Here is a 57,671-nt window from a genome sequence, read left to right as displayed (position 1 = left end):
TTAACCTTAGGTTTAGTAATGCTTACCATTGGTAATTTTTTAGGCGGAATGTGGGCAAATGAAAGTTGGGGACGTTATTGGGGCTGGGACCCTAAAGAAACTTGGGCATTGGTAAGCATTATGGTCTATGCCTTTGTGATTCATATGCGTTTGGTACCAGGTTTGCGTGGACGTTGGGCTTTTAGTTTTGCTAGTGTGGTTTCTTTTTTCAGTATTTTGATGACTTATTTTGGTGTGAATTTTTACCTTTCAGGATTGCATAGTTATGCCAGTGGTGAGAAGATAATAACACCTTCATTTGTTTATTATTCGGTTGCTTTTGTACTGATTTTAGGGGCAGTTTCTTTTTGGCGCTATCAAGTGAATTACAAAAAGTAAACGTAAAGTTAGTTTACCAAAGGTGTGAGGTTCGTTTTTCAGCATTAGACTTCACAAGTAGAATTTGAATTACTTTTGTAATGATTTGTTTGAAAATATAATTTTTGTAAAACACGATGAAAATTAAAAGTTTACTATTGTTATTTTTGGTTACATTCTTTGCTTTAGCTCAAACGCCTCAAGAAATCACAGATTTAGGTTTAAAGACTAAGCAAGAGACACTTCCTACTGAAAAATATATGGAATTGCCTAATCCTGTGACAGCTAATTTGCAAAATTGGAGTTCAATAAAAGGAATCCATATAGGCTGGGGTTCAACAGACATTCGTTATAAAAAAGAGGAACCTATTCTTCATCTGGAAACAACCAAACACCTAAAAGCTTGGAAAGGAGAACGTATTTCTGCTCAAATAGGTATTTCAAATGCAGATAAAGATATTGAAATATCCGTAGAGGTTTCAGATTTAAAAAGCGGTAAATACAAAATTGGAAAAGAGCATTTTCAAACGGCTTTTGTGCGTTATGTAATGACCGACGAACTCAACAAAGATGGTAAAGGAGGTTGCGGATATCGTAAACCCACTGATTTTGATTCTACCCTCGTCGCTGATGTTCTTGATCATCACACAAAAAAAATAGAAATTGCAAAATACTCATCTCGTGGTATTTGGCTAAAAATGCAAATACCTCAAAATACAAAGGCAGGTAATTATAAAGGTTTTGTCACTCTGAAAAACAGAACAAAAATTCTTAAAAAATTACCTTTTGAAGTTCAGGTTTTACAACGTACTTTACCACAACCGAAAGATTGGAAATTTCATTTGGATTTATGGCAAAATCCGTATGCTGTGGCTCGTTATTTTGGTGTAACACCTTGGTCAGAAGCTCATTTCAAACATCTAAAAAGAGAAATGAAACTATATGCCGATGCAGGTGGAAAATCCATAACGGCTTCCATAATGTACGAACCTTGGGGCGGACAAACACAAGATTCTTTCAATTCTATGGTGATGTGGATGAAGAAGTTAGATGGCTCGTGGCACTTTGATTTTGCAGTATTTGACAAATGGATTGAATTTATGCACGAAATGGGAATAACCAAGCAAATCAATTGTTATTCGATGGTTCCTTGGAAATTGTCATTTCAATACTTCGACCAAGCGACAAATCAGTTACAAGTCATTAAAACACAACCAGGAGAGCCTGAATATGAAACAATGTGGACAGCAATGCTCACTGCCTTTGCGAAACATCTGAAAACAAAAGGTTGGTTTGAAAAAACGTACATTTCAATGGACGAACGCCCCAAAGAAGTAATGCATAAAGTATTGAAAATCATCAAGAACGCTGACCCTAATTTCAAAATATCTCTGGCAGGTGATTGGCATCAGGAGTTAGAGCCTTACCTCGATGATTATTGCGTTCCATTAAGCACCAAATACGAACAAAAAGTCCTCGAAAAAAGGCAACAACAGGGCAAAGTAACCACCTATTATACTTGTTGTACAGAACCTTACCCAAATACTTTTACTTTTAGCAAACCCGCTGAAAGTGAATGGTTAGCGTGGTATGCCGCTAAAGATAATCTGGACGGATATTTGCGTTGGGCATTAAATAGCTGGACGTCAGAACCTTTATTAGATAGCCGTTTTAGGGCTTGGGCGGCAGGAGATACTTATCTGGTTTATCCAATGGGAAGAAGTTCTATACGTTTCGAACGAATGATAGAAGGTATCCAATTTTATGAAAAGGTAAATATTTTACGTGAGGAATTTCATCAAAAACAGAACACTGAAGCACTCAAAAAAATAGAGAATGTTTTGCAACTTTTCGATGAAAACACTTTACCTCAAAATCCTGCATCGGAAGTTACAAAAAAAGCAAGAGAAGTTATTAACTCATTATAAATCAATAAAATAAATATGAATAAATTAGTTGCAATATTGGCTTTGTGCATATTCGGATTTTCAAATGCACAACAAAAAACACAAAACACTATATATCAATTTGTTGTAAAAGATATATACGGAGATGATTTTGCTCTTTCTCAATTGAAAGGTAAAAAGGTAATGATTGTAAACACCGCCTCGAAGTGTGGACTAACTCCTCAGTACGAAGGATTGGAGGCTTTATATCAAAAATATAAAGATAACGACTTTATTATCATTGGATTTCCTGCTAATAATTTTAAATCGCAAGAGCCTGGTAGCAACAATGAAATTGCAGAATTTTGTAAAATTAACTATGGTGTTAGTTTTCCAATGATGGAAAAAATTTCTGTAAAGGGAGAAGATACACATCCTTTATATAAATTCTTGACTTCTAAAAAATTAAACGGATTTGAAGATTCTGAGATACAATGGAATTTTCAAAAATATCTTATCGGAGCAGACGGAAAATTGGAAAAAATAATCGCTCCAAAAACTTCACCTCAAGATAAAGAAATTATTGATTGGATTGAAAAGTAAAGAATTGATTCAAAATTATATACAAAAAAATAAGTAATTTTTGTCAGGCTGAGCGAAGTCGAAGCCTTAGTTTATGAAGCTTCATTAACATACTCGTTTTCGCAACTTTGCCGAGCCTGACACTAAAAATTATCATCATACTTTTCATAACACAACAAAAATGATATGAGTTTAAAATTAGATATTTTAGCCTTTGGAGCTCACCCTGATGATGTAGAATTAGGTTGTTCGGGAACGATTGCCAAAGAGGTGGCTTTGGGCAAAAAAGTAGGAATTATTGACCTGACACAAGGCGAATTAGGTACGCGGGGTACTGCAGAAACCCGAAAAGAAGAAGCTCGAGAAGGAGCCAAAATCTTGGGTGTTGAAGTTCGTGAAAACCTAAAATTTGCTGACGGATTTTTTGTAAATGATAAGGCTCATCAGTTGGAAATTATTAAAGTAATCAGAAAGTATCGTCCTGATATTGTGCTTTGTAACACTATTGACGACCGCCATATCGACCACGCAAAAGGAAGTAAATTGGTCAGTGATGCGTGTTTTCTAAGCGGACTTCGAAAAATTGAAACTGAATTAAACGGAGAGAAGCAACAAGCGTGGCGACCCAAAGTTGTTTATCACTATATCCAATGGAAAAATATTCAACCTGATTTTGTGGTGGATATTTCCGAATTTATGGATAAAAAACTCGCTTCGGTTTTGGCGTATAAAACCCAGTTTTACGATGCAAATAGTAACGAGCCGAACACTCCAATTTCTGACAAAAACTTTCTGGATAGTGTAACTTATCGAGCGAGAGACTTGGGTCGATTAATTGGCGTGGATTTTGCAGAGGGATTTACGGTAGAGCGTGTCGTGGCTGTAAATTCACTTTATGATTTGAAGTAATTTTCTAAAAATCAGTAGAAAATTCTTTTTTAAAATAACTTGAAAACGAGTTTGATAGCTCGTATTTTTCTTCTTTTTATCAAGGAGAGAAGACAGAATATGAAATGAATTACAAAACAAATATAATCATTTGATTTTCAAAATTTTAATTAAAAATGAAATTAGCACTATTAACCATCGGAATTTTGGCTTTGTGTTTTATAGGAATTGCCATTAAAATTTGGGCTAAAAAAGACGGAAAGTTTGCAGGAACTTGCGCTAGTCAAAGTCCACACTTGAATAAAACGGGCGAACCTTGCGGTTTCTGCGGGAAAATGCCTGATGAGCAAGATTGTAAGAAATAAAGTCAGAAAATTTTGAACAATCAGGAAATATTATCCAAAAAAATTAAGGAAGCAAAAGAAGGCAATCAGAAGGCTTTCAGCTACTTACTTGATGAATTTTGGACAGATGTTTACAACTTTCAGCAAAAGCGTATCGGAGACGAAAATGATGTAGAAGATGTTGTTATTCAAACATTTGCGAAGGCTTTTGATAAAATCAATACATACAACGAAGAGTTCGCTTTCAAAACGTGGCTCATAGCGATTTCCAAAAACGTTCACGTTGATATGATTCGAGACCGAAAGAGAAGTTTACTACACACTTTTCGTCCTGAGGAGAATGAGGTGATAACCATTGCTGATGAAACACCAACCGTTGAAGATAGACTCATTATAGAGCAAAATCTTCACCGGTTACTTATTTGTATCAAACAACTTAAAGAGCCTTATCGTACTATAATACAACTCAGGTATTTACAAGAAAAATCGTATAAAGAAATAGCTGAAATTACGGCAAATACGCTTAGTAATGTAAAAGTGGTTTTACTCAGAGCTAAAAAGATGCTTGCGGAAATTATTCGCAATTCGTGATATTTTCTTCGAATTACTTTGCATTTTAAACCAATTAAAGGGGTAAAAGTGAATATTTGCCTTTAGAAATTGCATTCGCAAAGGGCTTCAACTTTTTATTTCACTAACATTTTTTTGTTTATTTATTTCATATTTTTGTCTCTAAACTTAGTAGATATGTACATTTATAACCTAACTTCGGTGGTGAGTATCGAAGTGCAAAAACAATGGCTCGATTGGCTCAAAAATGAATATGCTTTAAGTATAAAAAATAAAGGACAAATCGATGAAATACGTGTTTTTAAAATTTTAAATTTAGAACAAGAGCATACTTATGCTATTCATCATCAGACAAGTAGTCCGCAGAATTTGATGAGTTTCATACAAGAAGATATCCCTAAGCTACAAGCAGAATGTTTTAGAAAATTTTCAGACAAAGTACTAATGTTCGGGACGGAACTTAAAGAAATCGAATTATAAATAAGGAAGCACTAAACAAAAAAAACAAATCACGATGGAAGTAGTAAAAGCTAAAAAACATTTGGGACAACATTTCCTAAAAGACCTCAATATCGCTCAAAAAATTGCCGATACACTCTCTCTTTCGGGATATAGTAAGGTGTTGGAGATAGGTCCCGGAATGGGTGTGCTCACACAATTCCTTTTAAAGAAAGATACCGAAGTACACGTTATCGAAATCGACAAAGAATCGGTGAGTTATTTACAAAAAAACTTCCCTACTCTACAAAATAATATCATTAGTGATGATTTTTTGAAGTTCGATATCCTTTCATACTTCCGAAGTGAGCCTTTTGCCGTGATAGGTAACTTTCCTTACAACATTTCTTCGCAAATTATATTCAGAACACTCGAATTACGCGACTATATTCCTGAATTTAGTGGAATGTTTCAAAAAGAAGTGGCAGAACGTATCTGCGAAAAGCCAGGAAGTAAAACATACGGCATTCTGTCTGTACTAACTCAAGCCTTCTATGAAGCAGAATACCTATTCACTGTGTCAGAAAATGTGTTCAATCCGCCACCTAAGGTCAAAAGTGGAGTACTTCGACTACAGCGGAAGGCAAATTATCATCTCGACTGCGACGAAAAAAAGTTCTTTCACGTGGTAAAAACAGCGTTCAACCAAAGACGAAAAACGCTTCGTAACAGCTTAAAACAATTTCTTTCTAACGAAGAAGTCAAACAGAATAAAATCTTTAATAAACGTCCCGAACAACTCTCGTGGCAGGAATTTCAATATATTACAAATCTGATTTATTAAAGGGAGCAAGGATAAATTGTAAAGATTAAAGGATAAAGTTACAAGAACCAAGTAAAAAGGAACAAGGAGTGAGAAAAAAGTATAAAGAGTAAAGGATAAAGTTGCAAGAACCAAGTAAAAAGAGACAAGAAGTAAGGATAAAGTATAAAGGTTAAAGGATAAAGTTGTAAAAACTAAGTAAAAAAGAACAAGAAATAATAGAAAAGAATAGAGAAAAATAAAAATCAATATCCGAAAATTGAAAATAAATACAGAAAACCATAAAACAATATACGGAATACAGAAATCAATATCTGGAAATTAAAAACAAATATAAGAAAACACAAATCAATATCCGAAAACTGAAAATAAATACAGAAAAATACAAAACAACATACAGAATATAAAAAACAATACAAGAAAACTCAAAAAAAGAACCACAGCGTACAATTATAGCAATTATCAAGAATAATTAAAATATTTTTATCAAAAAATTTGTTTTATTTATTTTAAAAACATATATTTACGGCAGATTTTTTCTTCTCTTAATAAAAAAATATTTTATAAACCTAAAAAGTAAAAGCTATGGCAAAACAAATGACTTTTAAGCAGGAACATTACACGGCAGTAGCAGACTTTATTTCTGTAAGTTTCGAGAGAGATTTATCCGATTTCTCAAATGTATTTAAAACAATGAATGATTCTTATTTGGAAAAATTCAAACAAGCTATCGAGTTGGCTAAAAATTCAGTTTCAGCAACCGAACTAAAAATGAAACAAAAAGAAGCTACTAAGAAGCTGTATGAAACATCAAAAGAACTCAGCGATATTGTTTTATTACTAAAGAAATATGCTAAGAGAGCAAACGTTGATGTATCAATGTTGCAAGAAACCGTAAATCAACTAAAGGCAAGAAACGTAGAAACTCCCATAAAAACACTGCGTGATGCTCTTCCTTATCTAACAAGTGTATCAAATAAGCTCGAAGATATGCCAGAGAACTTCTTGGATAAGATACTTCCGCTGGTGACTTCTTTAGAAAACTTAAATACCGAGCAAAACAAACTGATGAACGAAGGAAAAAAGATAAGCAACGAAAGAAAACCTATCTACAAAAACCTTTATAAGTACATCAGTGAAATTGCCGAAGCAGGTAAAATCATCTATAAAGACAGCTATAAGAAAAGTGAATATACCATTTCAAAAATTTTGGCACGTGTTCAGAGTAAACAAGTTAATGTAAAGGATAAAGTATAAAGAAGTAAGGAATAAAGTTACAAAATCCAAATTTTAAGGAATAAAATTCCCCCTTTTAAGGGGGGTGGGGGGGATGTTTAGTAGCATAAGTCAAGTTTCAGGAAGTGAAATTTAAGTTACAAGTAACAAAATCCAAGTTTCAAGGAACAAAATTCCCCATTTTAAGGGGGTTAGGGGGATGTTAGAAAAAGAATTAAAATAAAAAACACCCTTTCTGTCAGGCTGAGCGAAGTCGAAGCCCAAAAAAGCACAAGGCTTCGACTTCGCTCAGCCTGACAATCCAAAAAATAAAATATTAGTAGAAATATTTTACTAAAGGTTAGACACAAAATACAAAAACCATACAAATCCTCTCAATAATTCCCCCTTTTAAGGGAGTTAGGGGGATGTAAAAACTCAAAAATCATCATTATAATAAAGGTACTCTATGTCAACATTTAAACTAACGGACGAACTTATTGAGCAAATCGAACTGCTTATCACCGAGAAGCGTAACAAGGAATTGGAGACGCTTTTAAATGATATGCACTACGCGGATATTGCCGAGATTATCCACGAATTGGATATCAAGGACGCTATTTATATCATACGATTGCTCGATACGGAAAAGACATCGGACGTTATCACAGAGTTAGATGAAGATTTTAGGGACAAGATACTCGAAAATATGTCCGCAAAGGAGATTGCGGATGAGTTAATTGAGCTTGATACGGACGATGCGGCGGATATCATCTCGGAACTTCCCGAAAATCGGAAGACAGAGGTAATTTCATACATCGAAGATGTCGAACACGCGAAGGACATCGTCGAGTTGCTTCGGTACGACGAAGATACCGCAGGGGGATTGATGGCTAAAGAGTTGGTAAGAGTCAATGAAAATTGGAATGTGCTCAAATGCGTAAAAGAAATGCGCGAACAAGCCGAGTTTGTAAAGCGAGTACACTCCATTTACGTGGTTGACGATAACGATGTGCTAAAAGGAAGGCTTTCACTGAAGGATTTATTAACCACATCAACCCGTTCAAATATCAAAGACATCTATATACCAAAGGTAGATTACGTTTACGTTACCGACACGGCGGAAGATGTAGCCCGAATAATGGCAAAATACGACTTAGAGGCTATTCCGGTAGTCGATGAGATGAAACGATTGGTCGGACGTATCACTATCGACGACGTGGTGGACGTTATCAAAGAGGAAGCAGAGAAAGATTATCAGTTAGCGGCAGGTATCACCCACGACGTAGAGGCTGACGATAGCATTTGGAAGCTCACCAAAGCCCGACTGCCTTGGCTGCTTATCGGAATGTTCGGAGGATTAGGGGCAGCAAGTATTATCAATGGGTTTCAAGGAGCTATGGAACGCTTTCCGGTGCTTTTAATCTTCATACCGCTCATTCAAGCTACTGCGGGAAATGTTGGTGTACAGTCATCAGCAATTGTAGTACAGGGACTTGCTAACGATTCTATTGACGGCGAAATATGGGGTAGGTTATTTAAAGAATTTCTTTTGGGTTTGATAAATGGATTAGCTATTGCCACAGTGGTGATTCTGGTTAGCCATTTTGCCTTCCAGACTAGCTATCTTATCAGCCTGACTGTAGCTGTTGCCTTAGTAACTGTGATAATTAACGCAGCAGTTATCGGAACTTTTATTCCTATCTTCCTACACAAGCGAGGGATTGACCCTGCTGTTGCCACAGGTCCGTTTATTACCACAAGTAACGACGTATTGGGTATCCTGATTTACTTTTCTATCGCGAAGATTATTTTAGGTTTTTAACCTAAGAAAGGAAAAAACTTACGAAGTATTGCTTTTCGGCGATATGCTCGTATCCATTTGCCTTGCTCGGCTGTAACTAAATAGGGGAGTGCCTTTTTCGCTTTGAAATATCCTATGATATAATCAAAAAATAGCGAAAACTGATGCTTTTTATAAGCTAATTTGGCAGAAGCAAGCAAAGAAAGTAAAAAACCATAGCGTAATCGGTAGAAAACGCTTCCTTGCAGATACCGAGCTTCTCGGCTATATCCGGCACCAGTAGGTCGAAGATGTTTGACGTGCAATTTAGGATCAATTTTGACTTCCCAACCATAGAAACGAGCCAAAAGTTCGTCAGCGGTATCCCATCCCATAGCTTCTTTAAGCCCTCCAATAGCCTCAAAACAAGTTTTACGATAGGCTTTAATAGGTCCGCGTAGGTGATCAAGATTCGTCAAATCCTCAAGCACCCAATCATTAACGTGTTGTATATAACAAACTCCGCCACACATTCCTATATTAGGGAATTGGGTAAAATAATGAGCTACTTGCTCTAAATAATTTGAAGGGAATATTAAATCAGCATCAAACTTGCAAATTACATTAGCGTTAGGTGTTACAAATGGAAGTCCTACGTTAAAAGCTTTTACCACTTTAGCTCCTGGCAAATGGGTTGTTCCGTTTTCGTTACGAACAACCCGAATGCAGGAGTGATTTTTAGCTAAACGCTCTAGTATAAGCGAAGTGTTGTCAGTAGAATGGTCATCTACTACAATGATTTGAAAGCTTTTGTAACTTTGTTCTAAAAGCGAGTTGAGTGTTGCTTCGATGGTCTGTGCCTCATTATGAGCTGGTATAACGATACCGAAATATATCATCGGTTATTTTGTTTTTACTACCCACTCTCCTCGTTCTAGTAAAGGAAGTGCTTGTTTAAATTTGAGTTCCTTAATTTCTCCGCTAAGGATGTTTTGAATGGTCACACGTTCATTTCGCCCTATTTTAGGTTGTTCGCGAACAATGGTTTCTGTTACTTGCGGACGCTTAGGCATTTGCCCTGCTTGTCGGTGACGCTCTGCCATTTCTTCGGAATTAAGCACTTCCTCTTTGGAAGTTTGATAATTTTCCTTCACTTGGCGCGGAACGTGAGCCTCTTGCAAGGTTTCAGGATTCTGAGTAGGCAATTCCCCCTTAAACAAGAAGGAAACAATCTCCTTATTCACTCTTTCAATCATCGATTTGAACAATTGGAAAGCCTCAAACTTGTAAATCAGTAACGGGTCTTTTTGTTCGTGTACTGCTAATTGAACGGATTGTTTGAGTTCGTCCATTTTACGAAGGTGAGTCTTCCATTCTTCATCAATGATGGCTAAAGTAATATTCTTTTCAAAGTCATTGATTAATTTTTTGCCTTGAGATTCGTAGGCTTCTTTCAAATCAGTAACGATATTGAGTGTTTTTTGCCCGTCAGTAAACGGAACCACAATGCGCTCATAATGATTTGATGGGTTTTCGTACACCGATTTAATCACAGGAAAAGCCGTTGCTGCGCTTCGTTCGGTTTTGTTTTGGTAGTGCTTCAAAATTTCGTAGTACAAGATAGAAACTAGCTCGTTTACTGATTTTTTAGCAAATTCTCCTTCCGTAATTTGTGTTTTTAAAGAAAAATATTTGATAACCTCGAACTCAAAATTACGATAATCGTTGGCAGGTTTGTTACTTTGAAGAATTACTTCGCAAGTATCAAAAATCATATTGGCTAAATCTACTTTAAGGCGCTTACCTTCCAAGGCATTTCGGCGGCGCTTGTAAATCACCTCACGTTGTGCATTCATCACGTCGTCATACTCAAGCAAACGTTTACGTACGCCAAAACTGTTTTCTTCTACCTTCTTCTGAGCCCTTTCAATGTGTTTAGTCATCATAGAATGCTGAATTACATCACCTTCTTTGTGTCCTAAACGATCCATCATACGAGCAATTCTGTCGGAACCGAAAAGTCGCATTAAGTTGTCTTCAAGAGATACGTAGAAGAGGGAACTTCCAGGGTCACCTTGTCGTCCTGAACGTCCACGCAACTGTCTGTCTACACGACGAGAATCGTGGCGTTCGGTTCCGATAATTGCTAAACCACCTGCATTTTTAACTGCTTCGGTAAGCTTAATGTCGGTACCCCTACCTGCCATATTGGTTGCTATGGTAACCACTCCTGATTTTCCTGCTTCTGCCACAATGTCAGCTTCTTTTTTATGCAATTTTGCGTTAAGCACATTATGGGGTATTTTACGCATTGTAAGCATTCGGCTTAACAATTCGGAAACCTCTACGGAAGTAGTACCGATAAGTACTGGTCGTCCTTGCTCAGAAAGTCTGGTTACCTCATCAATTACTGCGTTATATTTTTCGCGTTTTGTCTTGTAGATTAAATCGTTTTGGTCTTTTCTGGCAATCGGACGATTGGTTGGAATTTCCATTACATCCAATTTGTAGATTTCCCAAAACTCACCTGCTTCGGTAATCGCCGTACCAGTCATTCCCGCCAATTTATTGTACATACGGAAATAATTCTGTAACGTGATAGTGGCATAGGTTTGGGTTGCTGCTTCGATTTTAACATTTTCCTTAGCTTCAATGGCTTGATGCAATCCGTCGGAATAGCGACGTCCGTCCATAATACGTCCAGTTTGTTCATCAACGATGAGTACTTTGTTGTCGATAACTACATACTCTACATCTTTCTCAAACAAAATATATGCCTTAAGTAGCTGATTCAAAGTATGAATACGTTCGCTTTTGACATTAAAATCTTGGAAAAGTTTATCTTTTAGATTTGCTTCTTCTTCAATAGGAAGCCCTTGTTTTTCAATATTAGCAATTTCAATACCGATATCGGGCAATACAAAGAAATTTTTATCTCCTCCAAAAGAAATATCTCTGAAACCTTTATCAGTAAGTTCTATTTGATTGTTTTTTTCGTCAATAACAAAGTAAAGTTCCTCATCTACTTTTGGCATCTCTCTGTTATTGTCTTGCATATAGAAGTTTTCCGTTTTTTGCAGAATTTGCTTCACTCCTTCTTCACTTAAGAATTTGATAAGTGCCTTATTTTTAGGTAATCCTCTATATACTCGGAGTAGTAAAAATCCTCCGTCTTTTACATTACCTTCTGCAATTAGTTTTTTAGCCTCGGCAAGAACTCCAGTTAAATACGTACGTTGTTTGGTGACCAAATCGGCAACAACAGGTTTGAGAGCATCAAACTCGTGGAGTTCGCCTTTTGGGGTAGGTCCTGAAATGATTAGTGGAGTTCGTGCATCGTCAATTAGAACGGAATCGACCTCATCGACAATGGCAAAATTATGGGAGCGCTGTACTAAATCGGCTGAAGTATGCGCCATATTGTCACGTAAATAATCGAAACCGAACTCATTATTCGTTCCGTAGGTAATGTCAGCTTCGTAAGCTTTGCGACGTTCTTCAGAATTAGGTCTGTGATTATCAATACAATCTACTCTCAAGCCGTGAAACTCAAACAGAGGTCCCATCCAGGCACTATCACGACGTGCTAAATAATCGTTTACAGTAACCAAATGCACTCCTTTTCCGGTAAGAGCATTAACATATACGGGTAAAGTAGCCACCAAAGTTTTTCCTTCCCCTGTTTGCATCTCAGCAATTTTACCCTGATGTAAGGCAATACCACCTATAAGTTGCACGTCATAATGCACCATATCCCAAGTGACAGCCTTACCTGCGGCATCCCAAGAGTTTTTCCAAATCGCTTTATCATCTTGTAAAGAAACATAAGTTTTTGTAGCAGAAAGCTCTCGGTCAAAAGGAGTTGCGGTAACCTCAATAGTCTCATTTTGAGAAAATCGGCGCGCTGTTTCTTTCATCACGGCAAAAGCCTCAGCAAGCAACTCATTAAGTGTTTTTTCTGAAACTTCATATGCTTCAACATTGAGTTTGTCAATTTCTGTATAGAAATCTTCCTTTTTGTCGATATCTTCAGTTTGATCAGCTTGTTGTTGTAAATCGGCTATTTTTTCGTCCCATTTGGCTCTTGCCTGTCCAATACGTTGCTTAAACTCAATGGTTTTTGCGCGTAGCTCATCATTAGAAACTTTCTCTAAATCAGCGGCATAAGTTTTGATTTTTGCCACGATAGGCTCTATAGCTTTAATATCTTTTTTTGCTTTATCTCCAACAAAAATTTTAATTAATGAATTAACAATACTCATAATTTTCTTTACTTCTGAATTTTATAATCTTTGATTTTCTATTTGCCTTGAAACGCAATAAACGTACCAATATTTTTTGAACTGCCAAATATACAGAAAATTAAAAAGCCCTTTACAAAAAGGGCTCTATTTTTTTATTATTTGGATTAATTTTGTCAGAGATTATAAAAAATCTCACGTTTTTGTTTCCAAAATGCTGTTGTGACTACACAGAATTAATATTCGTCTTCATTCCAAAGGTAATCTTCTTCAGAAGGATAATCAGGCCAAATCTCTTCTATTGATTCATACATATCACCTTCATCTTCAAGAGATTGTAGGTTTTCAACTACCTCTAAAGGGGCACCTGTACGGATAGCATAGTCAATCAACTCATCTTTTGTAGCCGGCCAAGGAGCATCGCTCAAATAAGATGCTAATTCTAATGTCCAATACATAATTTGATAGATTTTAAAAATTTGTGCAAAAATATATTTTAATTTGAAATATCCAAATTTTTAAACTTATAAATTCGTAAACCTACTACTATAATGGTGAGAATTTATGTATTTCAAGCATTTAATCTCGTAGAACAGCCCCTAACTTCTCCTGAAGTTGTTGCTGTATCTTTTGCATCGTTTTATCAATTTGCTTGTCTGTTAATGTTTTATTGTCATCTTGTAACGAAAAACTTACCGCATAACTTTTCTTCCCTTGCGGAAGTTTGTTCCCTTGATAAACGTCAAACAAACTCACATTTTTCAAAATAGATTTTTCGGTTGCAAATGCTAAATCATAAATTGCTTTGAATAGTACATCTTCATCAACAAGCAAAGCCAAATCACGTCGCACTCCTGGAAATTTTGAAATTTCCTTGTAAACTATTTTTTGTTCCTTAATTTGGTTCAACAATTCACTCCAATTCAAATCGGCAAAAAGCACTTCTTGCTTGATGCCGAAATCCTTAAGTATCTTGGATTTAACTACTCCAATCACACCTATGACTTGATCTTGAAACACTAACTGTAAACCTTCTTGACAAACAGAAATAGGTGCTATGGGAAGTTCAGTTACATTTTTCAAATTCAATCGCTCAAAAATAGCGTTTACTACTCCTTTTAGTTGGAAAAAATCAGATTTTTGTTGAGCTTCTCCCCAATGTTCGTCGGTTTTATTTCCAGAGAGATAAATCATCAAGTGTTTATTTTCCAAGTAATCTTTATCCGATTTTGCATAAGTTTTTCCAAACTCAAAGAATTTTAAATCGTTATGTCTTCTATTCAAATTATAAGCTACTGATTCTAAGCCAGAGAAAAGCAAATTACGACGCATAAAACTCAAGTCATTGCTAAGTGGATTTAGAATTTTAACGGCTGCTTGTGCATCAGTTTCGTATTGTGAAATGAATTTTTCAGGCACCAAACTGTTAGTCATAATCTCATAAAAACCTTGTCCGATAAGTTGTGCTCCTACTACATTCTGTACATTATGGTCATCGTATTTGGAAGAGTGCGACATTGATGCGTTAATCTTATTGGAAAATTCCACATTATTGTAACCATACACACGTAAAATCTCCTCTATTACATCAACCTCTCTTTGTACATCTACGCGATAAGAAGGTACTAAAAGCCCTAATCCGCGCTCTGTTACGGAATTGATTTTAATATCTAATGAATGTAAAATTCCTTTAATATCATCACTTGGAATGACTTGCCCTATCAGCTTATTTACTTTTTCAAAGGTCAAAAATACTTGAAACTCTTCTTGTTTTTTGGGATATAAGTCCACAATGTCGGACGAAATTTCACCACCAGCTACTTTCTGAATTAGTAAAGCAGTGTGCATTAGTGCATACTTAACATCAGCGATATTGATACCTCGCTCAAAACGGAAAGAAGCATCGGTACTTAATCCGTGTCTTTTCGCACTTTTGCGAACGCTAACAGGGTTAAAATAAGCACTCTCCAAGAATATATTTTTAGTACGCTCACTTACTGCAGAGTGCATTCCGCCTAAAACTCCAGCTATGCACAAAGGCTTATCGGCATCGTAAATCATTAAATCTTCAGCATCTAATGTTCGCTCGACACCATCTAAAGTGGTAAATTTAGCTCCTGCTTCTGCTTTTTTAACCACTACTTTTTTCCCACATATTTGGTCGGCATCAAAGGCGTGTAGCGGTTGCCCCAACTGATGTAGTACGTAATTGGTTGCATCTACCACATTGTTTTTAGGATTTACACCAATGGCTTTCAGTCTGTTTTGTAACCACATTGGAGATTCCGTGACTTTAACCCCACTAATTGTAACTCCAGCGTAACGTGGTGCTAATTCTTTATCAATAACTTCTACATCAAGTTTTACCAGACGATTATCCACGTGAAACTTAGTTACTGAAGGCGTTATCATCTGCAAAGAAATTCCTTTTTGGAGCATTCCTGCCCTTAAATCACGCGCCACTCCGTAATGGCTCATTGCATCGGCTCGATTAGGGGTTAGCCCTATTTCAAAAACCTCATCGGTTTCTACTTCAAAGACTTCACTACAAGGTGTTCCAGGCTCGTATTTATCATCTAAAACCAAAATACCTTCGTGACCTTTACCGAGCCCAAGCTCATCTTCGGCACAAATCATACCATAACTTTCCTCGCCTCGGATTTTACCTTTTTTAATTTCAAAAGGATTTCCGTTTTCATCATATAATATTGTACCGATGGTTGCTACAGGCACTTTTTGCCCTTGTGCCACATTAGGAGCGCCACAAACAATTTGTAGTACGTTGCCTTCCCCAATATCTACTTTCGTTACTTTCAATCGGTCGGCATTTGGGTGTTGCTCACATTGTAAAACGTGCCCTACGACTACGCCTTTAAGTCCGCCTTTGACACTTTCAAAGGTTTCAATGCCTTCTACTTCAAGTCCTAAATCGGTCAATAAAGCCGCTGTTTGTTCCGAACTCCAATCCGTTTTGATAAAACTCTTAACCCAATTGTATGAAATCTTCATAAATTATTTTTAAAATTTAAGTAATTGATTTAAAGTTGTTAGTGAGAGTAAAATAAAATCTTTTTTACTTTAAAATCAGGCAAAGATACGATTTTTACAAAAACCACAAACCGTTATGCTCTCTAAAAATCATCCCATCCCATTCTTCCGTTTTTTGATAAACGCTAAAACTGGGCACTGAAATATGAATCAAATCATCAAAGATAGCTATAATTTTACTTTTATAATGTATCAACTTATTATGCTTCATATAAAAAAGAGAAAAATAGCTATAAAGGGCTGTTGTTTAACCATTGTTTGTAAAAAAATAGTACTTTTATGCCCTAAACGGATTAAAAATAGAGTATGACTGATCATCAAAAACGAGTTTCGGAGGTAAGGCAGTTCTTTGAAAATAAAGATACTATCCTTGGATTTCGGCGTTTGCTTGACGTGGCTGCTGACACACAAGATATGGATATCTATCGTCGATGTATTGCTTTAACGGATTGGAAATCGCATCACGAATCCGAAGAAGCAGATTTTATAACAAAATCACTTGAATTGCTTGAAGATATTGGTAAATTCTCAGTAACAGTAGCTGATCGTAGCCTTCCAGTACTTGAAGCCAAAGGTATTGCTAAGAGTTATGGTATCGGGAAATTTTACCTATCTCCCATATCAATTAGCATAAAAAAAGGAGAAATTTACGGATTAGTAGGTGAAAACGGTAATGGAAAAACAACCTTGCTCCGTATTTTAGCCAAAGATCTTAGCCATAATGTGGGGAACCTAAAATATCATTTCAATTCTAAACCTAAGGATGCTTATGATTTACGTACTAAGCTGGTTTACATTCCGCAACGTACCGAAAAGTGGTACGGAAGTTTGCTGGACAACTTACGCTTTGTGCTTTCTAATTACGGGACTTCACCTGATGAGATAGAACCTCGTGTACTGATGATGGTAGCTCGTTTAGGGCTTTGGAAATATAGACACTTGAAGTGGAGCGAATTATCTTCTGGTTATAAAATGCGTTTTGAGTTGGCACGTACGTTACTTCGCAAGCCCGAAATTTTGTTGCTGGATGAACCTTTGGCAAATCTTGATGTATTGGCACAGCAAGTGATATTGGAAGATTTGAAATCGATATGCGCTTCTTTGAGTCATCCTATAGCTTTGATACTTAGCTCACAACAACTCTATGAGGTGGAAAAAAATTCAGATCAGGTCATCTTCTTAAAACAAGGTAAGTATCAGGATTTGAAATCCTCTCAAATGAAAACACCACAAGCCCGTATCATTGAGATAGACACCTCGGCTACACGTGAGCAACTGATGCAAGTTTTTGAAGAACTTCCGTTAGAACAGATTCAATTTAATGGGGGAATTTTTGTAGTGTATTTTGATACAAATCTTCCTTTGAGCGAGGTGCTTATTGCCTTAGGAAGACATAAAATTCCTATCACATATCTTCGAGATATTACTTTATCTACACGTCGTTTTTTTGTAAACTAAATGATTCAAACTATGAAATTTATTCATCAAATCAATCAATATTTGTTGGCTCGGTATCCTTCCCTTTGGAATACCAAAATCGTTTGGATGCTATGTGTAGCCTTTGTGATTCATATTTTTTTCTTTACGGTAGGATATTTTTTCTTTCAAAACCCCGAAACTTTACAAACGTATGATATCTATGATATTTACTATTCTTCCGCATTTTTTATTTTTCAGATTATTATATCGCTGATACTTTTGGTGGTTTGGCTGATGCAACTCTTTAAAAATAATGCTTTTAAGCATTTTTATCCGATGAGCTCCTTGCAACTTTTCGGTCAGTTTCTCCAATTTATGGTTATTGTATTTGCGTGTTTGAGTTTTCATCTTTCTTTCCGATTAGGAAATTATGTTTTTGCACACCAACGTTATGATGATGCTACTTACACGCATATCGTACAGACCGCCAATAAGGCATATCCTTTTTTATTTTTTGAAATTGAGGATTATATGCCTGATATGCGTAAAACACCTCATTGGATTAACGATTTGTACTGCCAAACAGATTATCATAGTATTGATACGACAAAGCCTTATTTGACATTTGCTGATAAAGTTTATCAGTTTTACAGAGTATATGCCTATAAAACGGTTTTAAGAAATGAATACGATAATCGGCGCTCTGATGTTGAATCAGCGCATAAAGATTTTTTGTACACCAGAAACGCAGAGGATAGCGTAACTATTTATCATAAGAAAGAGGTGGTCGATGTATCCGATATTTTCGTGAATGCACATCCTAATTTGCGTAATTTCTCAAAAATATTGTATGTGCCGTATGGTGCTGGGATTTCTTATACTGATTTGAAGCAAGTAAATGCGATAAGCAATGATGTAAAAGATTGGGACAATAAAACTTATGAAATTGTTATAAATGAAAATGTTAATCATTTGCTTGATAAGGAAGATGAGCAAGCTATAAAGAACATTATGAAGCAATTTTTGAGCATTTCCAGAATGTTACGCATTGATACCAATCTTGATTTGGAAGGTTGGTTTAATGTAGCTTACCGACCGCAATCTGGTTTTAATGTAGAAACTTTCTTTCAGACAGGTAATTATTCGGATTCGTACTATGACCCTAATGAATACGACCAAATTAACGAAGAAGATGCAAAAGTTTTAAAAGAAAAATTCAAAAATGATAACTCACTTATAAGTCTTACTCGTTATAAAAAGCTTCACTCATCAAATTATTACTATTCATTAAAAAAATTAAAAAATGCGTTGAGAAATATTGATGAATTGAGGGGGGATTTCTTTGATGTGTTTGCTTTTAACGTTTATGTTTGGATATCCGTGATATTGGCTTTATTGTTGTTTTGCTATCGGGTATTCGGTTTGAAATCATTGTTGTTAGGAGTGGTTTCGCTTAGCTTGATTTCGTTGGCTATTGGGCTGATATTACTGGTTATGAACTTTACGGATATGTTAGATCAAGATTATAATGCTGTAATGTTGGTTGTCATTGTTTATCTGTTGGTTTTAGTGATATCTCAATTTATGCCTTACGAAAGGAACAAAACATTTGCTTCAATACTAATGAATGTTTCGGTACTTGCTTTCCCGTTAGTTTTTTTCCTTGCATTTTTAGGGGTAGATATGTATCAAAAAAAACAAAGATATTCATATATCGATTATGCTTATGATAATCACTATCTAGTTGAAACTTATAATCAAGAAACGCTTTTGGATTGGTTAGGAGTTGAAGGATTGAGCCTAGTAGTTTTTTTAGGAACACTAATTTTTGTGCTTTTTTACATACGTGTTATTATGCGTTGGAAAGCAACATCCGAATAATATAAACTTGATTGAATATTTTACCGAAAGAAAGTAGTTTTCTTAATGTTTTGGTATTTCCTTAAAGGAAATCATATTCTTAATAATTTTTAAGATTTCATTATGGAAGAGATAAAACAAATAAAGTATGATAAAGCCTATATGCGTATGGCACAAGAGTGGGCTAAACTTTCGCATTGTGTACGAAAAAAAGTAGGAGCAATTATTGTAAAAGACCGAATGATTATTTCCGATGGTTACAACGGTACGCCAACAGGTTTTGACAATTGTTGCGAAGATACAGAGGGAGAAACTTTATGGTATGTGCTTCACGCTGAAGCAAATGCGATTTTAAAAGTGGCGTCTTCTACACAATCGGCACAAGGAGCAACACTTTACATTACGCTTTCGCCTTGTAAAGAATGTAGTAAACTCATTCATCAATCGGGTATAAAACGTGTAGTCTATAAAGATGCCTATAAGGACAATGAAGGATTGACTTTTTTAATCAAAGCAGGAGTAGAAGTTGTTCATTTACCCAATATAGATGATTAAAAAACTTTTATTTTTTTAAATTATGCACTACATTTGCCCAAATACATAAAAAACGATGCCTAAAATTAAATTTTTATTTCTATTTATTTTATGTCTGGCGGGGTCTTTTCGGCTTACAGCTCAGGAGCAACTTCCTACACAGGTTGATTTGCAACAAATATCAAATATAAATGTTGATAATCTTTCTGATGAACAAATTAAAGTGTATTGGGATAAAGCCCAGCAACAAGGATATTCATTAGAACAGCTCGAAGCTATGGCAAGAGCAAAAGGAATGCCACAGGTACAGATAGCCAAGCTAAAGCAACGCATCCAAATGTTACCTCTTTATAGTAAACCCACTCAAATGAAGCCAGATACGGAATTGGATAATGCCGACTTTGACTTAACATTTGGATATACAGGTTACGAAAGAAAAGATAAAATTTCTAAAAAAGACTCTATTTTTGGGCTTGATTTTTTCAAAAATCCAAACATTTCTTTTACGCCAAATACCAATATGGCTACTCCTGAAAATTATCAGGTCGGACCTGGTGATATTCTACTTATCGAAATTTGGGGAGCAACTGAAAATAAATCAACTCAAAAAGTTGATAATGAAGGAAACATCTTAATAGATGGTGTAGGAAAGGTAAAAGTAGGAGGGTTCTCTTTCGCCGATGTGAAAAACAAAATAAACTCTTCATTAAGACACATATATTCAGGTATTGGGGCTTCTGAAAATAGTTACAATAAAGTTTATACAGGTGTAAGCATTGCACAAGTACGTACTGTAAAGGTAAATATTATTGGCGAGGTAGCCGTTCCTGGAACATATTCCTTGAGTGCTTTATCTACTGTTTTAAATGCTTTATATGCTTGTGGGGGGCCTACTGAAAGTGGAACTTTCAGAGATATTCGTTTGGTTAGAAATGGGCAAAAAATCGCTACTTTTGATGTGTACGATTTTTTAGTTAAGGGCTCTGAGGTTGGCAATCTTCCTCTACAAGACCAAGATGTGATTATCGTTTCGCCATACTTAAACCGCATTCAAGTAGGAGGAGAGGTCAAACGAAAAGGTATTTACGAGGCAAAGGATGGAGAAACTTTAGCTAATTTGGTAACCTATTTTGGCGGTTTTACCTCTGATGCTTTTACCAACACTTTAGTTGTAGAACGAATTAGCAAAGCTAAGCGTGAGGTACGTGAAATATCTTTTGAAGCTATAGCTGATTTTCAGTTACAGAACGGAGACCGACTTACCGTACATAAAATTACTGATGAATACCAAAATAAGTTAAGTATAGGTGGGGCAGTATATCAGCCTGGTACTTATGAGTTTAAGGAAGGAATGACAGCTTCCGATTTGTTAAACAGAGCCAATGGAGTCCGTAAAGAAGCCTCATTGGAAAGAGGATTGATATTCCGAACCAAAAATCGGGTGGATATTCAAACAGTGAGTTTTTCGGTTAAAGACCTACTTGAAAAGACAAATGATGTAAGGTTACAAGAAAACGATAGTATTCATATTTTTCATAAGGATTCTCTTCGTTTTGAGCGTTTTGTGAAAGTAGAAGGAGCGGTAAATAAACCTAAAAAAATTCCGTTTATGGAGAATATGACTGTCAAAGATGCTATAGCTTTGGCTGGTGGTTTTTCCGAAGGTGCGGATATTACCGTTGTAGATGTATTTCGGCAAATAAATGATGGAAACTACATAAATAAAGGACAGTCTTTTCAGGTTTCTGGAGCGGAACAATCACAACAAGACACACTTACTTTAGTACCTAACGACGTAATATCAGTTCGTTATATCAAGGGATATTCTCCACTACAAACCGTTTCTATAGAGGGGGAGGTTGCTTTTCCTGGTGTTTATGGAATTCATAGCAAAAACGAAAGAATTTCTGATTTAGTACTGCGCGCAGGAGGGCTTTCTCCTTATGCTTATGTTAAAGGTGCTACCCTTATCCGAAAGAAAACCGATAAAAATGAAAAGCAACAAAAAGAACTTTTAGAAGAGATGGTAGCAGCTGATGACACAGAATCACTTAAAAAGATAGATACCAAAGCAACTGAGTTTAGAATAGGAATCAATCTTGAAAAAATATTGGCAAACAAGCGTAGTAAATACGATTTGATTCTAAATGAAGGAGATGTATTGTTGATTCCAAATCAAAGTCAAACAGTTGAAGTTAAAGGAGAGGTTTTGGCACCTTCGTTAGTACGTTTTGATCCAAGTATGGGACTTAGGGATTATATAGATGGAGCTGGAGGCTTTGCTGATAGAGCAAAACGTAGGGCTGTTTATGTAATGTACGCTAACGGTGAGATAAAATCGACCCATAATTCGCTTTTTTTCAGAAATTATCCTCAACTTGAGCCTGGAGCGATTATCATCGTACCTAAAAAGCGTGAACGTAAGCCTCTAACTACAGCAGAGTCACTTTCTATTTTGACAGGGCTTTCTACTATCGGATACATATTAGTTAACTTGATAAAGCAATAGTTTTATGGATAACCTTCAAGTTTTGAATAAAGAAGAAGATGAGATTGATTTGCTTGAATTGTTTAGAAAGCTTTGGCGGGCAAGAAAGACAGTTTTAATCGTGACGTTTGTTTTTTTTGTTTTGGGGCTTTTAATGGCTATTCTATCTCCTAAGGAATATACAGCAACTACCATAATTGTTCCTCAAACCTCAGGTAGTAGTAAATTGGGGGGGAGTTTAGGCGGATTAGCTGCATTAGCGGGAGTCAACTTAGGAAAATCTTCTACGGAAGATATTCCACCAACTTTATATCCTAAATTGGTGAAAAGCATTCCTTTTAAAAGAAAACTTTTACAAACTCCGTTGTATTTTGAAACGTTGGGTAAATCCGTTAGCTATCAAGAATACTATTGGGAATACGCAAAACCTAGTACTTTAGATGTAATTAAAAAGTACACCATAGGGCTTCCTGCATTGTTATTCTCGAAAAAAGAAGAAAATACTTCAGAGGTAGATCATAATAAACAAGATCAGATTATTTCTTTGAATAGGCGAGAAGAAGGGTTGCATCATCTGATAGATGCTCAATTAAAACTTAATGTTAATGAAAAAGAAGGCTTTGTTACACTGAATTATTCAATGCCTGAAGCTCTTGCTGCTGCCCAAATGTTACAAAGAGCACAAGAACTTTTACAGAATTCAATAATTGAATTTAAGGTTAAAAAGGAGAAAGAAGAGTTACAATTTATTGAGCAACTCTATCTTGAAGCGGAAAAAGACTTTAAAACCAAGCAATATGCTTTAGCTAATTTTCAAGATAGGAATAGAAATTTTTCCAGCTCTTTGCCTCAAACACGTTTACAACAATTACAGACGGAGTTTAATTTAGCCTACGGAGTTTATTCTGAGTTGGCTAAACAATTTGAAAACCAGAAAGTTAAAGTAAAAGAGGAAACACCAGCCTTTACTGTGATAGAACCTGTGAGTGTGCCCAATGAAAAATCGAAACCTAAACGAGGTATGATTATTGCTATTTGGACGTTTTTAGGGATTGTTCTGGGGGTAGGGAGTGTTTTCCTTAAAGACTTTATTCGACAGTTAAAAGCTGAAAAAGTTTAAAATTAAAACATTTGAATATACAAAGAGTTAAAAGTTGTTGAGTAATTCAGCAACTTTTTTTATGACCCCTTCATTGTTATTGTCATATTCGGTGATAAAGTTTGCGGCTTGTTTCACTTCGGGTTGGGCATTTTTCATAGCAAAACTATATTTTGCAGCTGCCATCATCTCCAAATCGTTTAGTTGATCACCGAAAACGGCAGTTTCTTCTGGAAGAATTCCCCACAGATGTTGTATGATTTTCACTGCTTTTCCTTTATTTACTGATTTTTGAGTAATATCCAACCAATGTTCACCAGATACTACCACTTTAAAATCCGATGAGAAATGTTTTAGCATTGGATAAATGTTTGTTTTTGAAGTTTTTTTGCTGCAGACGGTGATTTTGAAAAAAGTATCATTTATGTTTTGAAAATCAGTAATTTTTTCTACGGCAGGATAATGTAGTTCAATTTCTTCATAGATAGATTTATCTTCAGTAAGGGCATAAGCGCTGTCTTTTCCGCAAAGGACGACACCAGTATTTTCCATTTTTTTGCAAGTTTCCAAAATCGGAGTGATAGCTTTGAAAGATAGCGGTTCCAAATGCAATTCATTATTTTTATATTTGATAAAAGCACCATTTTCAGAAATAAAGCCAATTTCATTGGCGATAGGCTTGAAAAGTACTTCTAAACTTTGCACCTGCCTACCACTGGCGGCACAAAAACGTACTCCTTTTTCTTGCATCATTTTTACGACTTCCCAAAAACGTTTTGGAAGTTTTTTGTCATTAGTAACCAAGGTTCCATCAATATCCGATACAATTAGTTTGATCATAGTGTAATCTTATAAAAAGTAAATCTTAATTGCAAAAATACTTTTTTATAGCGGTTTATCGAAATTATATCTTGATAAGATTTCGATATCTTTTTGTATCTTTGTGTCTAACTATTTTTAATCTAAAGTATATCTGATTATGATACGAACCATCCAAAAAATGATTTTTTTATTTTCTTTTTTTACGTACGCAACAGTTTTCGCTCAACAGCAGCCTCTCCTTGGCTATGCTTATGGCGACCAACAAGCTCCCACAGGCAAGGAATGGGAATCAGTGGAAGAACTCTCACTTAACAAGGAGCAGCCCAAAGCCTATTTTTTCTCGTTTGCTGATAAACAGTCGGCACGAAAAGTATTGCCCGAAAATTCCAAATATTGGCAATCGCTGAACGGAAATTGGAAATTTCATTGGGTAAAAACACCTGATAAGCGTCCGAAAGATTTCTTCAAACCGAGTTATGACGTAACTGCGTGGGAGGAAATTCCTGTGCCTTCCAATTGGAATATTTACGGCATTCAAAAAGATGGAATCCTAAAATATGGCGTACCGATTTACGTTAATCAACCTGTGATTTTCTACCACGAACGTAAAGTGGACGATTGGCGAAAAGGCGTAATGCGAACTCCTCCAACGAATTGGACGACTTATGAATACCGCAACGAAGTAGGCTCGTACCGACGCGAATTTACTATTCCGCAGGATTGGAAAAATCGTGAAGTTTTTATCAATTTCGATGGCGTGGATTCCTTTTTCTATCTGTGGATAAACGGAAAATACGTTGGTTTTTCCAAAAATTCACGCAATTTGGCTTCGTTCAACATTACCAAATATCTACAAAAAGGCAAAAACACGGTTGCGGTGGAAGTGTACCGAAATTCCGATGGTTCGTTCCTTGAAGCTCAGGATATGTTCCGTTTGGCGGGAATTTTCCGTACAGTGGCTTTAACTTCGGTTCCAAAAGTACAAATACGTGATTTGCAAGTAATTCCTGATTTAGATAAAAACTACCTAAACGGAGAATTGAACATTTCGGCAGAAATCCGCAATTTGGACAAAAAACAAGCCAAAGGCTACAAAATAGAATATTCATTATACGAAAACAAACTATATTCTGATGAAAATAAAGAAGTTGGAAAACCTATTTTTTCTGCTTCATTTGATATTTCTTCTGAAAAATCATCGGTCATTAAAACGAAATTTCCGTTAGAAAATCCGAAAAAATGGTCGAGTGAATTTCCGCATCGTTACGTTTTGGTGGCTCAACTCAAAGATGCCAAAGGGAAAGTCGTAGAAACCATTTCGACTTATACAGGTTTCCGAAAAGTAGAAATCAAAGATACCAAAGCCGAAGATGACGAGTTTGGCAAAGCAGGACGATATTTTTACGTAAACGGAAAAACGGTGAAATTCAAAGGAGTAAATCGTCACGAAACCAATCCGTCTGCGGGTCACGCCATTACATGCCAACAAATGGAAGACGAAGTAAAATTGATGATGAAAGCGAACATCAATCACGTGAGAAATTCGCACTACCCTGACGACCCATATTGGTATTACTTATGCGACAAATATGGTATTTATTTGGAAGATGAAGCGAACATCGAATCGCATCAGTATTACTACGGAAAAGAATCGCTTTCTCACCCCAAAGAATGGGAAAAAGCACACGTTGCTCGGGTCTTGGAAATGGCTCACGCAACGGTAAATAGCCCTTCGATTGTTATTTGGTCGCTCGGAAATGAAGCAGGACCGGGCGAAAACTTCGTTACGGCTTACAACGCTCTGAAAAAATTCGATGCATCACGACCTGTTCAGTATGAGCGAAATAACGATATTGTTGATATGGGTTCAGACCAATATCCTGCCGTTAGTAAAGTTAAGTTAAGAGCAGAAGGAAAAACTAATGAAAAATTTCCGTTCCACATTTCGGAATACGCTCATTCTATGGGGAATGCTGTTGGAAATTTAGTGGATTATTGGGAAGCTATCGAATCGAGCAACTTTATTTGTGGCGGTGCAATTTGGGATTGGATTGACCAAGCGATGTACAACTACACCAAAGACGGCAAACGCTATTTTGCTTATGGAGGTGATTTTGGCGACTATCCGAATGATGGTCAGTTTGTTATGAACGGAATTATTTTCGCGGATATGACGCCCAAACCCCAATATTACGAAGTGAAAAAAGTGTATCAATATGTTGGAGTTACAATTAAAGACTTACAAGAAGTTATTTCTCAACCTTTGGAATCGTTAGACGGAGGCAAAGTTAAAAACGGAAAAATCGTTGAAATCTTTAATAAAAATTATTTTAAAGACTTGTCTGATTATGAGGGAGAATATGCTATTTATGAAGACGGAAAAGAAATCCAAAGGAAAAAATTTAGCACAGATAAAATTGCCCCTCGAACACGAAAAGCATTAGTACTTGCTAATATAGAATCGAATTTAAAACCCACTTCGGAATATTTCTTAAAAATTCAATTTAAATTAAAAGAAGATAAACCTTGGGCAGAAAAAGGATACGTTCAGGCAGAGGAACAATTTTTGCTGAAATCACCAACACAAAGACCTTCTATTTTGCAAATTGCCAAAGGTGGGAAAATTGAACTTTCTGATGAAGGAAATCTGAAAGTATTGAAAAACAGCAATTTTACGGCAAAATTTGACACCAAAACAGGAAGTATTTTTAGTCTGCAATACGGAAATGAAACCATTATCGAAAACGGCAACGGACCTAAAATCAATGCACTACGGGCTTTCGTGAATAATGATAATTGGTTTTATGAAAAGTGGTTTGAAAAAGGGTTACATAATTTGAAACACAATGCCACTTCCAACAAAGTAGTTGAAAACAAAAATGGCTCAGTTTCCGTATATTTCACAGTGGTTTCACAAGCTCCGAATGCAGCGAAAATTCACGGAGGAACAAGTTCAGGAAAAAATAAAATAGAAGAATTAACCGATAGAAAATTTGGAGAAAAAGACTTTAAATTTATTACAAATCAGATATATACGATTTATCCTGACGGAAGTATAGAACTGCAATCGGCTATTACGTCTAACGATTTGTGGCTGACATTACCACGCTTAGGATACGTGATGACTATTCCGCAGAAGTACGAAAATTTAACTTATTACGGACGTGGAAAGCACGACAACTATAACGACCGAAAAACGGGAGCTTTTATTGAGCAATTTTCAGGAAAAGTGAAAGACGAGTTTGTACATTTCCCAAAACCACAAGATATGGGCAATCACGAAGAAGTACGTTGGATTTCGCTTACTGACAATCAAGGAAATGGAGCGATTTTCATTCCGAATGAGCCAATGTCGGCTTCTGCATTACAATACACAGCAAAAGATATGATTTTAGCAGGACATCCACACGAATTGCCTAAGGCTAAGGACACATATCTGAATTTAGACATCGCTGTAACAGGCTTAGGCGGAAATAGTTGTGGACAAGGAGCACCTCTTTCAAAAGATCGTGTGATGGCAAAATTACATCATACTGGATTTATGATTCGTCCGATAAAAGACAATTTAGCTCAAATGGCTAACGTTCGCCCAAATGGAGATACGCCACTTTCCATTTCGCAGGACAACTTGGGTAACGTAACCATCTCTTCTGGAAATCCGTTTGCTAAAATCGTTTATACTATTGATAACCAGAAGAAATCTTCAAGATATAATCTGCCTATTCCGATACGAAAGGGAGGTAAGGTAACTGCTTGGGAAGAAGGAAAACCTAATTCAAAAATTACGATGGTTTTCGATAAAATTGAAAGTATTCCAATGCAAGTACTTTCCGCAAGTAGTGAAGAATCGGGCGAAGGCAACGCTCAAAATATGATTGATGGAGACGCCAATACAATATGGCACACGATGTACTCCGTAACTGTGGCTAAACATCCGCATTGGGTAGATTTTGATATGGGTGAAATGCGAAACATCAAAGGATTTACCTATCAGCCACGTACCAGCGGTTGGAACGGAATGGTGAAAGATTACAGCATTTGGGTAAGTAACGACGCTAAAAATTGGATAGAAATTAAAAAAGGAACTTTTCCAAGAAGTACCAATATACAACGTGTTATGTTCGATAAAGTTCAAAAAGCACGTTACATTCGTTTTACAGCACTTAGTGAGCAGTTTGGTCAAGATTTCGCCAGTGGTGCCGAATTTTCAGTCTTGGAAGAGTAAAAACCTTAAAAATACTAAACAAAAACCTCAGAAATTCCTGAGGTTTTTTTGTGTTATTTAGTGAAATAAAGTGTTCTGTTGTCAAGAAAAAGGTGATGTGTTAGGTATAATCCACAAAAAGAAATGTACCAAAATTCAAAAGGAATGTACATTTTTTGAGCATTCCGCCCATTAGCCACAAAGGGTTGATGTTTCGCAATTTACTGAATAAAGAGTATGATTTAGTTTTTTCTTACCATTCTGTCATATATAGCACTTTGAATCCAATACGCAACTATAAAAAGCAGGACAAAAAGAATAGGATATGTAAAATTCATTTTTTAATGATGCTTTGTAAGTGTTTGTTATTTAATGGTTTGTTCGGTTTTCTTAATGGCTGGAACAACGAACTTTAAAAAGACTTGAAGTTAGGTTAATAGTATATTGTTGATTTCCGAAAGCAATTTTTAGGTAAATTTTAGCACCTCATCGAAAATGAATAACAGCATAAAAGAAATTAAAATAATCCAAACAGCTGAGCATCAACTTTACTTATAATATCACCTAAATCTTCAGGATTATCAACAAAGTTGATATTATCTACATCAATTATCAATAATTTACCTTTATTATATCCCTTTATCCAATGCTCGTAGCGCTCATTGAGCCTATTGAGATAGTCAATTGAAATAGAACTTTCATACTCTCTGCCACGCTTATGAATTTGTTTTACCAAATTGGAAATAGAACTGCGTAAATAGATAAGTAAATCGGGTGGGAGTACCATTTTTTCCATAAGAAAAAACAAGGACTCGTAGTTGCTAAAATCCCTACCACTCATTAGCCCCATTTCGTGTAAATTCGGAGCAAATATATGGGCATCTTCATAAATGGTTCGGTCTTGTATAATGTTATCTCCTTTTTCTCTAAAATCTAAAATTTGACGGAAACGACTATTTAAAAAATAGATTTGCAAATTAAAACTCCAGCGCTCCATCTGATGATAAAAATCATCTAAGTATGGATTGTCCACAACGTCTTCATAATGAGCCTCCCAACCATAATGTTTAGATAAAAGTCGTGTAAGTGTTGTTTTTCCAGCTCCTATATTTCCGGCAATGGCTATGTGCATTTTATCGTTTTTATGATTTATTTTTGGTTGCGTTATAAAAAGTATAATGATGATTTTTAATGTTAAACCTAGCCAAGTTGAAGTTTTAATGTATCAGTCTTCTACTTTGCTTATACTAACAGAGAAATCGCTTATTTCTGTATTACAACTTTTTGAACTACTTCTTCATTTTTCATATTCGTCTCGAAGACATTTAATCATCGATGTATTTTTGATGGTTTGGATCACGAAGGCGCTCTGAATGTTTGATATAATATCTAATTTTGAGATTTTATGTACCACAAAGTTCTGATAATCCTCCATATCGTCCAAAATCAATTTGAGTAGAAAGTCGTACCCTCCTGCCATATAAGAGGCCTCTAAAACCTCGTCTAACTGACTTACATAGCTTTCAAATTGTTCAAAAAGGTCTTCCTGATGCCTAATAAGCTTTACTTGGCAATATGCTATCAGTTTTTTTCCCAGTCGTTTAGCATTGAGTACGGCTACATAATTTTCAATAACCCCTGAAGTTTCCAATTTTTTTATACGTTCGTGTACAGGAGTTATGGAAAGATTTACTTTTTCTGCCAATTTTTTAATGGATTGCTTTCCATCTTTTTGGAGTTCGTCCAAAATCATCAAATCGATGTGATCTAAGGTCATTTGCATATTTTATCTGCGTAATTGAAAAAATCCGACCGTAAAAATAAATAATATTTCTCAAAAAAGAATACAACCCTAAAAAATATCTTTCAAAAAATAAAAAGGGAGGTCATCATTTAGCAATTTGCTAATATAATAATTGTTGATAATCAAAAAAATACGGAGCAATTAACTTACTCCGCATTTTTCATCATTGCTGATTTTGTTATTTAAACTTTATCTAAAAAATTACTTGATTGCAAGAATAACCTTTTCAAACTCAATTTGTGTAGCTTCTTTTAATTCTTGTTTTAAAAACTCAATTTGCTGTTTTTTAGCTATTGTGATACTTTTAATTGCATACGCCCATTTTCCGTTACTTTCAGAGCAAAAAATTACACCTTAAAATCCGCTTTGAAAAAGGAAAAAATAGAGGAATTAATTCATCATTCAGATAGAGGGTTGCAATATTGTTCAGATGATTATCAAAAGGTTTTAAATCAGTATAATATCCGATGTAGTATGACTCAAGAGTCTGATCCTTACCAGAATGCAATTGCGGAAAGAATCAATGGAATTTTGAAACAAGAGTATGATATTGACAAATTTAATGTAAATTTGCAATGTAGAAAGAAGTTGGTAGCTGATGTGGTTAAAATATACAACGAAAAGAGACCTCATTTTTCGAATCATTTTTTAACCCCAAAACAGATGCATACCCAACAGGAATTAGTTCCTAAATTGTATAAAAGAAAAAGTGATACAGTTGGTAAGACTGTACCACTTGATTAATAATTTTTTAGTTGTTTAATCCTGTATCATTTTTTCAGGACGAGACATAAGAAACAAAATTTTACAATTTTGGCGCTCCTTTAAGTACTTGTGCATCAGCTCCTTCTTCAAATCCTTTATCTTTGAAGTTTTGTAAGAATGCTTCCGCTAATTCTTTTGATTTAGCAGCGAATTGAGCTTTATCGTCCCAAGTATTTTCAGGGTTCAAGATAGCTTGGTTAGAAACACCTTCGCAAGATTGTGGCACTTGGAATCCGAAGATTGGTAACTCTTTGTACTCAACTTTGTCCAAAGCTCCTGTAAGAGCTGCAGTAATCAAAGCACGAGTATCTTTCAAGCTGCAACGTTTCATTTTTCCGTTGTAACCTGTGTTTACTAACCATACGTTTACGCCTGATTTCTCAATTTTTTCAGCCAACATTTTTCCGTATTCAGCTGGGTGAAGTGGCATAAATGCTGCTCCGAAACAAGCTGAGAATGTTTTTTGCGGTGTGGTAATTCCTACCTCTGTTCCTGCAACTTTTGAAGTATATCCTGAAACGAACTGATAAGCAGCTTGTTCTGGAGTCAATTTAGAGATTGGAGGCAATACTCCGTAAGCATCAAAAGTTAAGAAGAATATATTTTTAGGATTTTTACCTATTGAACCAGGTTGAATATTAGCTATGTGGTGAATTGGATACGAAACACGTGTATTTTCAGTGATTGAAGTATCTGCAAAATCAACCTCTCCGTTATGCATAATCACGTTTTCAAGGATAGCTCCTTTTTTGATAGCTGCGAAAATTTCAGGCTCTTTTTCAGGAGTCAAATCAACTACTTTTGCGTAGCAACCACCTTCAAAGTTAAACACTGTGTTTTCAGGTGTCCATCCGTGCTCATCGTCTCCGATTAAGTGACGGTTAGGGTCAGCTGAAAGCGTTGTTTTACCAGTTCCTGAAAGTCCGAAGAAAATCGCTGTATCGCCACCTTTACCAACGTTTGCAGAACAGTGCATTGGCATTGTGTTTTTGAATACAGGAAGCACGAAGTTAAGTGCAGAGAAAATACCTTTTTTCATTTCTCCTGGATATCCTGTTCCACCGATTAAAGCGATTTTTCTAGTAAAGTTCAAAATAGCAAAGTTTGATTGACGAGTTCCGTCAACAGCTGGGTCAGCCAAGAATCCTGGTGCGTTGATTACCAACCACTCTTCTTTGAAGTTTTCTACTTCGCTATCTTCCAAACGAAGGAACATATTGTAAACGAATTGCGCACTCCAAGGAAGTTCAGCAATAGTACGAACATTTGTACGATAGTTAGGGTCAGCACAAACATATCCGTCGTGAACGAACAATTCTTTTCCAGAAAGATATGCCATTACTTTATCATAAAGAGCGTCAAATTTTGCTGAATCGAAAGGAATATTTACTTTTCCCCACCATACGCGGTCTTTTGTAATGTCGTCTTTTACAATGAAACGGTCTTGTGGAGAACGTCCTGTAAACTTCCCTGTTTTGATAGATAAAGCTCCAGAGTTAGCTTCTTCAGCTACACCTTTCGCGATAGCTTCTTTGTGCAACTCGTCGGCAGAAAGTTGGTAGCGTACGTTTGCATTTTTGATTCCGTAATTCTCAACTGAAATTGTTTTTGATTTACTCATAATTTTGATTTTGTTATTATTGTTATATTTTTATTTCAATGTTTTCTTTTAAATTTTGCGAGTGTAAAGGTACAAAAAAAATATATAAAAAAAGACTATGTTGTCATTTTTTTTGTTTCAAAATAGAAAAAAATAGTACTACCCAAGCCCCTATGAGCAACAGGCCTCCTAAGGGTGTGATTAAAGCAATCTTTCTAAAGTCAAAAAAGGAGGTCAAGTCATTGGTCGCCAGAAAATAAATAGATCCTGAGAAGAATAGAACCCCAAAAAAGGTAAGATACAAAATTATTTTTTGAGCTTTTTGCGAAAGGTATTGTACTGGAATTACACCAACTCCTAATAAAAATAAGGCGTGATACATTTGATAACGAACTCCTGCTTCGAATGAAACAACAGCTTCGGCATTAACTAACGCTTTGAGCCCGTGAGCGCCCCAAGCACCCAACATAACAGCAAGTGCCCCAAAAACGGAAGCTACAAGTAATGTCTTTTTATTCATAACACAAATTATATATGGTTTACAAGGTAACGAATTTAAGTAAAAAAAGCGAAATTACAAACGCATAATTGGTTAAAACGCATTTTTAGGACTATCATATGTTAAAACCACATAGAAATTAGAATTTAAATCCTAACTTTTATGTGGTTTTTAACTGGGTTTACGGAAATTCTATGTTTTTCATCAACTTTGAAGGTCAAAAAAAACGATTCAAACCAACTAGCAGTCAATAATTCTGTATGTTTAGCCTAAATACAACCAATCAAAGTGTTACGAAATCTGACTACTTCATCTAACCGTGAATGAAATGTGCTTCGAATCACTTCAAATCGTCATCAATATACATTTGACGTACCCTTTTGAATAAATCTGATGAATAGACAAAATCGGTAACCGCTTGATTATCGGTTTTGAATATAGTTGCTTTGGATCCTTCCCATTCTAAAAATCCGTTTTTGAGAAAAATAATTTTTTCTCCAATTTCCATTACCGAATTCATATCGTGGGTGTTGATTACTGTGGTGATATTATATTCTTCAGTGATTTCTTTTATAAGATTATCAATAACGATTGCCGTTTTAGGGTCAAGCCCCGAATTAGGCTCGTCACAAAATAAATAATGAGGCTGATTTACAATAGCTCGAGCAATGGCAACCCTTTTCTGCATTCCTCCTGAAATTTCTGAAGGCAATTTATTTTCAGCCCCTACCAAATTTACCCGTTGCAACACGCTATCGGCACGTTCGCGAATTTCATCGGCAGTTTTTGAGGAAAACATTTTAAGCGGAAACATCACATTATCAAGTACTGTCATTGAATCAAATAATGCGCTTCCTTGGAAAACCATTCCCATTTTTTGTCGTAATTTCACACGCTCGTTGCGTTTCATTTGACTATAAGGAACACCATCGTAAATGATTTCACCCTCATCGGGGGTAAAAAGCCCCAAAAGCGATTTTAAAAATACGGTCTTCCCTGAACCGCTTTGACCAATAATTAAATTAGTCTTTCCTTTATGAAACGTGGTAGTAATCCCTTTTAAAATAGGATTTCCGTTAAATGATTTATGTAAATTTTCGACTTGAATCATTAGGCATAAAATAATTGAGTGATAACTGAATTAGCGATGATTATGGCAATACTTGTCCATACAAACGACACTGTACTTGCCTTTCCTACATCTAATGCCCCTCCTTTCATATAGTATCCGTGATAGGCGGGAATAGTAGCTAATAAAAAGGCAAAAATCACTGATTTGGTAAAAGCGTAAATTAGCGTATAAGTCTTAAAATCAATCTTTACTCCTTCTATAAATTCAGATGAAGTAGCATAACCACTCATTACTACGGCTGTCCATCCTCCGAAAATTCCTAAATACATTGCCATTGCTACTAAAAATGGAAACAACATTAGCGCTACTATTTTCGGGAAAACCAAATAATTTAGCGAATTGACCCCCATAATGTCAAGAGCATCAATCTGTTCGGTAACTCGCATTGTTCCAATACTCGATGTGATGAACGACCCCACTTTTCCTGCCAAAATAATAGAGGTAAAAGTAGGAGCAAACTCCAATATAATGGACTGACGCGTAGCAAAACCGATTAAGTATTTTGGAATAAAAGGATTGTCAATATTCAAAGCAGTTTGTACAGCAACCACCCCTCCGATAAAAAAAGAAATGAAGGCAATAATTCCTATAGAGTTGAAAATCAAATCATCAATATCTTTAAGGATTAAGTTTTTAGTAATCCCCCAACGTGTACGCTTACGAAAAATATCGTATAACATTATAAAATAACGACCAATAGCTGCTATGTGTTTCATTTGCTTAAAATATCGACAAAGATAAAAATATTTAAGAAACTAAGCCTTTTTTAGGCTATAAAACACCTATTTTCCAATTTTCTTAAAGGATTCGGAAAAATGTTTTCTAAAAAAGATTCAAAAAGAATATCAATGTAATGATTCATCATTGTATTTTTCATAAGTAAAGTTGATTTGTTACTATTCATATATTTTGCAATTATTAGCATAATTCGAAGTTAGTAACTAGTGAATTTGACGAAGATAACATTAATGTAATTTATTTGCTTTGGGCAATTCAATAGGCTGATATGTAGGTATATCTAAGACATATTTTATCCAATTTGTAAAAGCATATTTTTCATATACGAATTGTGGTAAATCAAGAAATGGTAATTCTAAAAATGAAGGGATGAACTCATAATCAGAATCTTTTTCTATAACAAGTATGTTGTTTTTATTAAAGAAATCATACTTCTTTATATGCGAATTATTTGTGATAAGCTTCTTTTTATACTTTATCGCCTCAAACACTCGGAATGATAAGCCATTATGCACCGTGTTTAGTATATCAACTAAAACAGCTGATTGGCAAACTTTTTGATGATTTTCGATTAGTGGAATTCTCTTATTTGTTACATTTATAACTGATTTTTCATATTTTTTTAAAATATATTTTTTAGTCGTAAATAATGAAATGTCAGCGATGTAATTTGTTTCATTGATTTTGGAAATTAGTTTTCCAATTGGTTTTATACGATTTCTTTTCCAAACGCCCACGAAAAAGACACTTCTTTTTTCTATTTTTTCCAATTGTTCTGGAATATCAAAATAGAAATTAGTTGTAGGTAAAAAAGATTCTGCGACGTCCTTAGGGTCAAAAACAAAAAATCGATCAAAATATTTTACCACTTTTCTTACATCGGGAAAAACATTTAATCCGTCCCATTGATAAGCAACCATTTTTTTGGATTTGGTTTTCAGATTTTGCAAAAAATGTTCTGGGTAGATATCTGGACGAATCAAAAGCACATAATCGGCTTTTTTATGTAAAGCGTTTATTTTTTCATTTATTTCTTGTTCAATTAAAGCAAAACGGACTCTTTTTTTGTGAGAATTGTCATTAAAAAATACCTTTCTAAAAGTATTTTTTAATTTGTCTTTTAATGAACTGTATTTATAGTTTAGAGAAATAGATACATCTATAACCTCAAAACCTAAAAACTTAAAATTATCGATGATTTTCTGATTAAAGAAATCAGCAGGAGCTCCGAAAATGATAGTTTTGTTTTTCATATTTTAATCTGTTGTATCTGTTTCTTTTTCAGGAAAAGCGAATATAATTGAGATAAACCATACACTCATATAAGCCCCCATATACAAGAAAGTGTCTGTGTTCATAAACATCAAAGCAAGCAACATTGTGTATAAAATATAGCTATTTCTATAGATAATAGATTGATAGAAAGTAGTAATAATCCAAATTAGTAAAAGAAGAAGCCCGATGATTCCTAAGTCTATAAAGATACATAATAAATCATTGTGTAGATGTATAAAACCTAAGGTTTCTGCAACGCCTCTTTGTGCTGATGTACCTGCTCCAAAAAATAAACTTGGCATTTTAAATTCTTTTGTAGCGTTAAAAAAACTTACACGAGCAGGGTCAGAAAAGAATTTTGTTTGTGTGACTAAAACCCCGATTCCCGTAATTAGTAATATAACTAATATAGAAACCACTGTGGTTTTGACTTTCATTGTCCATTTTTTTGTTAAATACAACCAGCTTAACAAACAAATAGTTAGAAAATAACCAATTATGGAGATTCGCGCTTGCATCATAAAAACAAAACAAAAAAGTAAAATAGCGTACCAAATTAATTCATAGGTTGTTATTATTGTTTTTTTCTGCTCTTTCCAAACAAAAAATCCTAAACCTCCAATAAGTAAAATCACCCAAGAGACATAACTTGGGTGAGGGAAGTACGTCCACTCTAATATAGAAATATATTCCATATAAGATTTATTGAAAGTTAAAAAACTTAAAATAGGCAAATCAATAGAGGAAGTATAGAGGACGTAAATAGCCATATTAAGTGTTAAAAGGCTTAAAAAACCTTTGAAACAAATGGTTATAAATTCCATAGTTTCTGATTTTTCCATTCTGAAAAATAAGCTTAATACAACCACGCCTAATAAGAATAAAATTTCTCCATCATTGAAAGCAATAAAAGAAATTGGAGTATGTGTATTCCAAAAAACACCTCCTATTTTGAAAAGAACAAATATTCCAAATAATATCATAGGAAGTGTAGGCCTGATAAATTGTCGTTTCCATATAGCATACAACCCACACAAAAACAGTAAAATAATAGTAGTTTTATATGCTTTTGATAATTTATACGTAAATAGAAAAACGCAACAACAACACATAACTACAATCAATATACGAAGCCATAACTCCTTATCTGTTGGGATTTTATACTTTCTGTAATTTAAAAAAGCCCAAACTAAAGTCGATGCTACGCATAATCCTAAGCCTATCCTTAGGAATAGTTTTTTAAAAACTTCGTTATGCCAAATATCGGCATAAAAAAAAGAAATAATAAAAGTTATTGTAATAAACCCAATACTATTAAACATTAACCAATTTTCTTTATACCACTTCATTTTATTGTTATTTCAAGTGTTTTTCAATTATTTTTTTCCAAACACTAACTGTTTGTTTTTCCTCTATTTCAAGAGAGTAATTTGACAGAGCAAATTCGGAAGCTTGTTTTCCTTTTTGTAAAATTTTTTCAGGATTTAAGTCATACAAACGTATCATTTCCTCAATTTTTTGAACGTATTGAATAATGTTTCCATCTTCAATGATAGAGGAAAAATCCGGATTAAAATATTCTTTACCTCCTTGTCCGTGATAACCAATGATGTAACACCCACAAGCCATCGCTTCAACTGCTGGTAAACCGAAACCCTCGCAACGATTAAAATTCAAGAAAAAAATACTTTTTTTCATAATTTCAGCAACTTCTTTTTCACTTTTATTGTCAATTGGAACTAATTTCCAATCTTCTTTTAAGCCTCTTTGTTTTAAGATGTTGATTACCTGAGTTAAATCGTTTGTCAATTTACGAGGCATAAAACAAATCTGTTTTTGTTTTCCTGTGGAATAATTAAAAATACGGTCGTTAATGCCTAATGTGATTTTTTGAATATTTACTTGTGCAAAAGCAAATGTTAAATAGTTGAAAGCATCGTGTGAAGCTACGATGGTAGCTAATGTATCCGTATGATTATAAGGTGTTACTTCATAATCTTTATTGATAGAATATCCAGAGAAAGTTAAATAGCAACCTTGATTAAAAATAACTTTTTTTACACTGGGTTCTATTCTGTGGATACAATCTCCATATATTTCAGGAAGTACTAAAATTGCATTTTTTTCTATTTTCTTACTTCTTTTCTCTAAGAAAAATAATTTTATTTGATCAATAAATTTTATTTTTCTTTTATAAAACATATATTTTAGTTGCTTGAATAATACTGGACTATATTCAATAGGGATTTCTGTAGAGTCGAACCATTTTTCTTTTTTGCCTATTTTTTCGTGTAAAACGCAAGCGTTAAAACCATTTTTTGATAGAATTTCTACCTGACGATAAATTTGTTTTACGCCTCCAGTTGCTTGTTTATTATTTGGACAAACAAAATATATTTTAGTGTTCATAGTCAGAAAATATTTTTTTAACCCAATTTTTAATATGATATTTTTCTTTTATTTTGTTGTTAATTTCCTGATAATCTGTTTTAAAAAAAGTTTCAGGTATTGAAAAATCAAACGGATTTTCTATTACAAAAATATTATTTGGATCATAGAAATCATAATTAATAATATCTTTGTTAGTTGTTATGAGTTTTTTGTTCATCCCCATTGCTTCAAATGGGCGAAAGGAGAGACCTTTTTGGTGTGGGTGTGCGATGTCTAAAATTATCTTACTATCCAAATAGTATTGGTATGATTCTCCAAAAGGAATGATTTTATGGATAACTTCAATGTTTTTAGGCAATAATTCCTTTATAGGATGTGACGGATATGTAAAAATTTTTGCTTTCGCTTTTATGTTATTTTCTTGAAAATAGTTAAAAATAGAAATTGCTTCCTCCATCCGATTGTCATAGGTGGCTAAATAGCTGATATCATATACATTATTTTCACTTCTTTCTTCAACAAAGTAAAAATTTGTGATTTCTTTTAAGCCATATTTTTGGCAATCATCTTTATCAAAACTATAACAAACATCAAATAGGGGTAGATATTTCTCTTGCATCGGAATTTTAGCAATACTATCCCAAAAAATAGTTACAGAAAATTTGCTTTTGTTCAGAGCAATATTTAGGATTTCTTCACTAAGTACATACGCTCCTATAATGATTAAAAAGTCATAGTTATTCTCTAAAATCGTAGTTTTAATTTTTTGTTCTTGTCTTATTTTTTTTAAGTTTTTTCCACAAAAATTTTTGAGAAAAAAATTATGTGCTCGTTCCAAGAGATTTTTGTAATAATATTTTCCAGTAGATTTGATATGTAACATTTCATAATCGCTGTATTTTTTTAATCCGTCAAATACAACATCATTAAAACCATAATAATCAGGGGCTATAAATAAAGCTTTTTTCTTCATACTAAAAATATATTACAAATTAAACACTCGATCTACCCATTTTTCGAGTGTATATTTTTCATAAATTTCCTTAGGAAGAGATTGATAAGGTGTTTCAAAAAAAGCCTTTGTCAAATTACTAAAATCATCATTCAAAACCAAAATATTATTCGGATTATAAAAATCATAATTTTTAATTTTCTCATTATCAGTTATGATTTTTTTTTCTAAAGCCATTGCTTCAAATACTCTGAAACTCAATCCATATTGATTCTCTCTCATCAAGTCAATGATGGCTTTTGTGTTTTTGTAGTAATTTACCAAATCATTATGTTTGATGTGCTTTCTCCCAAATAAAATATCACTTTTTAAAAATATTTTTTTAAGTTGATATTTCCAAGCCTTTTTCCCAAGCATCCAAATGTTGAACTTTAGCTGTAAGTCTGAAAATTTTTTACTTAAAATATATAATTGTTTGAGTCTTTTTTTATCAAACGATGTTATGTACAACGCATCATATCTCGGATTTTGAACTTCTTTTGGTAAAAAAGATAAATAATTGTAATTTGTCAAAGGTTTAAATCCGTATTCTTTTATGTCATTGTCATCAAAAGAGTAAATTCTATCAAAAAAATCTAATTTATCTTGTATAGGATATCTTTCTAAGTTATCATACAAAAACGTAATGAGTGTTTCTGATGATTTTTTAATGAATTTGAGAGTTTTATGTTTAAAAACATTCGGATTTAGGACTAAAATTTGATTTTGCTTTCCTAGTTTTTTTAGTTGCTCTATGACAAATTGCTGACGTTTTTCATCTTTCAAGTTTCTTTTTAAAATAATTTTTGAAACTGCATTTTTAAGTCTTTCCCAAAAGTTTGGATGGTTGATGGCTCCAATTTTTAAATGATTAGCTTCAATTCCTCTTCTTTTTAAAACCTCTACAATATGAGCATCGTAGCCCCAAAAATCAAAACTAATCACGCAAATCTTCATTTTTTCTATTGTTAAGTGATTGATATTCGTACACTTTTGCTAAGCATAAAAATTTGTATTGTGATTTTAGTACGGCAAATATAAACCCTCTTTTTCCGTCTAAAAATCCTTTTTTAATAAAATAAAATTTAATAAACCAAAAAAAAGGAGAACATATTAGTAAAAACCAAGTTATTTTTTTATCTTTTTTGCGTACTATCTCGGCTGTACTATATGTGTTGTTTTTTTGTAAAATGGTTGTTATCGGATCATTTGCTAAATGTTCTGAAGCTAAATTGGTTTGGTTTCTTGGTACTTTTATAATTTTTCCTTGTACCTTTACGGTTGAATGAACTTCAGGTGGCCAAAAAGCATCTTCTTTGCGGAAGAAACGTAACTTAGAGTCAGGATAGGCCGATCTTATCCATTTGTTCATGAAATAATTTTTAAACGGAATATAAACCCCTCCTAAGTCTGGAGTTTCAATAATACTATATAAATATTTTTTTAATTTAGGAGGAATAGTTTCATCAGCATCAATTACCAAAATCCATTCGTTTTTAGCTTGACTAATAGCAAAATTCCGAGCAGGTTCAGCATAACCTGTGTTTTGGTGATAAACAATTTTACAATTATATTTTGTTGCGATATCGATAGTTTTGTCCGTACTATACATATCACAAATTACGATTTCATCAAAATCTTTTACAGTTTCAAGAACTGCTTGTAAGTGTTTTTCAGCATTGTATGTGTTAATAACTACTGATATTTTCATTCAGTTTTTAGTTTATATGATATTAATTTTGAATCTAAAAATCATTTTGATTTTTAGATATTGAATAAATTCAACTTTCCTTTGAGACAACCAATCAAGATACATTATTTCAAGCATCCGACAAAAATACGATAGAAAACATAATTATCTAGCATCTTTTTAAAATAAAAGAAAGACACATTCATCCCCAAGTGTAATTTTTTATGCTACGAATTTATAAAATAAATTTTTAGGTTCTTCAAAATCTAATGTTATTACTCACTTTTTATAGTTTTTAAAGTTAAGGTGTTCGTGATGTGCTTCGCAGTTCTCGGTCTTTGGTTAATTTTATGTTGAATTTCTTTTATTTCTCCTTTGCTAATTTCTTTAAAATAAGTACCCTTAGAGATATATTGTGTACAAGTTCATTAGTATTTTCATTCTGTGTATTAGCAATGTTTTGGTGGAAATTTTGTGTAAAGTTTTCTTACAAAAATATTGTCAATAATACAAAAAATAGCTGTAGCTTTGTTGTTTCAGTGTATTATAATTGTTTTTTTGATTTTGGTTTTCAAAATCAGGAAATTTTGGATATTATAGCTAGTAAGTTGAACGCTTTAATTTTTTAGTAATGAAAATAGGTTTTGATGCCAAAAGAGCTTTTCACAACAATCGCGGATTAGGAAATTATAGCCGTGATTTAATTCGCATTTTGCAGGAGCAAAGTGATTGTGAGCTCGTTCTGTTCAATCCAAAACAAAAAAACGATAAACGCATAAAACTTACTGAAAAAACGAAAGTAATTTCACCAAAATCATTCTTTTGGAAAAAGCTCAAAAGCATCTGGAGAATTCTGAAAATAAGTTCGTTATCTAAAAAAGAGAAATTAGATATTTATCACGGACTCTCGGGTGAAATCCCTTTGGGTATTTATAAAAACACGCGAACCATTGTTACCATACACGATTTAATTTTTCTTCGTTATCCGCATTTATATTCGTCTTTTGACAGAAAAATTCATTATTGGAAATTTCTGTACGCGGCACAAAAATCGCATCACATCATCGCAATTAGCGAACAAACAAAGCAAGATATCATCAAATTTTTGAAGATTCCTGAGCAAAAAATTTCGGTTGTTTATCAAGGTTGCCATAAGGCTTTCAAACAATTTTATTCGGAAGAAAAAAAACAACAAATTCGCCAGAAATACAATCTTCCAGAAAAATTTGTGCTAAACGTAGGAGCTATAGAGCCTCGCAAAAATGCTTTAGAAATTGTAAAAGCTATTAAAGATTTGGATATTTCTTTGGTTTTGATAGGCAAAAAAACAAAATATTTCAACGAAATTGAAAAGTATTGCATTGAAAACAGAATGCAAAATCGTGTATTTGTTCTGAAAAATGTTTCGATGGAAGATTTGGCTGTAATTTATCAATCAGCGAGTGTTTTTTGTTATCCATCTGTTTTTGAGGGATTTGGCATTCCAATTATTGAAGCCTTATTTTCAAAAATTCCAGTAATTACTTCCTCTGGAAGTTGCTTTCCTGAGGCTGGCGGCGAACATTCCATTTATATTGATTTAAACAATGCTTCTGAAGAAATAAAACAAGCTATTTTGAGTATTCTTTCTGATGAAAAGAAACGAGAGTTTATGATTGAAAAAGGCTTTGATTATGTACAGAAATTCACTGATAGGTCTGTTTTTGAGCAAATTATGAATGTGTATAAAACTAAAGTTTGACCAGTAAGAAATGTAGAAAATTTCTGGAATAGGTCATAAAAAAGGGAGATAAAAATCTCCCTCAATTGTAAAAACTTTGTTTGTGTCTATTATGCTAACATTCCTACATTTGCTACTTCTAACAGAAAGTTGTGCATCTCGTAGTTTTTCATAAAAGGTTTTAAGTTTTCACTTCCTGGTCCGTACATTGCTAATTCCACGTAGTCTGAAGAGTGATCCATACTAATCCAACCTACTGAAGTGTGCGACTTCTGAATTTCAGCAAGTAAACGATAGGGGAGGTGTTTGTAATTATATACCCCGTCTTCTCTGCCGTGGTTTACGTAGTAGGATTGTATTTCTTCAGATTGCGCTTGAGTGAGTTGAAGTCCGCCAAAGTGTTCTGCTACAATTTCTTTTATGAATTTTGCAGAACTATTCGGGTCGATATTTTGCAAAACCCAATCGTTCGAATGTCTAAAATGTTGCAGATTATCGAAATTAGTGTTACAATGTTGTCCGTATATCAATCCGGGGTTTGCATTTCCGTGGTCTGTGGTAACCACAACAAGTGTGTTTTTATCTTTTTGAGCGAATTCTAAAGCCACACCAACGGCTTGATCGAAGGCTAACTGGTCAAAAAGTAATGCCCCAATGTCATTTCCGTGAGCCGCCCAATCTACTTTTCCACCTTCTACTTGAAGTACAAAACCTTTTGAGTGGTCTTGCATTTGTTCGATGGCTTTTGCCGTCATTTCAGCTAAGGTGGGACATTGTTGAAAGTCTTTTTCTGAAGTATAATCAAGTGAATAAGGCAATCCTTCTTCATCAAAAACACCTAACAGAGGTTTGTTTTTGGGTGCCTTTTTCATATCTGTTTTGTTTTTTACTACGGTAAATCCTCCACGGACAAATTGTTGATACATATCTTTTTTGTCTTTTCTTTTTTGTGAAGAAAAATATTTATCTCCTCCTCCCATCATCACGTCAAAGCGGAGTTGTAGGTATTGCTCGGCAATATCTTCTTGTGCATTTCTAGCTTTGCTATTCACGCAGAAACCTGCTGGAGTTGCGTGAGTTATCGGTACAGTAGTTACACAACCTACCTTCTTACCTGCTTTTTTAAACTTTTGCCAAATGGGGGTGTACATCTCTCCGTTAGGGCCCACGTTAAGCCTTCCGTTGGGTACACGATGTCCACCGCCCCAAGACGAACTTGCTGCGGCAGAATCCGTAACTACAGAACTTAACGATTGCATATCCATATAGGCTTTGGTTGCCAAACTTTGTTCATATAGACTTATCCAATTTGAAGGTTTTCCTAAAATACGTCTGCTGTATAAGTCTGCCATAGTCAGTGTTCCACTGCTCATTCCATCGCTTACCATATAAATAATGTTCTTCGGCGTTTTTCCACCGAATTCTTCCACGATTTCTGCCTTAGCAAATGTTGGGACAAACAAAGAACCCATTCCTGCTAAGGCTGACTTTTTGAAAAACTGTCTTCTTTTCATCGTCTTTGTTTTATTTGATACTACAAAGTTAAGTTTTTTGCCCTTACGGATGAAATTTTATTCCCATTGAAATTGTAAAAATAAAATTAAAATTTGATATTGGAATTGATAATCTCCTCCATTTGAGTGATTTGCTGCTCCAATTCTTGCGGATTGATTTTTATTGGTGTGTGGACTTGGAATGTAACACAATTGCCTATTCCCAATGGAAATACTCCGTATTTAAGAATTTTCCACGAATTGTTGATGGTAATGGGTACAAAGTATCCGTCGGGTATTTGAGAGGCTATTGCTTTTAATCCACTGGTTTTGAAAGGCTTTGGTTTTCCGTTACGAGCTCGTGTGCCTTCGGGGAAAATCATTCCCGCGTCTTTTTCTTTTTGTAGCGATTTGCCAAAAACTTCCAATTGAGCGATGGCTTCTTGCGGATTCTTTCTGTCAATCAGCACTGAACCATTGTTGCGTAAATTGATGGTGATGCTTGGCGTTCCGTTACCCAATTCCTTTTTGCCCACAAAGCGTAGGCTAAATTTTCTTAAATACCAAATTAGCGGTGGTATATCATACACACTTTGGTGATTGGCTAAAAACAATAGTGGTACGTTTTCTGGAATTGGTGCGGTGAAGGTAAATTTAACTCTATTGAAAGTAATCCAAAGGCTTTTTATGAGTAGGATATTTAAGAAGTCAACTAGTTTTTTATGAGCTTTTCGTCCTATCCAGTGAATGCAAATCCATTGCAAAGGATGAAAAAGTACAAGTAAAAAAATATAAACCGAATAGTGAATGATACTTAAAGGGTAAGAGATTATTTTTTTCATAAGACTTGCAGAGGTTTTCTTTAAATGAAAGAATCTTCTGCAATTTTTAGGTTGCAAAAGATTCCGATTGTAAAACTAAAATAGTACAACTAAATTTTTGTAAGACTACTTACAGAATTCGTCGTAGGCTTGTTTCAAATTTTCGGCAATAATTTCTGCTGGACGTCCTTCAATATGGTGACGTTCAAGCATATGTACTAATTCACCGTCTTTAAACAAGGCAATACTTGGTGATGATGGCGGAAAAGGCAACATATGATGACGAGCCTCTTCAGTAGCTTCGCGGTCAAAACCTGCAAAAACAGTAGTCAAATGGTCGGGTTTTGCGATATTTTTCAAACTCATCGCTACTCCCGGACGTGCATTTCCGGCAGCACACCCACAAACCGAATTAACAACTACCAAAGTGGTTCCTTTTCTTTTTAGTGCTTCCCGAACGGTTTCGGGAGTTTTAAGTTCTTCAAAACCAATGCGAGTTAAATCTTCTATCATTGGTTTCACCAATTCATACGGATACATAAAAATTTGTTTTTGTTTACAGCACAAAGATAATAATTTTTTCATTTGTACTACTTGAGTTATTTTTTTACTATTTTTGTGATTGCATATAACTACAAAAAACAATCACTATGAATTCAATCCTTTTGGTTGAAGATGATATTGCCTTTGCAAAAATACTTACTCGTTTTTTACAACGAAACGGATATTTTGTGCAAGGATGTTACTCTATGGAGGAAGCCAAACGGAATTTAAAATCAGATATATCTCTGGTTTTTACTGATTTACGTTTGCCTGATGGAGACGGTATTCAGCTTTTGAAAGAAATAAAAGCCGAATATCCGCACATTCCTGTGGTGGTTATGACTAGCTATGCGGAAGTATCTACGGCTGTTGAAGCAATGAAATTGGGTGCTTTTGATTATATCTCAAAACCCTTTCAACAAGATGAGGTACTTAATGTAATTCAAAATGCAGAACGTTCCAACACCACCGCTCAGGAGAAAAAATCTATCAAAAAAATCCATAAATCCACTGCTACTTCCACCGAGAAAGCTTTTATTGAAGGTATAAGTAATGCATCAAAAAAGTTAAACGATTTTATAAGGCTTGTGGCACCTACCGATATGTCGGTTTTAATCACTGGAGAAAGTGGTACAGGTAAGGAAGTTGTGGCTCAAAGTATTCATATGCAAAGTGAAAGAGCTGATAAACCTTTCGTTGCGGTGGACTGTGGAGCAATTCCTAAGGAAATCGCAGCTAGTGAGTTTTTTGGGCATATTAAAGGGTCTTTTACTGGAGCCATTGGTGATAAAAAAGGGCATTTTGAACAAGCAAACGGAGGGACTATTTTCCTTGATGAGGTTGGTAACTTGAGTTATGACAATCAAGTACAACTTTTACGTGCCTTACAAGAGCGACGAATAAAACCTATCGGGAGTTCGCAAGAAATAGATGTAGATATACGTGTACTTGCCGCAACTAATGAAGATTTGCTTACAGCTGTTGAAAAAGGGCAATTCCGAGAAGATTTGTATCATCGGCTTAATGAATTTTCTATTAAAGTACCCTCTTTACACGAACGTAAAGATGATTTGATGATTTTTGCAGAATATTTTCTGGAACAAGCCAATAAGAAACTTCGTAAAAAAGTATTAGGATTTTCCGAAACAGCGGTACAAAAAATGCTTTCACACTCTTGGAGTGGAAACCTCAGAGAGCTTTCTAACGCCATTAAACGTGCTACTTTACTGGCTCAAGGTAGCTACATCACTGAGGAAAATTTGCCTGATGAAGTTACAGAACAAACATCAGTAGAAAGGACTTCCTTTTCAACTAAGGAAAATGAAAAAGAACTCATTTTGCAAGTACTAAAACAAACTGGAAATAATAAAACCGAAGCAGCAAAACTGCTTAACATCACTCGAAAAACACTATATAATAAGATAAAAGCCTATAATATAGATTTGTAATTTTTTGAAAATTGAGCATACCTTCCACCAAATACGGACTTATTTTTTTCTTTTTTATTGCTCTAATTGGGGTATGGCTCAGGGCGTTACATTGGGTTTCGTTTCCCTTGTCGTATAGTCATTTGGTTCACGCACATTCTCACGTGGCTTTTCAAGGTTGGGTGTACGTTACTTTGTTTTTGCTTTTGATACGTTCCTTTTTAGCCGATGGTAATTTGAAAAAATATCGTTGGCAGTTTTTAGCCACTATCATTACCGTTTTAGGGATATTGGTTTCGTTTGCGTTTTACGGATATGGTTTGTACTCCATTACATTTTCAACGCTTTTTCAATTGTTGAATTATGTTTTTATGTTTTGTTTTTGGAAAGATACTCGTCATTACTTAGGAAGTTCTATACAATGGGTTAGAGTAGGCTTTGCTTTTGGAGTGCTTTCTAGTATTATTCCTTTTTTTATAGGAATACTCTCAGCCAAAGGATTCTCGGGAACGGAAATATACCACGCTGCCATTTTTTCGTTTTTACATTTTCAGTATAATGGTTGGTTTTTGTTTATGATTATTGGGCTCGTATATAAATTATTTGAAGATAAATGGCTGAATTTTGATACAAAAAAAGCCCGAAAAGCTTTGTTTTTTTTAGCTGCAGGAACACTTTTTGGAGTATGTCTTTCCTATTTAGGAATGGAATTTTTATCCAAAATTTATCCCATTGCTATACTTTCGGTAATATTCAAGGCAATTGGTTTGTGGTATTTGTTGTTTTCTTTTCCTAAACAATGGCTTTCCATTTTCTCTTCCAAAGGTTGGAGTCGAAAATACATTTTTATTTTCTTAGGAGCATTGATATTGAAGTCATTATTGCAGACTATTTCTGTATTTCCTTCAGCAATTGATTTGTTTTTTAATAATAAATATTTGATATTGGCATATTTGCATTTGAGTTTGATTGCGATGATTTCGTGTTCGCTTTTGGCACTAATGCATCATTACGGTTGGATAGCCAACACTTTTTTAAGTCGTTTAGGAAATGTATTTCTGATGATGGGTTTTGTGGTTTCAGAAGTACTTTTGGTAACTGGCGGTTTAGGAATGTTTTATTCCCCCATAATAATGCTTATTGCTAGTGGGAGTATGGCATTCGCTGTTTTATGCTTGATTTTAAGTCCTATTCAAAATAAATTTTCATTATGGAAACGTACCAATGGTTCACTTTAGCCCGAATAATTCACGTTTTAGCTGTAGTTATTTGGATTGGCGGTGTTGCAATGGTAACAATGGTTATCATTCCTGCTATAAAAAAGATGAAACGAAAGGAAGAACAACTACAAACTTTTGAACAAATTGAAGGGCGTTTTGCTAAAATTGCGAAAATCACGACCTTACTTACTGCTTTTTCTGGTTTTTATATGATTTACATTACTGATACTTGGTATCGTTATGCGGATCTTCAATTTTGGTGGTTACACGCAATGACCTTAATTTGGTTTATTTTTACCTTGATTTTGTTTGTCTTCGAGCCTTTCGTTTTGCATCGATTGTTTCACAAATATATGGAAAAAAATCCTGCCAAAACTTTTCAAATAATGCACAGAGCTCATTGGTTTTTGTTGATTATTAGCTTGATAACTCTAATAGCAGCAGTAGCAGGTAGCCACGGTTGGTTCTTTTTCTAATTTTTTTGGTTATTAAACTAGCTTTTGGAACGAATTTTGGGTAGTCTTATAATAGAAATCCGAAAATACAAAACGATTATGAAAAGTAATGTTGTTTACCGATGGAGGTTTATTCCTCTTTTGATGTTGTTACCATTATTCGTTCAGGCTCAGCAGATAGGTGGCGCGGGTAAACTGCTTCAAAATGAAGCTCGTAGAACGTTTACTCCACCTATAGTTTCGGGTCAGCACCCAGATTATCGTTGGGAGATGAACTACGAATTGGGCTACGCCGAAGTGTTTATTCGTATTCCTGAAAGAGGTCGTTTTACCGTGCAATTGGGTGACCAAGAAATGACTTCAAGCACTGGAATGTTTCGCTTTTTTGATGTGCCCGTGTCAAACCAAAAATTAACTATTTTTTACGGAAGAAATTTGATTTATCGTGTAACGATATATCCTAAAAATGAAACTCGTTTGTTGCTTGATTTCTTTTCCAACGGTGGACTTTTTCTACTAGATGAGTTAGAATTACGCACTAATCAGCAAAATTATTACGGAAATCGTTGGAGCGACATTTGGAATCAGTTTTACGGAAAGAGAATAATGAAAGGCAATGATTTTGAGCAATTTTTTAAGAATTACTGCCGAGAACCTTTCGATGACGATAAAATGAAATATTACCAAATGCTTAAAGGAACAACTGTTTTCACAACACAGCAAATAGGGCAACTAATGGAACAACTTTCCTTTGAAACCAATCGTTTGTCTCTGGCAAAAGAAGCTACTGATGAGGTGGTTGACCCTCAAAATTTGTATATGTTGTACGATTTTTTTCAGTTCAAATCCACTGCGGACAGGTTCAGAGATTATCTGATAAATAAACAACAATAGTGATAGGTAAAAAATCCGAATTTTAAGCAATTTTAAAATTCGGATTTTTTCATTTCAAAAAAATATGCTTACATTTGCACGCAACTAATTTCTAAAGTTGCTTATGAAAATTCACTCAAAAATAGTAGGAGAGGGGTTAACCTACGATGATGTTCTGCTTATACCTAATTATTCAGAAGTGCTTCCGCGAGAAGTGTCAATTACCACCCAATTTTCAAGAAACATTACCCTTAACGTGCCCATTATTTCGGCGGCTATGGATACCGTTACCGAAGCCGATATGGCAATTGCAATGGCTCGTGAAGGTGGCATTGGTGTGCTACATAAAAATATGACCATTGAGCAACAAGCAGCTCAAATCCGTAAAGTAAAAAGAGCAGAAAGTGGTATGATTATAGACCCTGTTACGCTCAGTTTGGAAGCTAAAGTCATTGATGCTAAAAAATGTATGGCGGAGCACAGCATCGGTGGAATCCCTATTGTTGATGCTCAAGGTATTTTGAAAGGAATTGTTACCAATCGTGATTTACGATTTGAAAATAATGCGAATCGTCTCATTACTGAGGTGATGACTTCTGAAAATTTGGTAACCGCTGCTGAAGGAACTTCAATGAAAGATGCTGAAAAAATCCTTCAGAAAGAAAAAATTGAGAAACTTCCCGTTGTTGATAAAAATAATAAGTTGGTAGGGCTCATTACCTTCCGTGATATTGCCAAATTACAGCAAAAATCGATTTCAAATAAAGATGCTTTGGGCAGATTGCGTGTAGCAGCTGCCTTAGGGGTTACTGCCGATGCCGTAGAACGAGCCGAAGCATTGGTACAAGCAGGAGTTGATGCCGTAATTATTGATACAGCTCACGGGCATACTAAAGGTGTGGTAACCGTTTTAAAAGCGGTTAAAGCAAAATTCCCGAATTTAGATGTAGTAGTAGGAAATATTGCTACCCCAGAAGCTGCTTTGTATTTAGCTGAAAATGGAGCAGATGCTGTAAAAGTAGGTATCGGACCAGGTTCTATTTGTACCACTCGAGTGGTGGCAGGGGTAGGCTTTCCGCAACTCTCAGCAGTTATGGAAGTGGCTTCCGCGTTGAAAGGGAAGGGTATTCCTGTGATTGCCGATGGAGGTATCCGTTATACGGGAGATATTGTTAAAGCCATTGCTGCTGGAGCCAGTTGTGTGATGTTGGGGTCTTTGTTGGCAGGGATTAAAGAATCGCCAGGGGAAACCATTATTTTTGAAGGGCGTAAATTCAAATCGTATCGAGGTATGGGTTCTGTTGAGGCGATGAAACAAGGTAGTAAAGACCGTTATTTTCAAGATGTTGAAGATGATATCAAGAAACTTGTTCCTGAGGGCATCGTAGGAAGAGTCCCTTACAAGGGAGAGCTACAAGAGAGTATGCATCAATTTATTGGCGGATTACGTGCAGGTATGGGGTACTGCGGCGCTAAAGACATCGCTACCTTGCAAGAAGTAGGGCGTTTTGTACGTATTACCGCAAGTGGAATTGCTGAAAGCCACCCACATAATGTAACCATTACCAAAGAAGCGCCTAACTATTCTAGGTAATAAGAAACTATAAAAACGGGGTTTAATCAATTGATTAAACCCCGTTTTTTATGTTAATCCCAATTTATTTTTACGTTGCTAATCTCAATTTCTCCGTATTTCGGGTTGCCTCCTGCATCATCTTTGTACGATACAGGAATTGTTACAAAATTGAAACTTTTTACATCTGGTAAAATTTTAATAAATGTAACTGACGCTTTTAGCGTAACATTTGTAGGGACTTTATTGGTTACTTTTAAGCCATTATCCGATGCTTCGCTACCCAAAGTTATGTTGTTGTAATCGTATTCATTACCTTCAAAATCATAGGCTTTTGATGGGGTAGCAGCTCTACTCCAATCTTTTCTAACGCTTCCAATATCAAGGCGTTGGTGTACTAATTTGTGTTTGATGGTATAGCTGATAGTGACGGTCTGGTTGTAAGTATCTCCTTTTGCTGAAATGAAAGCTATTTCAAAATCAGGACTAAAGCTTTTTACCTGAGTCATATCGCTTTGTTGTTCATTCATTTTTGAAGCAATGGTAGTGCTAAAATCAGGATTAGATGATTTCATTTCTCCACAGAAAAGCGCCAAATCCACAGGTACCATTATTCGATAGTCATTTTTATATTCTACAATGGCATTTACGATTTCCGTTTTATCTTCCAAAGTCATTTTTCGGAATTGTAATATTTTCCCTTCGTAATGATTAAGTTCACTATTTGCCAGATGCGGTGTTTCATCTTTGTCTATGTTCACATCATTTCCAGAAACGGCATCTAAAATTCGAAGTCCATTGGTAAGCCCAGAAACGTGTTTGTAAGTGTAAATAAACTGAAAATCAGTTCCTTTTGAAGCAACGCCAAGTTTTATCAAGTCTCCTTTTTTATATGTTACTCCATCAATGGCTTTGTATGCCTTTCCTTGCCCTAATAAAACTTGACTTATAAATAGCAGTGTAATAAGTAATTTTTGCATAAATGTGTAATTTAATGGTTGTTTTTGGAAATTGGTTTTTAACAGATAAATAATGTTACAAAAATATTAAAATATCTAATGAAAAAATACATCACAGTTTTCTTTTTTGTATGATGTATATTCTTAGCTTAAATTTTTGATATAATCAGTAATCGATGGTAAGCATTCTTCAGTAAATAGCTGTTCTAATTCGTTGACTTTTAAGTTTATATTCTCAAAATCAGTTGAAGCAGATTTTTCTAGTTGACGTAAAATGCCAACTTCTCTTTCAGCTTGGATTTGCCCAAACATCGAAAGCATTTTATGTGATAATGCTTTTATGGTTCGAATATCCTTAGTTTCGGTAGCTGACTTTAACTGTTCAATATTTTTTTGTGAATCGGAAAGGAAAAGTTGTAAAATATTTTTAATAGATTCATTATCATTGCCTAAAAAGTTTTCTAAACTTTGCGGTTTGTAAAATGCTGTACTGTTTTTTTTCGTTTTTTCCATATTGTGTTCAAATGCTTTTGGGAAGAAATGATGTAGTTTTTCGTAAAATTTGTCTAAATGAAAGGGTTTGAGCAGCACAGAGGCAAAACCGTTTTGAGTATAATAGCTCTCAGGGACATCCTTTCTACCTGTAATTGCCAATATGGGTATTTTTGGGGTGTCAAACATTTCATTATAAATAGTAATAAAATGGAAGCCATTCATTTCAGGAAGCTGAATATCAGTGATTACCATATCAAAATCAAGTTTTTTCATTGCAAAAAGGGCATCTTTTCCATTATCAAAAGTGATGACATTGATATTTTTCTGCTTTAGCATTTCTTTTATCAATTCTAATACTGAAAAATCATCATCAATAATAATTATAGTAATTTCTTCCGCTTTTTTTAAAGACGTCCAAATCTTATCTTTCTGTTTTTCAGTAACTTTTTGAGCTTTGAAAGTAAATGTAAAAGTACTTCCCACGCCCTCACTGCTTTGTAGTGATATTTTTCCTTTTAATAGGTGAGCTAATTTTTGACAAATGTGTAACCCTAATCCGTAACCTCCATTGTTTTTGGAGGTATTTTCTTGGTTAAATTCTTCAAAAACAGCGTTTTGATTTTCTTTTTTTATTCCAATACCAGTGTCGGTTACAGCTATAGAAATCTCGTGAAGCGAATGTTCCAAAACTTGGGCTTGTACCAAAACCCTAATGTTGCCTTTTTCGGTGAATTTATAAGCGTTTGAAATGATGTTATAAAGCACCTGCTTTATTCGATAGGCATCGCTTGAAAACCGAGTGTTTTTCACCGATTCCGAGAAATCCAAAATAAGTTCTATGGCTTTGTTCGGATAAGTAGAACGAACATTTTGAGCCACTTCTTTAACAATTTCAACAAGATCAACAGGCACCTTTTCAATGGTTATTTTTCCTGCTTCAATTTTAGCATAATCAAGCAATTCATCTACCAATTTAGTCACGAATTGTGATGCACTTTGAATGTGTTTTATATAATTTTTATCCTTTTCAGATGAGGTGTTCTTGCGTAATAGTTCGGAATATCCTACAATGGTGCTTAAAGGCGTACGTAAATCGTGACTGACCATCGAGATGAGTTGTTCCCTGCTTTTGAGTAGATTATTGGAGCGTAAGTTGGCTCTTTCCAGTTCAACACGATATTTTTGAATTTTCCAAAAATCGTTCAAAATCACCAATGAAAAAACAATCATAACCAATAAAGCAATCACAAAAGCAATACTAAGTATCCATCGGCTTCTTTGGAAAGCCTTTTGACGGTCAATATTTAACAATTCGGTATTGTGTATGATTTCCTTTTCAAAGCTATGTAATAAATCTTTTAGTTTTTCGGATATACGCAAATCGTTTTGCCAAAGCAGCCTTGTTTTTTCGTAATGTTCTGTTTTGTGGTTGATTACGTCTTCTTCCATTTTGGAGAGTAATTTACGTGTCTGTAAGATAGCTTCATCGATTTGGCTTTGGTATCTTACAGGTGGAAGTTTTACATCTTTGTATTTTTTGATGATAGAACGAATATCTGTATCTCTATCCTTTTTTGTAGGAACTGTTTTTTTATTTGTTGATTTTGTTTTTGTGGGAAGCAGGAAATTTCCCATAGAGGGCTCTAAACTAGAAAGTTTCAAAATAGCAGACCGAATCAGTACGAAAGAACTATCGCTGTTTTTTAAAATTCGTAATTCGTGAATATTCTGTTTTTTAAGTTCTAACAGATTTTGTACACTATCCAGTAAATTATGATGTTCTTTTGAAGAAATATCGGCTTTAAATGACTCTATTTCTTGCTGCAATTGGTTATTTTTATCAGTAAAAAGCAAGAAAGAATCTTCATTGTCAGACTGAACAGCTATTCTTCCTGCGCTTTCCGTTTCGTACATAGAGGTTAAAATCTTACTGATTTTAAATATGTTATTCTGCCCGTCTTTGTAAATCTCCTCTTGTATGGCTAATTTTTCAATTTCCTGATGAATAAAAAGAGCAACAATAGCTGATAAAATCCCTAAAAATAGGTAGCTAACGATGACTTTAATGGTTATTTTTTTGTTCGAAGTTTTCATTTTGTGCAATTGTGGAGCAAAAATAAAAATAGTAAGGCGTTTTTACTTAAAAATATGATTATAAATATTGGTAAAACTATAAAAATCAATATGTGAGATGTTTGAAAGTATCGCAATGGCGGTTTTTTGTTGGGGGCAGCGAATAAATTTGGTACAATATCCGGCTTGTCCCCCTGGATGAAAATAAAAAGTGCCTACATTTTGGTTTTTACCGATGTACCATCCTAAACCATATTTGTATTCCAAATCTTCAGCATAATTACCGTTATTCAGTTGGGTTGCGGTAAATAATTTTTCTTTACTTTTCTGATTTAGAATAATTTCAGAATGAAGTGCAGCATCCCATTTTAACAAATCGTAGCCTGTGGTATAAACTGAACCATCGCCATAAAAACCAGCCAATCCGCTTACATAAGTATTATGAGGCTGATCATAGGCTATTTTTCGTTGCTTTGTTTGATCATCAAATTCATACCCTTTACAAATGGTTTTGTTTTTAATTAAACGGGCGTCAGTATAATACTCGGCAGTGGTATTTTTCATTCCAGCAGGATTGAAAATATATTGTTGCATAAAGGTTTTAAAAGGCGTTTGGCTTACTCTTTCAATGATGAGAGCAGCCGTACAGTAGGCGATATCTGAATAATCCCATTTGCTTCCAGCTTGCCATTGTTGTGGGTATTTTCCAGATTTGAGCAGTTGTAAAAGTTCTTGATTTCCATTGGTTTTGCTCAAATCCAAATCTTTAATCATTGTTTTTTGGAAATCAGGCATTCCAGAGGTGTGATTAAGCAGATGAATTATTTTCACTTCCGAGTAAGGGAATTCGGGTAGATGTTTTTTGACATTATCTTCCAATTGCAACTTGCCTTGTTGTTCTAAAATCAAAATTGCAGCTGCTGTAAATTGTTTGGAAACAGACGCTGCTTGAAAAATAGAATTTTTGTCAAAAGGTAGTTGCTTTTCGTAATCAGCCTTTCCAAAAAAGGTATCATAAACAATGTTGTTTTCTTGAGCTATGACAACGTGCCCACTGAATTTTCCTTCATTATAGGCTTTTTGAAAAACAGAATCAATATATTGAATATTAACTTCTTGTCCCAATAATATAGAAATTGAGAACAACCATAACAAAAATGTACTTTTCATATCTTTAAAAATGAAAAAAATACCCGAAAAACAGATTTAGTCGCTTTCGGGTAATTCATAATAATTTAAAAAACAGATTTATTTTGAAACCAATCGGATGTCAATACGACGATTTTTCGCTTTACACTCCTCAGTGTCGTTTTCTGGGCAAAGCGGATGTCTATTTCCGTATCCTCCTGATGAAAGTTGCTCAGCATTAGCTCCAAATGCAATTAGCTTTGCTTTAACCGATTCGGCTCTTCGGTGTGAAAGTACCAAATTTTGTTCTTCATCACCAGTACTATCGGTGTGCCCTCCAATACGGATAACAATATTAGGATAAGCATTCAGGATTTCAACGATATTTTTCATTTGTTTGTCTGATCCATAAGAAAGTTCATAACTTCCTGGATTAAAATAAGTTCTGTCTAAAGTTATCCAAGTTTTGATGGCTAAATTTTCCATATCAAAATTTTCGTCGTTAATTAAGTTGACGATTTTTTTCTCGGAAGAATTTACTCCAACATTTAAAACTACTCCGCTGGGTAATGACAATGAAGAAAGTTCACCTACATCGTACTTGTAGTTACCATAAGCATCAAGCAGACCGTCGTCTAAACTTCTTTTGTGTTCTCTAATTACTTGATTTGATGTTGTATTTTCTTGTTTTTCGATGGCTATAGCTTCTGTTGTATGACCACCCAAGATAGGTGCAATCACTAAACCTACTAAACAAGTCAATTTAATTAAAATATTCATTGAAGGACCTGAAGTATCTTTGAAAGGGTCACCCACAGTATCTCCAGTTACGGCAGCTTTGTGAGCATCAGAACCTTTGTAAGTCATCTCCCCATTGATTTCAACTCCAGCCTCGAAAGATTTTTTAGCATTGTCCCAAGCTCCACCAGCATTGTTTTGGAAAATTGCCCAAAGTACCCCTGAAACGGCAACTCCAGCCATATAAGCACCTAAAGCTTCAGCACCCATCACAAACCCGATGATGATAGGGGTAATGATAGTAATTGCTCCAGGTAGCATCATTTCACGAAGAGCGGCTTTAGTAGAAATTTCAACACATTTGCCATATTCTGGGGTCGCTTTTCCTTCCATAATACCAGGAATTTCACGGAACTGACGGCGTACTTCGTTAACCATATCCATAGCCGCCTTTCCTACGGATTGCATAGCCAAGGCAGAAAATACCACAGGAATCATTCCTCCGATGAAAAGGGCTGCCAGAACATCAGCTTTAAAAATATTGATTCCGTCAATTCCTGTAAAGGTTACATAGGCAGCAAACAGAGCCAATGCGGTAAGAGCAGCTGAAGCAATAGCAAACCCTTTACCTACGGCAGCTGTGGTGTTTCCTACCGAATCCAAAATA

At 34.8% G+C, this 57,671-nt stretch carries 47 protein-coding genes (2 of these 47 cut by a window edge); 23 read left to right on the top strand and 24 right to left on the bottom strand.

Annotation, left to right across the window (positions count from 1 at the left end; translation table 11 throughout):
- The 10 genes from ccsA to mgtE form a co-directional block, all read left to right on the top strand.
- A protein-coding gene (gene ccsA, locus CGC47_RS03375; RefSeq protein WP_231552387.1) for a cytochrome c biogenesis protein CcsA crosses the window boundary here: on the top strand, window positions 1-378 show its 3' end. 2,856 nt of this gene lie to the left of the window's left edge; only the last 378 of its 3,234 coding nucleotides appear in the window; the start codon falls outside the window, past its left edge; the stop codon is at window positions 376-378.
- Window positions 379-494: 116 nt separating this feature from the next.
- Window positions 495-2,285: a DUF4091 domain-containing protein gene (locus tag CGC47_RS03370; RefSeq protein ID WP_052456179.1), complete on the top strand. Its 1,791-nt coding sequence runs from the start codon at window positions 495-497 to the stop codon at window positions 2,283-2,285.
- 15 nt (window positions 2,286-2,300) lie between these two features.
- Window positions 2,301-2,846, top strand: a complete 546-nt coding sequence (locus tag CGC47_RS03365; protein ID WP_042001749.1) for a glutathione peroxidase — start codon at window positions 2,301-2,303, stop codon at window positions 2,844-2,846.
- Between the two features lie 165 nt (window positions 2,847-3,011).
- Window positions 3,012-3,734 carry a bacillithiol biosynthesis deacetylase BshB1 gene (gene bshB1, locus CGC47_RS03360; protein WP_042001747.1) on the top strand — a complete coding sequence of 241 codons (723 nt, stop codon included), beginning with the start codon at window positions 3,012-3,014 and terminating at the stop codon, window positions 3,732-3,734.
- A gap of 155 nt (window positions 3,735-3,889) precedes the next feature.
- Window positions 3,890-4,078: a hypothetical protein gene (locus CGC47_RS03355; RefSeq protein WP_042001744.1), complete on the top strand. Its 189-nt coding sequence runs from the start codon at window positions 3,890-3,892 to the stop codon at window positions 4,076-4,078.
- Between the two features lie 12 nt (window positions 4,079-4,090).
- Window positions 4,091-4,648 carry an RNA polymerase sigma factor gene (locus tag CGC47_RS03350; protein ID WP_013997671.1) on the top strand — a complete coding sequence of 186 codons (558 nt, stop codon included), beginning with the start codon at window positions 4,091-4,093 and terminating at the stop codon, window positions 4,646-4,648.
- A gap of 156 nt (window positions 4,649-4,804) precedes the next feature.
- Window positions 4,805-5,107 carry a DUF4286 family protein gene (locus CGC47_RS03345; RefSeq protein ID WP_042001741.1) on the top strand — a complete coding sequence of 101 codons (303 nt, stop codon included), beginning with the start codon at window positions 4,805-4,807 and terminating at the stop codon, window positions 5,105-5,107.
- A gap of 34 nt (window positions 5,108-5,141) precedes the next feature.
- The gene (gene rsmA / locus CGC47_RS03340) at window positions 5,142-5,909 is read left to right on the top strand and encodes a 16S rRNA (adenine(1518)-N(6)/adenine(1519)-N(6))-dimethyltransferase RsmA (RefSeq protein ID WP_095899983.1); all 768 of its coding nucleotides are present in this window, start codon (window positions 5,142-5,144) and stop codon (window positions 5,907-5,909) included.
- A 564-nt stretch (window positions 5,910-6,473) separates the two neighbouring features.
- Complete coding sequence (locus tag CGC47_RS03335) at window positions 6,474-7,145, top strand: hypothetical protein (protein WP_042001738.1); 672 nt, start codon at window positions 6,474-6,476, stop codon at window positions 7,143-7,145.
- Window positions 7,146-7,572: 427 nt separating this feature from the next.
- Window positions 7,573-8,928: a magnesium transporter gene (mgtE, locus tag CGC47_RS03330; protein ID WP_013997666.1), complete on the top strand. Its 1,356-nt coding sequence runs from the start codon at window positions 7,573-7,575 to the stop codon at window positions 8,926-8,928.
- Here mgtE and CGC47_RS03325 read toward each other — a convergent pair.
- The 4 genes from CGC47_RS03325 to pheT all read right to left on the bottom strand — a co-directional run bounded on the left by CGC47_RS03325 (window position 8,925) and on the right by pheT (window position 16,136).
- Window positions 8,925-9,785, bottom strand: coding sequence for a glycosyltransferase (locus CGC47_RS03325; RefSeq protein WP_042001735.1), 861 nt, complete (start codon window positions 9,783-9,785; stop codon window positions 8,925-8,927). The genes mgtE and CGC47_RS03325 overlap by 4 nt on opposite strands.
- A 3-nt stretch (window positions 9,786-9,788) precedes the next feature.
- Window positions 9,789-13,148, bottom strand: a complete 3,360-nt coding sequence (secA, locus tag CGC47_RS03320) for a preprotein translocase subunit SecA (protein WP_095899982.1) — start codon at window positions 13,146-13,148, stop codon at window positions 9,789-9,791.
- 215 nt (window positions 13,149-13,363) lie between these two features.
- Entirely contained in the window at window positions 13,364-13,585 is a 222-nt protein-coding gene (locus CGC47_RS03315) for a DUF2795 domain-containing protein (protein WP_013997663.1), read from the bottom strand.
- A gap of 121 nt (window positions 13,586-13,706) precedes the next feature.
- Window positions 13,707-16,136 carry a phenylalanine--tRNA ligase subunit beta gene (gene pheT / locus CGC47_RS03310; protein ID WP_042001732.1) on the bottom strand — a complete coding sequence of 810 codons (2,430 nt, stop codon included), beginning with the start codon at window positions 16,134-16,136 and terminating at the stop codon, window positions 13,707-13,709.
- Between the two features lie 345 nt (window positions 16,137-16,481).
- Here pheT and CGC47_RS03305 point away from each other — a divergent pair, with 345 nt between their 5' ends.
- The 5 genes from CGC47_RS03305 to CGC47_RS03285 all read left to right on the top strand — a co-directional run bounded on the left by CGC47_RS03305 (window position 16,482) and on the right by CGC47_RS03285 (window position 23,596).
- A complete protein-coding gene (locus tag CGC47_RS03305; protein WP_095899981.1) occupies window positions 16,482-17,633 on the top strand; it encodes an ABC transporter ATP-binding protein in 1,152 nt (383 codons plus the stop codon).
- A 12-nt stretch (window positions 17,634-17,645) separates the two neighbouring features.
- Window positions 17,646-19,475 carry a hypothetical protein gene (locus tag CGC47_RS03300; protein WP_147269746.1) on the top strand — a complete coding sequence of 610 codons (1,830 nt, stop codon included), beginning with the start codon at window positions 17,646-17,648 and terminating at the stop codon, window positions 19,473-19,475.
- Window positions 19,476-19,577: 102 nt separating this feature from the next.
- Window positions 19,578-20,009, top strand: coding sequence for a deoxycytidylate deaminase (locus CGC47_RS03295; protein ID WP_041987277.1), 432 nt, complete (start codon window positions 19,578-19,580; stop codon window positions 20,007-20,009).
- A 55-nt stretch (window positions 20,010-20,064) separates the two neighbouring features.
- On the top strand, window positions 20,065-22,497 hold the full coding sequence (locus CGC47_RS03290; protein ID WP_042001726.1) for an SLBB domain-containing protein: 2,433 nt from the start codon (window positions 20,065-20,067) through the stop codon (window positions 22,495-22,497).
- Between the two features lie 4 nt (window positions 22,498-22,501).
- Window positions 22,502-23,596: a Wzz/FepE/Etk N-terminal domain-containing protein gene (locus CGC47_RS03285; protein ID WP_095899979.1), complete on the top strand. Its 1,095-nt coding sequence runs from the start codon at window positions 22,502-22,504 to the stop codon at window positions 23,594-23,596.
- 27 nt (window positions 23,597-23,623) lie between these two features.
- Here the strand turns inward: CGC47_RS03285 and CGC47_RS03280 are convergent, their stop codons facing one another.
- The gene (locus CGC47_RS03280; RefSeq protein ID WP_042001723.1) at window positions 23,624-24,415 is read right to left on the bottom strand and encodes an HAD family hydrolase; all 792 of its coding nucleotides are present in this window, start codon (window positions 24,413-24,415) and stop codon (window positions 23,624-23,626) included.
- Window positions 24,416-24,554: 139 nt separating this feature from the next.
- Between CGC47_RS03280 and CGC47_RS03275 the strand changes: the two genes are divergently transcribed.
- Window positions 24,555-28,622, top strand: a complete 4,068-nt coding sequence (locus CGC47_RS03275; protein ID WP_095899978.1) for a glycoside hydrolase family 2 TIM barrel-domain containing protein — start codon at window positions 24,555-24,557, stop codon at window positions 28,620-28,622.
- 496 nt (window positions 28,623-29,118) lie between these two features.
- On the opposite strand, the gene CGC47_RS03270 is transcribed toward CGC47_RS03275, so the two are convergent.
- Both CGC47_RS03270 and CGC47_RS03265 read right to left on the bottom strand, forming a co-directional pair.
- Window positions 29,119-29,733: a deoxynucleoside kinase gene (locus CGC47_RS03270; RefSeq protein WP_013997654.1), complete on the bottom strand. Its 615-nt coding sequence runs from the start codon at window positions 29,731-29,733 to the stop codon at window positions 29,119-29,121.
- A gap of 165 nt (window positions 29,734-29,898) precedes the next feature.
- Complete coding sequence (locus tag CGC47_RS03265) at window positions 29,899-30,384, bottom strand: Lrp/AsnC family transcriptional regulator (RefSeq protein WP_013997653.1); 486 nt, start codon at window positions 30,382-30,384, stop codon at window positions 29,899-29,901.
- A 387-nt stretch (window positions 30,385-30,771) separates the two neighbouring features.
- On the opposite strand from CGC47_RS03265, the gene CGC47_RS03260 reads away from it, so the two are divergent.
- Window positions 30,772-31,149, top strand: a complete 378-nt coding sequence (locus CGC47_RS03260; RefSeq protein WP_157908815.1) for an integrase core domain-containing protein — start codon at window positions 30,772-30,774, stop codon at window positions 31,147-31,149.
- Between the two features lie 61 nt (window positions 31,150-31,210).
- Here the strand turns inward: CGC47_RS03260 and pckA are convergent, their stop codons facing one another.
- The 10 genes from pckA to CGC47_RS03210 all read right to left on the bottom strand — a co-directional run bounded on the left by pckA (window position 31,211) and on the right by CGC47_RS03210 (window position 41,507).
- Window positions 31,211-32,791 carry a phosphoenolpyruvate carboxykinase (ATP) gene (pckA, locus tag CGC47_RS03255; RefSeq protein ID WP_042001719.1) on the bottom strand — a complete coding sequence of 527 codons (1,581 nt, stop codon included), beginning with the start codon at window positions 32,789-32,791 and terminating at the stop codon, window positions 31,211-31,213.
- A gap of 103 nt (window positions 32,792-32,894) precedes the next feature.
- On the bottom strand, window positions 32,895-33,290 hold the full coding sequence (locus CGC47_RS03250; RefSeq protein WP_042001716.1) for a DUF423 domain-containing protein: 396 nt from the start codon (window positions 33,288-33,290) through the stop codon (window positions 32,895-32,897).
- 319 nt (window positions 33,291-33,609) lie between these two features.
- Window positions 33,610-34,380 (bottom strand): ABC transporter ATP-binding protein, encoded by a 771-nt coding sequence (locus tag CGC47_RS03245; protein WP_013997649.1) that lies wholly within the window; start codon window positions 34,378-34,380, stop codon window positions 33,610-33,612.
- Window positions 34,380-35,117 (bottom strand): MlaE family ABC transporter permease, encoded by a 738-nt coding sequence (locus tag CGC47_RS03240; RefSeq protein ID WP_041913626.1) that lies wholly within the window; start codon window positions 35,115-35,117, stop codon window positions 34,380-34,382. The genes CGC47_RS03245 and CGC47_RS03240 overlap by 1 nt, the downstream gene beginning before the upstream one ends.
- 249 nt (window positions 35,118-35,366) lie before the next feature.
- A complete protein-coding gene (locus CGC47_RS03235) occupies window positions 35,367-36,392 on the bottom strand; it encodes a hypothetical protein (RefSeq protein ID WP_095899976.1) in 1,026 nt (341 codons plus the stop codon).
- A gap of 3 nt (window positions 36,393-36,395) precedes the next feature.
- The gene (locus CGC47_RS03230; RefSeq protein WP_095899975.1) at window positions 36,396-37,763 is read right to left on the bottom strand and encodes an O-antigen ligase family protein; all 1,368 of its coding nucleotides are present in this window, start codon (window positions 37,761-37,763) and stop codon (window positions 36,396-36,398) included.
- A 7-nt stretch (window positions 37,764-37,770) separates the two neighbouring features.
- Window positions 37,771-38,823, bottom strand: coding sequence for a glycosyltransferase (locus tag CGC47_RS03225; protein ID WP_013997645.1), 1,053 nt, complete (start codon window positions 38,821-38,823; stop codon window positions 37,771-37,773).
- Window positions 38,813-39,778, bottom strand: coding sequence for a CgeB family protein (locus CGC47_RS03220; RefSeq protein ID WP_095899974.1), 966 nt, complete (start codon window positions 39,776-39,778; stop codon window positions 38,813-38,815). Before CGC47_RS03220 ends, CGC47_RS03225 begins: the two co-directional genes overlap by 11 nt.
- 12 nt (window positions 39,779-39,790) lie before the next feature.
- Complete coding sequence (locus CGC47_RS03215; RefSeq protein ID WP_232779686.1) at window positions 39,791-40,753, bottom strand: glycosyltransferase family protein; 963 nt, start codon at window positions 40,751-40,753, stop codon at window positions 39,791-39,793.
- Complete coding sequence (locus CGC47_RS03210) at window positions 40,734-41,507, bottom strand: glycosyltransferase family 2 protein (protein WP_095899973.1); 774 nt, start codon at window positions 41,505-41,507, stop codon at window positions 40,734-40,736. The genes CGC47_RS03215 and CGC47_RS03210 overlap by 20 nt, the downstream gene beginning before the upstream one ends.
- Before the next feature lie 610 nt (window positions 41,508-42,117).
- Between CGC47_RS03210 and CGC47_RS03205 the strand changes: the two genes are divergently transcribed.
- A complete protein-coding gene (locus CGC47_RS03205) occupies window positions 42,118-43,227 on the top strand; it encodes a glycosyltransferase family 4 protein (protein WP_095899972.1) in 1,110 nt (369 codons plus the stop codon).
- 89 nt (window positions 43,228-43,316) lie between these two features.
- Here CGC47_RS03205 and CGC47_RS03200 read toward each other — a convergent pair whose 3' ends face one another.
- The 3 genes from CGC47_RS03200 to CGC47_RS03190 form a co-directional block, all read right to left on the bottom strand.
- Window positions 43,317-44,720 (bottom strand): alkaline phosphatase, encoded by a 1,404-nt coding sequence (locus CGC47_RS03200; protein ID WP_041999507.1) that lies wholly within the window; start codon window positions 44,718-44,720, stop codon window positions 43,317-43,319.
- 86 nt (window positions 44,721-44,806) lie between these two features.
- Complete coding sequence (locus tag CGC47_RS03195) at window positions 44,807-45,541, bottom strand: lysophospholipid acyltransferase family protein (protein ID WP_095899971.1); 735 nt, start codon at window positions 45,539-45,541, stop codon at window positions 44,807-44,809.
- Between the two features lie 105 nt (window positions 45,542-45,646).
- The gene (locus CGC47_RS03190; protein ID WP_041985479.1) at window positions 45,647-46,060 is read right to left on the bottom strand and encodes a BrxA/BrxB family bacilliredoxin; all 414 of its coding nucleotides are present in this window, start codon (window positions 46,058-46,060) and stop codon (window positions 45,647-45,649) included.
- Window positions 46,061-46,170: 110 nt separating this feature from the next.
- On the opposite strand from CGC47_RS03190, the gene CGC47_RS03185 reads away from it, so the two are divergent.
- The 5 genes from CGC47_RS03185 (at window position 46,171) to guaB (ending at window position 51,632) form a co-directional block, all read left to right on the top strand.
- Window positions 46,171-47,511 carry a sigma-54-dependent transcriptional regulator gene (locus CGC47_RS03185; RefSeq protein ID WP_041999506.1) on the top strand — a complete coding sequence of 447 codons (1,341 nt, stop codon included), beginning with the start codon at window positions 46,171-46,173 and terminating at the stop codon, window positions 47,509-47,511.
- Window positions 47,512-47,522: 11 nt separating this feature from the next.
- Window positions 47,523-48,728 carry a hypothetical protein gene (locus CGC47_RS03180; RefSeq protein ID WP_095899970.1) on the top strand — a complete coding sequence of 402 codons (1,206 nt, stop codon included), beginning with the start codon at window positions 47,523-47,525 and terminating at the stop codon, window positions 48,726-48,728.
- Window positions 48,701-49,186: a hypothetical protein gene (locus CGC47_RS03175; RefSeq protein WP_095899969.1), complete on the top strand. Its 486-nt coding sequence runs from the start codon at window positions 48,701-48,703 to the stop codon at window positions 49,184-49,186. Before CGC47_RS03180 ends, CGC47_RS03175 begins: the two co-directional genes overlap by 28 nt.
- Before the next feature lie 78 nt (window positions 49,187-49,264).
- On the top strand, window positions 49,265-50,059 hold the full coding sequence (locus CGC47_RS03170) for a DUF4476 domain-containing protein (protein WP_232779685.1): 795 nt from the start codon (window positions 49,265-49,267) through the stop codon (window positions 50,057-50,059).
- A gap of 103 nt (window positions 50,060-50,162) precedes the next feature.
- Window positions 50,163-51,632 carry an IMP dehydrogenase gene (gene guaB / locus CGC47_RS03165; protein WP_013997633.1) on the top strand — a complete coding sequence of 490 codons (1,470 nt, stop codon included), beginning with the start codon at window positions 50,163-50,165 and terminating at the stop codon, window positions 51,630-51,632.
- A gap of 53 nt (window positions 51,633-51,685) precedes the next feature.
- Here guaB and CGC47_RS03160 read toward each other — a convergent pair whose 3' ends face one another.
- From CGC47_RS03160 to CGC47_RS03145, 4 genes are all read right to left on the bottom strand, one after another.
- Window positions 51,686-52,591, bottom strand: coding sequence for a hypothetical protein (locus tag CGC47_RS03160; protein ID WP_041999494.1), 906 nt, complete (start codon window positions 52,589-52,591; stop codon window positions 51,686-51,688).
- A 123-nt stretch (window positions 52,592-52,714) separates the two neighbouring features.
- The gene (locus CGC47_RS03155) at window positions 52,715-55,159 is read right to left on the bottom strand and encodes an ATP-binding response regulator (RefSeq protein WP_041984664.1); all 2,445 of its coding nucleotides are present in this window, start codon (window positions 55,157-55,159) and stop codon (window positions 52,715-52,717) included.
- A gap of 42 nt (window positions 55,160-55,201) precedes the next feature.
- Window positions 55,202-56,308 carry a serine hydrolase domain-containing protein gene (locus tag CGC47_RS03150; RefSeq protein ID WP_095899968.1) on the bottom strand — a complete coding sequence of 369 codons (1,107 nt, stop codon included), beginning with the start codon at window positions 56,306-56,308 and terminating at the stop codon, window positions 55,202-55,204.
- Between the two features lie 78 nt (window positions 56,309-56,386).
- A protein-coding gene (locus tag CGC47_RS03145) for a sodium-translocating pyrophosphatase (RefSeq protein WP_041999487.1) crosses the window boundary here: on the bottom strand, window positions 56,387-57,671 show its end. The gene runs 1,460 nt beyond the window's last position; the window shows 1,285 of its 2,745 coding nt (coding positions 1,461-2,745); its start codon lies beyond the right edge, outside the window — the gene reads right to left on this strand; the stop codon is at window positions 56,387-56,389.

The sequence above is a fragment of the Capnocytophaga canimorsus genome, assembly GCF_002302565.1.
GTDB classification, from domain to species: Bacteria; Bacteroidota; Bacteroidia; order Flavobacteriales; family Flavobacteriaceae; genus Capnocytophaga; species Capnocytophaga canimorsus.
The sequence above is the reverse complement of the archived record's forward strand: the minus strand, read 5'-3'. Positions and strand labels throughout refer to the sequence as shown.

Coding starts and splice junctions, on each gene's coding strand:
- CGC47_RS03370 (WP_052456179.1), top strand. CDS start 495: ATGAAAATTAAAAGTTTACTATTGTTATTTTTGGTTACATTCTTTGCT.
- CGC47_RS03365 (WP_042001749.1), top strand. CDS start 2,301: ATGAATAAATTAGTTGCAATATTGGCTTTGTGCATATTCGGATTTTCA.
- bshB1 (WP_042001747.1), top strand. CDS start 3,012: ATGAGTTTAAAATTAGATATTTTAGCCTTTGGAGCTCACCCTGATGAT.
- CGC47_RS03355 (WP_042001744.1), top strand. CDS start 3,890: ATGAAATTAGCACTATTAACCATCGGAATTTTGGCTTTGTGTTTTATA.
- CGC47_RS03345 (WP_042001741.1), top strand. CDS start 4,805: ATGTACATTTATAACCTAACTTCGGTGGTGAGTATCGAAGTGCAAAAA.
- rsmA (WP_095899983.1), top strand. CDS start 5,142: ATGGAAGTAGTAAAAGCTAAAAAACATTTGGGACAACATTTCCTAAAA.
- CGC47_RS03335 (WP_042001738.1), top strand. CDS start 6,474: ATGGCAAAACAAATGACTTTTAAGCAGGAACATTACACGGCAGTAGCA.
- mgtE (WP_013997666.1), top strand. CDS start 7,573: ATGTCAACATTTAAACTAACGGACGAACTTATTGAGCAAATCGAACTG.
- CGC47_RS03325 (WP_042001735.1), bottom strand. CDS start 9,785: ATGATATATTTCGGTATCGTTATACCAGCTCATAATGAGGCACAGACC.
- secA (WP_095899982.1), bottom strand. CDS start 13,148: ATGAGTATTGTTAATTCATTAATTAAAATTTTTGTTGGAGATAAAGCA.
- CGC47_RS03315 (WP_013997663.1), bottom strand. CDS start 13,585: ATGTATTGGACATTAGAATTAGCATCTTATTTGAGCGATGCTCCTTGG.
- pheT (WP_042001732.1), bottom strand. CDS start 16,136: ATGAAGATTTCATACAATTGGGTTAAGAGTTTTATCAAAACGGATTGG.
- CGC47_RS03305 (WP_095899981.1), top strand. CDS start 16,482: ATGACTGATCATCAAAAACGAGTTTCGGAGGTAAGGCAGTTCTTTGAA.
- CGC47_RS03300 (WP_147269746.1), top strand. CDS start 17,646: ATGAAATTTATTCATCAAATCAATCAATATTTGTTGGCTCGGTATCCT.
- CGC47_RS03295 (WP_041987277.1), top strand. CDS start 19,578: ATGGAAGAGATAAAACAAATAAAGTATGATAAAGCCTATATGCGTATG.
- CGC47_RS03290 (WP_042001726.1), top strand. CDS start 20,065: ATGCCTAAAATTAAATTTTTATTTCTATTTATTTTATGTCTGGCGGGG.
- CGC47_RS03285 (WP_095899979.1), top strand. CDS start 22,502: ATGGATAACCTTCAAGTTTTGAATAAAGAAGAAGATGAGATTGATTTG.
- CGC47_RS03280 (WP_042001723.1), bottom strand. CDS start 24,415: ATGATCAAACTAATTGTATCGGATATTGATGGAACCTTGGTTACTAAT.
- CGC47_RS03275 (WP_095899978.1), top strand. CDS start 24,555: ATGATACGAACCATCCAAAAAATGATTTTTTTATTTTCTTTTTTTACG.
- CGC47_RS03270 (WP_013997654.1), bottom strand. CDS start 29,733: ATGCACATAGCCATTGCCGGAAATATAGGAGCTGGAAAAACAACACTT.
- CGC47_RS03265 (WP_013997653.1), bottom strand. CDS start 30,384: ATGCAAATGACCTTAGATCACATCGATTTGATGATTTTGGACGAACTC.
- pckA (WP_042001719.1), bottom strand. CDS start 32,791: ATGAGTAAATCAAAAACAATTTCAGTTGAGAATTACGGAATCAAAAAT.
- CGC47_RS03250 (WP_042001716.1), bottom strand. CDS start 33,290: ATGAATAAAAAGACATTACTTGTAGCTTCCGTTTTTGGGGCACTTGCT.
- CGC47_RS03245 (WP_013997649.1), bottom strand. CDS start 34,380: ATGATTCAAGTCGAAAATTTACATAAATCATTTAACGGAAATCCTATT.
- CGC47_RS03240 (WP_041913626.1), bottom strand. CDS start 35,117: ATGAAACACATAGCAGCTATTGGTCGTTATTTTATAATGTTATACGAT.
- CGC47_RS03235 (WP_095899976.1), bottom strand. CDS start 36,392: ATGAAAAACAAAACTATCATTTTCGGAGCTCCTGCTGATTTCTTTAAT.
- CGC47_RS03230 (WP_095899975.1), bottom strand. CDS start 37,763: ATGAAGTGGTATAAAGAAAATTGGTTAATGTTTAATAGTATTGGGTTT.
- CGC47_RS03225 (WP_013997645.1), bottom strand. CDS start 38,823: ATGAACACTAAAATATATTTTGTTTGTCCAAATAATAAACAAGCAACT.
- CGC47_RS03220 (WP_095899974.1), bottom strand. CDS start 39,778: ATGAAGAAAAAAGCTTTATTTATAGCCCCTGATTATTATGGTTTTAAT.
- CGC47_RS03215 (WP_232779686.1), bottom strand. CDS start 40,753: ATGAAGATTTGCGTGATTAGTTTTGATTTTTGGGGCTACGATGCTCAT.
- CGC47_RS03210 (WP_095899973.1), bottom strand. CDS start 41,507: ATGAAAATATCAGTAGTTATTAACACATACAATGCTGAAAAACACTTA.
- CGC47_RS03205 (WP_095899972.1), top strand. CDS start 42,118: ATGAAAATAGGTTTTGATGCCAAAAGAGCTTTTCACAACAATCGCGGA.
- CGC47_RS03200 (WP_041999507.1), bottom strand. CDS start 44,720: ATGAAAAGAAGACAGTTTTTCAAAAAGTCAGCCTTAGCAGGAATGGGT.
- CGC47_RS03195 (WP_095899971.1), bottom strand. CDS start 45,541: ATGAAAAAAATAATCTCTTACCCTTTAAGTATCATTCACTATTCGGTT.
- CGC47_RS03190 (WP_041985479.1), bottom strand. CDS start 46,060: ATGTATCCGTATGAATTGGTGAAACCAATGATAGAAGATTTAACTCGC.
- CGC47_RS03185 (WP_041999506.1), top strand. CDS start 46,171: ATGAATTCAATCCTTTTGGTTGAAGATGATATTGCCTTTGCAAAAATA.
- CGC47_RS03175 (WP_095899969.1), top strand. CDS start 48,701: ATGGAAACGTACCAATGGTTCACTTTAGCCCGAATAATTCACGTTTTA.
- CGC47_RS03170 (WP_232779685.1), top strand. CDS start 49,265: ATGAAAAGTAATGTTGTTTACCGATGGAGGTTTATTCCTCTTTTGATG.
- guaB (WP_013997633.1), top strand. CDS start 50,163: ATGAAAATTCACTCAAAAATAGTAGGAGAGGGGTTAACCTACGATGAT.
- CGC47_RS03160 (WP_041999494.1), bottom strand. CDS start 52,591: ATGCAAAAATTACTTATTACACTGCTATTTATAAGTCAAGTTTTATTA.
- CGC47_RS03155 (WP_041984664.1), bottom strand. CDS start 55,159: ATGAAAACTTCGAACAAAAAAATAACCATTAAAGTCATCGTTAGCTAC.
- CGC47_RS03150 (WP_095899968.1), bottom strand. CDS start 56,308: ATGAAAAGTACATTTTTGTTATGGTTGTTCTCAATTTCTATATTATTG.